At 56.7% G+C, this 57,671-nt stretch carries 53 protein-coding genes (2 of these 53 running past the window's edge); 13 read left to right on the forward strand and 40 right to left on the reverse strand.

What is annotated here, in order from left to right; genetic code table 11:
* From RMR16_RS11520 to RMR16_RS11585, 14 genes are all read right to left on the reverse strand, one after another.
* On the reverse strand, positions 1 to 229 hold the 5' end (the start) of the coding sequence (locus RMR16_RS11520) for an ABC transporter substrate-binding protein (protein ID WP_320198095.1). The gene continues 1,085 nt to the left of window position 1, outside the view; 229 of the gene's 1,314 nt are visible here — the first part of the coding sequence; its start codon is at positions 227 to 229; its stop codon lies off the left edge, out of view.
* Positions 230 to 372: 143 nt separating this feature from the next.
* Complete coding sequence (locus tag RMR16_RS11525; RefSeq protein ID WP_320198094.1) at positions 373 to 1,326, reverse strand: sugar-binding transcriptional regulator; 954 nt, start codon at positions 1,324 to 1,326, stop codon at positions 373 to 375.
* 66 nt (positions 1,327 to 1,392) lie between these two features.
* Entirely contained in the window at positions 1,393 to 2,070 is a 678-nt protein-coding gene (locus RMR16_RS11530; RefSeq protein WP_320198093.1) for an exopolysaccharide biosynthesis protein, read from the reverse strand.
* Between the two features lie 190 nt (positions 2,071 to 2,260).
* Positions 2,261 to 3,082, reverse strand: coding sequence for an ABC transporter permease (locus tag RMR16_RS11535; protein ID WP_320198092.1), 822 nt, complete (start codon positions 3,080 to 3,082; stop codon positions 2,261 to 2,263).
* Positions 3,079 to 4,029 (reverse strand): ABC transporter permease, encoded by a 951-nt coding sequence (locus RMR16_RS11540; protein ID WP_320198091.1) that lies wholly within the window; start codon positions 4,027 to 4,029, stop codon positions 3,079 to 3,081. Before RMR16_RS11540 ends, RMR16_RS11535 begins: the two co-directional genes overlap by 4 nt.
* A gap of 244 nt (positions 4,030 to 4,273) precedes the next feature.
* The gene (locus RMR16_RS11545; protein WP_320198090.1) at positions 4,274 to 5,806 is read right to left on the reverse strand and encodes an ABC transporter substrate-binding protein; all 1,533 of its coding nucleotides are present in this window, start codon (positions 5,804 to 5,806) and stop codon (positions 4,274 to 4,276) included.
* Between the two features lie 93 nt (positions 5,807 to 5,899).
* Positions 5,900 to 6,802 carry a LysR family transcriptional regulator gene (locus RMR16_RS11550; protein ID WP_320198089.1) on the reverse strand — a complete coding sequence of 301 codons (903 nt, stop codon included), beginning with the start codon at positions 6,800 to 6,802 and terminating at the stop codon, positions 5,900 to 5,902.
* A gap of 160 nt (positions 6,803 to 6,962) precedes the next feature.
* Positions 6,963 to 7,712, reverse strand: coding sequence for an ABC transporter ATP-binding protein (locus RMR16_RS11555; protein ID WP_320198088.1), 750 nt, complete (start codon positions 7,710 to 7,712; stop codon positions 6,963 to 6,965).
* Positions 7,709 to 8,542 carry an ABC transporter ATP-binding protein gene (locus tag RMR16_RS11560; RefSeq protein ID WP_320198087.1) on the reverse strand — a complete coding sequence of 278 codons (834 nt, stop codon included), beginning with the start codon at positions 8,540 to 8,542 and terminating at the stop codon, positions 7,709 to 7,711. Before RMR16_RS11560 ends, RMR16_RS11555 begins: the two co-directional genes overlap by 4 nt.
* Positions 8,539 to 9,471, reverse strand: a complete 933-nt coding sequence (locus tag RMR16_RS11565; RefSeq protein ID WP_320198086.1) for an ABC transporter permease — start codon at positions 9,469 to 9,471, stop codon at positions 8,539 to 8,541. Before RMR16_RS11565 ends, RMR16_RS11560 begins: the two co-directional genes overlap by 4 nt.
* Complete coding sequence (locus RMR16_RS11570; RefSeq protein ID WP_320198085.1) at positions 9,468 to 10,535, reverse strand: ABC transporter permease; 1,068 nt, start codon at positions 10,533 to 10,535, stop codon at positions 9,468 to 9,470. The genes RMR16_RS11565 and RMR16_RS11570 overlap by 4 nt, the downstream gene beginning before the upstream one ends.
* Positions 10,536 to 10,553: 18 nt before the next feature.
* Complete coding sequence (locus tag RMR16_RS11575) at positions 10,554 to 12,194, reverse strand: ABC transporter substrate-binding protein (protein ID WP_320198084.1); 1,641 nt, start codon at positions 12,192 to 12,194, stop codon at positions 10,554 to 10,556.
* Positions 12,195 to 12,335: 141 nt separating this feature from the next.
* Positions 12,336 to 13,391: a dipeptidase gene (locus RMR16_RS11580; RefSeq protein ID WP_320198083.1), complete on the reverse strand. Its 1,056-nt coding sequence runs from the start codon at positions 13,389 to 13,391 to the stop codon at positions 12,336 to 12,338.
* 205 nt (positions 13,392 to 13,596) lie between these two features.
* Positions 13,597 to 14,268, reverse strand: coding sequence for a phosphoribosyltransferase (locus tag RMR16_RS11585; protein ID WP_320198082.1), 672 nt, complete (start codon positions 14,266 to 14,268; stop codon positions 13,597 to 13,599).
* A 115-nt stretch (positions 14,269 to 14,383) separates the two neighbouring features.
* Here RMR16_RS11585 and RMR16_RS11590 point away from each other — a divergent pair, with 115 nt between their 5' ends.
* The gene (locus tag RMR16_RS11590) at positions 14,384 to 15,556 is read left to right on the forward strand and encodes a M20 aminoacylase family protein (protein ID WP_320198081.1); all 1,173 of its coding nucleotides are present in this window, start codon (positions 14,384 to 14,386) and stop codon (positions 15,554 to 15,556) included.
* A 13-nt stretch (positions 15,557 to 15,569) separates the two neighbouring features.
* Here RMR16_RS11590 and RMR16_RS11595 read toward each other — a convergent pair whose 3' ends face one another.
* The 8 genes from RMR16_RS11595 to RMR16_RS11630 all read right to left on the reverse strand — a co-directional run bounded on the left by RMR16_RS11595 (position 15,570) and on the right by RMR16_RS11630 (position 24,310).
* Positions 15,570 to 17,363 (reverse strand): adenine deaminase, encoded by a 1,794-nt coding sequence (locus tag RMR16_RS11595; protein ID WP_320198080.1) that lies wholly within the window; start codon positions 17,361 to 17,363, stop codon positions 15,570 to 15,572.
* Positions 17,360 to 18,286 (reverse strand): nucleoside hydrolase, encoded by a 927-nt coding sequence (locus RMR16_RS11600; protein ID WP_320198079.1) that lies wholly within the window; start codon positions 18,284 to 18,286, stop codon positions 17,360 to 17,362. Before RMR16_RS11600 ends, RMR16_RS11595 begins: the two co-directional genes overlap by 4 nt.
* Before the next feature lie 2 nt (positions 18,287 to 18,288).
* On the reverse strand, positions 18,289 to 19,314 hold the full coding sequence (locus RMR16_RS11605; RefSeq protein ID WP_320198078.1) for an ABC transporter ATP-binding protein: 1,026 nt from the start codon (positions 19,312 to 19,314) through the stop codon (positions 18,289 to 18,291).
* The gene (locus RMR16_RS11610) at positions 19,307 to 20,086 is read right to left on the reverse strand and encodes an ABC transporter permease (protein ID WP_320198077.1); all 780 of its coding nucleotides are present in this window, start codon (positions 20,084 to 20,086) and stop codon (positions 19,307 to 19,309) included. The genes RMR16_RS11605 and RMR16_RS11610 overlap by 8 nt, the downstream gene beginning before the upstream one ends.
* Complete coding sequence (locus RMR16_RS11615) at positions 20,083 to 20,910, reverse strand: ABC transporter permease (RefSeq protein ID WP_320198076.1); 828 nt, start codon at positions 20,908 to 20,910, stop codon at positions 20,083 to 20,085. Before RMR16_RS11615 ends, RMR16_RS11610 begins: the two co-directional genes overlap by 4 nt.
* A gap of 277 nt (positions 20,911 to 21,187) precedes the next feature.
* Positions 21,188 to 22,210, reverse strand: a complete 1,023-nt coding sequence (locus RMR16_RS11620) for an ABC transporter substrate-binding protein (RefSeq protein WP_320198075.1) — start codon at positions 22,208 to 22,210, stop codon at positions 21,188 to 21,190.
* Positions 22,207 to 23,274 carry a LacI family DNA-binding transcriptional regulator gene (locus RMR16_RS11625; RefSeq protein ID WP_320198074.1) on the reverse strand — a complete coding sequence of 356 codons (1,068 nt, stop codon included), beginning with the start codon at positions 23,272 to 23,274 and terminating at the stop codon, positions 22,207 to 22,209. Before RMR16_RS11625 ends, RMR16_RS11620 begins: the two co-directional genes overlap by 4 nt.
* 121 nt (positions 23,275 to 23,395) lie before the next feature.
* The gene (locus RMR16_RS11630; protein ID WP_320198073.1) at positions 23,396 to 24,310 is read right to left on the reverse strand and encodes a LysR family transcriptional regulator; all 915 of its coding nucleotides are present in this window, start codon (positions 24,308 to 24,310) and stop codon (positions 23,396 to 23,398) included.
* Between the two features lie 97 nt (positions 24,311 to 24,407).
* Here RMR16_RS11630 and RMR16_RS11635 point away from each other — a divergent pair, with 97 nt between their 5' ends.
* The 3 genes from RMR16_RS11635 (at position 24,408) to RMR16_RS11645 (ending at position 28,531) form a co-directional block, all read left to right on the forward strand.
* The gene (locus tag RMR16_RS11635) at positions 24,408 to 25,595 is read left to right on the forward strand and encodes an acyl-CoA dehydrogenase (protein ID WP_320198072.1); all 1,188 of its coding nucleotides are present in this window, start codon (positions 24,408 to 24,410) and stop codon (positions 25,593 to 25,595) included.
* A 286-nt stretch (positions 25,596 to 25,881) separates the two neighbouring features.
* A complete protein-coding gene (locus tag RMR16_RS11640) occupies positions 25,882 to 27,318 on the forward strand; it encodes an NAD-dependent succinate-semialdehyde dehydrogenase (RefSeq protein ID WP_320198071.1) in 1,437 nt (478 codons plus the stop codon).
* An 88-nt stretch (positions 27,319 to 27,406) separates the two neighbouring features.
* Positions 27,407 to 28,531: a DNA alkylation repair protein gene (locus RMR16_RS11645; protein WP_320198070.1), complete on the forward strand. Its 1,125-nt coding sequence runs from the start codon at positions 27,407 to 27,409 to the stop codon at positions 28,529 to 28,531.
* Here the strand turns inward: RMR16_RS11645 and RMR16_RS11650 are convergent.
* From RMR16_RS11650 to RMR16_RS11670, 5 genes are all read right to left on the reverse strand, one after another.
* Positions 28,528 to 29,559: a sulfate/molybdate ABC transporter ATP-binding protein gene (locus tag RMR16_RS11650; protein ID WP_320198069.1), complete on the reverse strand. Its 1,032-nt coding sequence runs from the start codon at positions 29,557 to 29,559 to the stop codon at positions 28,528 to 28,530. The genes RMR16_RS11645 and RMR16_RS11650 overlap by 4 nt on opposite strands.
* A complete protein-coding gene (cysW, locus tag RMR16_RS11655) occupies positions 29,556 to 30,440 on the reverse strand; it encodes a sulfate ABC transporter permease subunit CysW (RefSeq protein ID WP_320198068.1) in 885 nt (294 codons plus the stop codon). The genes RMR16_RS11650 and cysW overlap by 4 nt, the downstream gene beginning before the upstream one ends.
* A gap of 3 nt (positions 30,441 to 30,443) precedes the next feature.
* Entirely contained in the window at positions 30,444 to 31,265 is an 822-nt protein-coding gene (gene cysT, locus RMR16_RS11660) for a sulfate ABC transporter permease subunit CysT (RefSeq protein ID WP_320198067.1), read from the reverse strand.
* Between the two features lie 76 nt (positions 31,266 to 31,341).
* The gene (gene cysP / locus RMR16_RS11665; protein ID WP_320198066.1) at positions 31,342 to 32,328 is read right to left on the reverse strand and encodes a thiosulfate ABC transporter substrate-binding protein CysP; all 987 of its coding nucleotides are present in this window, start codon (positions 32,326 to 32,328) and stop codon (positions 31,342 to 31,344) included.
* A gap of 194 nt (positions 32,329 to 32,522) precedes the next feature.
* Positions 32,523 to 33,593, reverse strand: a complete 1,071-nt coding sequence (locus tag RMR16_RS11670; protein ID WP_320198065.1) for an enoyl-CoA hydratase/isomerase family protein — start codon at positions 33,591 to 33,593, stop codon at positions 32,523 to 32,525.
* 284 nt (positions 33,594 to 33,877) lie between these two features.
* Here RMR16_RS11670 and RMR16_RS11675 point away from each other — a divergent pair, with 284 nt between their 5' ends.
* On the forward strand, positions 33,878 to 34,096 hold the full coding sequence (locus RMR16_RS11675; RefSeq protein WP_320198064.1) for a DUF2934 domain-containing protein: 219 nt from the start codon (positions 33,878 to 33,880) through the stop codon (positions 34,094 to 34,096).
* A gap of 81 nt (positions 34,097 to 34,177) precedes the next feature.
* Here the strand turns inward: RMR16_RS11675 and RMR16_RS11680 are convergent, their stop codons facing one another.
* Positions 34,178 to 35,416 carry a saccharopine dehydrogenase family protein gene (locus tag RMR16_RS11680; RefSeq protein ID WP_320198063.1) on the reverse strand — a complete coding sequence of 413 codons (1,239 nt, stop codon included), beginning with the start codon at positions 35,414 to 35,416 and terminating at the stop codon, positions 34,178 to 34,180.
* A gap of 129 nt (positions 35,417 to 35,545) precedes the next feature.
* Entirely contained in the window at positions 35,546 to 36,643 is a 1,098-nt protein-coding gene (gene nspC / locus RMR16_RS11685; RefSeq protein WP_320198062.1) for a carboxynorspermidine decarboxylase, read from the reverse strand.
* Between the two features lie 256 nt (positions 36,644 to 36,899).
* On the opposite strand from nspC, the gene RMR16_RS11690 reads away from it, so the two are divergent.
* From RMR16_RS11690 to galE, 3 genes are all read left to right on the forward strand, one after another.
* Positions 36,900 to 37,241: a DUF883 family protein gene (locus tag RMR16_RS11690; RefSeq protein ID WP_320198061.1), complete on the forward strand. Its 342-nt coding sequence runs from the start codon at positions 36,900 to 36,902 to the stop codon at positions 37,239 to 37,241.
* 9 nt (positions 37,242 to 37,250) lie between these two features.
* Positions 37,251 to 37,670 carry a hypothetical protein gene (locus RMR16_RS11695; protein WP_320198060.1) on the forward strand — a complete coding sequence of 140 codons (420 nt, stop codon included), beginning with the start codon at positions 37,251 to 37,253 and terminating at the stop codon, positions 37,668 to 37,670.
* A 150-nt stretch (positions 37,671 to 37,820) separates the two neighbouring features.
* Entirely contained in the window at positions 37,821 to 38,804 is a 984-nt protein-coding gene (galE, locus tag RMR16_RS11700; protein WP_320198059.1) for a UDP-glucose 4-epimerase GalE, read from the forward strand.
* Positions 38,805 to 38,992: 188 nt separating this feature from the next.
* Here galE and RMR16_RS11705 read toward each other — a convergent pair whose 3' ends face one another.
* From RMR16_RS11705 to RMR16_RS11730, 6 genes are read right to left on the reverse strand one after another with little or no spacing between them, the layout of a single operon-like run.
* A complete protein-coding gene (locus RMR16_RS11705) occupies positions 38,993 to 40,102 on the reverse strand; it encodes a glycoside hydrolase family 88/105 protein (protein ID WP_320198058.1) in 1,110 nt (369 codons plus the stop codon).
* The gene (locus RMR16_RS11710; protein WP_320198057.1) at positions 40,083 to 41,627 is read right to left on the reverse strand and encodes a glycoside hydrolase family 28 protein; all 1,545 of its coding nucleotides are present in this window, start codon (positions 41,625 to 41,627) and stop codon (positions 40,083 to 40,085) included. Before RMR16_RS11710 ends, RMR16_RS11705 begins: the two co-directional genes overlap by 20 nt.
* An 11-nt stretch (positions 41,628 to 41,638) precedes the next feature.
* Positions 41,639 to 42,910 (reverse strand): ABC transporter substrate-binding protein, encoded by a 1,272-nt coding sequence (locus RMR16_RS11715; RefSeq protein ID WP_320198056.1) that lies wholly within the window; start codon positions 42,908 to 42,910, stop codon positions 41,639 to 41,641.
* Positions 42,911 to 42,949: 39 nt separating this feature from the next.
* The gene (locus RMR16_RS11720) at positions 42,950 to 44,059 is read right to left on the reverse strand and encodes an ABC transporter ATP-binding protein (protein WP_320198055.1); all 1,110 of its coding nucleotides are present in this window, start codon (positions 44,057 to 44,059) and stop codon (positions 42,950 to 42,952) included.
* A gap of 5 nt (positions 44,060 to 44,064) precedes the next feature.
* Complete coding sequence (locus RMR16_RS11725; RefSeq protein ID WP_320198054.1) at positions 44,065 to 44,973, reverse strand: carbohydrate ABC transporter permease; 909 nt, start codon at positions 44,971 to 44,973, stop codon at positions 44,065 to 44,067.
* Between the two features lie 2 nt (positions 44,974 to 44,975).
* Positions 44,976 to 45,860 carry a carbohydrate ABC transporter permease gene (locus RMR16_RS11730; protein ID WP_320198053.1) on the reverse strand — a complete coding sequence of 295 codons (885 nt, stop codon included), beginning with the start codon at positions 45,858 to 45,860 and terminating at the stop codon, positions 44,976 to 44,978.
* A 410-nt stretch (positions 45,861 to 46,270) separates the two neighbouring features.
* Here RMR16_RS11730 and RMR16_RS11735 point away from each other — a divergent pair, with 410 nt between their 5' ends.
* Complete coding sequence (locus RMR16_RS11735; RefSeq protein ID WP_320198052.1) at positions 46,271 to 47,212, forward strand: AraC family transcriptional regulator; 942 nt, start codon at positions 46,271 to 46,273, stop codon at positions 47,210 to 47,212.
* 114 nt (positions 47,213 to 47,326) lie between these two features.
* On the opposite strand, the gene RMR16_RS11740 is transcribed toward RMR16_RS11735, so the two are convergent.
* A complete protein-coding gene (locus RMR16_RS11740; RefSeq protein ID WP_320198051.1) occupies positions 47,327 to 47,866 on the reverse strand; it encodes a PRC-barrel domain-containing protein in 540 nt (179 codons plus the stop codon).
* A 251-nt stretch (positions 47,867 to 48,117) separates the two neighbouring features.
* Between RMR16_RS11740 and RMR16_RS11745 the strand changes: the two genes are divergently transcribed.
* Positions 48,118 to 49,821, forward strand: a complete 1,704-nt coding sequence (locus RMR16_RS11745) for a sensor histidine kinase (protein WP_320198050.1) — start codon at positions 48,118 to 48,120, stop codon at positions 49,819 to 49,821.
* Positions 49,822 to 50,016: 195 nt separating this feature from the next.
* Here RMR16_RS11745 and RMR16_RS11750 read toward each other — a convergent pair whose 3' ends face one another.
* Together RMR16_RS11750 and RMR16_RS11755 are read right to left on the reverse strand one after the other, a co-directional pair.
* Complete coding sequence (locus tag RMR16_RS11750; RefSeq protein WP_320198529.1) at positions 50,017 to 51,021, reverse strand: sensor histidine kinase; 1,005 nt, start codon at positions 51,019 to 51,021, stop codon at positions 50,017 to 50,019.
* Between the two features lie 107 nt (positions 51,022 to 51,128).
* On the reverse strand, positions 51,129 to 51,923 hold the full coding sequence (locus RMR16_RS11755) for a response regulator (protein ID WP_320198049.1): 795 nt from the start codon (positions 51,921 to 51,923) through the stop codon (positions 51,129 to 51,131).
* A 139-nt stretch (positions 51,924 to 52,062) separates the two neighbouring features.
* Between RMR16_RS11755 and RMR16_RS11760 the strand changes: the two genes are divergently transcribed.
* Positions 52,063 to 52,266, forward strand: a complete 204-nt coding sequence (locus RMR16_RS11760) for a NepR family anti-sigma factor (protein WP_320198048.1) — start codon at positions 52,063 to 52,065, stop codon at positions 52,264 to 52,266.
* Positions 52,266 to 52,832, forward strand: coding sequence for a sigma-70 family RNA polymerase sigma factor (locus RMR16_RS11765; RefSeq protein WP_320198047.1), 567 nt, complete (start codon positions 52,266 to 52,268; stop codon positions 52,830 to 52,832). Before RMR16_RS11760 ends, RMR16_RS11765 begins: the two co-directional genes overlap by 1 nt.
* A 45-nt stretch (positions 52,833 to 52,877) precedes the next feature.
* On the opposite strand, the gene RMR16_RS11770 is transcribed toward RMR16_RS11765, so the two are convergent.
* Positions 52,878 to 53,348, reverse strand: a complete 471-nt coding sequence (locus RMR16_RS11770) for an Lrp/AsnC family transcriptional regulator (protein ID WP_320198046.1) — start codon at positions 53,346 to 53,348, stop codon at positions 52,878 to 52,880.
* A gap of 209 nt (positions 53,349 to 53,557) precedes the next feature.
* Between RMR16_RS11770 and putA the strand changes: the two genes are divergently transcribed.
* Positions 53,558 to 57,196 (forward strand): trifunctional transcriptional regulator/proline dehydrogenase/L-glutamate gamma-semialdehyde dehydrogenase, encoded by a 3,639-nt coding sequence (gene putA / locus RMR16_RS11775; RefSeq protein WP_432353658.1) that lies wholly within the window; start codon positions 53,558 to 53,560, stop codon positions 57,194 to 57,196.
* Between the two features lie 51 nt (positions 57,197 to 57,247).
* Here the strand turns inward: putA and amaB are convergent, their stop codons facing one another.
* Positions 57,248 to 57,671: the 3' end of an L-piperidine-6-carboxylate dehydrogenase gene (gene amaB, locus RMR16_RS11780; RefSeq protein ID WP_320198044.1), read on the reverse strand. The gene runs 1,109 nt beyond the window's last position; the window shows 424 of its 1,533 coding nt (coding positions 1,110–1,533); the start codon falls outside the window, past its right edge; the stop codon is at positions 57,248 to 57,250.

The raw sequence follows: 57,671 nt of genomic DNA on the forward strand, positions 1-57,671 counted from the left end.
CGCCATTGGTGGCGATATCGGTGGTGACGCGCTCACGCAGCACGTTTTCTTCCAGTGTGACCCACTCGACTTTGATGTCCGGGTTTTTGGTGGTGAATTCGGATGTCAGTCCCTGCATACGGATCATATCGCCGTTGTTGACGGTGGCGATGGTCAGCGTTTCTGCAGAAGCGAGGCCCGAAAAGGCGAGAGCCGAGCACGCGCCCAGCAGAATTGTCTTCAATGTCATGATCTTCCTCCCAGAAGAATTCTATGAGCATTCGCTTTGCTCGAGGGCAATTACTCACTTACGGACGAAAAAAGTCAAGCACCATCGTGCATTGCACTGCACAAGCAAAAGCTAACATGATGATTTAATGGTGACATTTCTGCTCAACGAGAGAGCAAATACTCGGCTGATGCCTCATCCGTGATGATGCCATTGAGCAAACCACCGCGCAAAGCCGCCAGAATGGCGGGTGATTTGCGCTGGCCCTGCGCGATGCCGATGACTGTCGAGGTCTGTCGCGACGGCAGCGGCACGGAGGCAACACGGTCATTGATGGAGTTTTCCAGAATGCGGCCCTCCCCATCAAAGAACCAGCCGCAGATTTCGCCCGCTGCACCCTTGGCAATCAGGTCTTTCATTTCGCTGACAGCCAAAAAACCATCAAGGCAAAGCGGCGCGTTCTCGCCCAGCTCACCAACGCCCACGAAGGTGACATTGGCCGCAGCACCCAGCGCCAGGGTGGAGCGCACCATGGACTGGTCATGCAGCAATTCCCGCTCTTCCGCAGAGGAACACAGCACCGGCAGGGGCATGGGAAAATGCCGCGCCTTGATGGCATCGGCCATGCTGAAGATGACGTTATAATAGGCCGCAGAACCATCCGGCCCGATATTGCCGGTGAGCGACACGATGCGATGTTGCGGGCATTCCATCGGCGGCAATTGATCGACCGCCGCCTTCAAGGTGCGGCCCGTGCCGATGGCCAGCACGATGGGGTCTGTCCTGCGCAGCCAGCGTTCGATTTCCGCAGCGCCCGCTTCGGCAATGCCCACGGTGGACGATACGCCCGCCGGATCGCTCGGCACCACTTCCACATATTTCAGCGAAAACCGTTCGCGCAGCGCTTCGCTTTTTTCCAGACAGGCGGCAATGGGATGATCCAGCCGGACCTTGATCAGCCGTTCGGCCACCGCCAGCGAAACAAGCCGCTGCGCCGTCTGGCGGGAAATGCCCATGGCCGCGGCAATCTCGTCTTGTGTGCGGCCCGCAACATAATAAAGCCACCCGGCTCTCGCCGCGTCGTCTAACCGCCCACTCATCTCGGATCGTTTGGCCATACCCTGCCCTTACGTCATCTTTTCTCAGTGCTGACATCTTTTGTAGCCTCGTGTCAAACGAAGGCTTCAAATCCAGAATGGCGTTATGATGAAGTACAAAATGGCTTTCGCAATGGCGTAGATAACACCGCTGACGACCACCAGCGACACGACCGAAATGACAGCACCCAACGCCGCAAACAGACCATCGCGCTCCAGAAGCGCAAAGGAAAAACAGCAGATGGCTATGGCTGGCAATATGTTGCCAAGCGGGATTGGCAAGGCAAGAATGACCGCCAGAACCAGACAAATAAGGCCAATCAGCCGCTCGCAAGCCGGATTGAGAAACGCCTGATACCGTGGCCGCAACAGTTTTTGAACACGGGAAAGAATAGGAACGATCTTGCTCACGACTTTGGCAAAATCCGCCCTCGCAATCGAGCGTTCTGAAATAATGCGCGGTAGCCACGGGGCTTTGCCCAGAAAAAGCTGACAGGCGAGAAACACCAAAGGCGCGCCAGTGATGGCCGATGTGCCGGGGGGTGTTGGAACGACATTTGGCAGCGCGAAAATCAACAGCAACGCACCGAAGGCACGATCTCCCATGGCAAGCAGAAGATCGCCAACGGAGACACGCATACGCGTTTCATCGAACGCCAAGCCTTGCAGGATTTCGATAAGGCCAGTGGGACCGGCGACGTGTTCTGCCACAGCTCCAGCAACGGGGCCGGAAGCAGCGTTATCGTCGGATATGTCGCGCAGCATTGTTTTTTCCAACTCCTGAGTCGAGGCCGCTTTAGCAGCACAATGGCGGCAGCAATACGACGCGGGTTTCACATTCTCGTTGGTTTCCTAGAGCGTTTCCGACTTTCTTCGAAAGGCGAAAACGCTCTAGCTCTTTGTTTTAACGCACTATCCGGACACAAAACCACGTCGCACTTTTGCTGGAAATGCTCTAATGCCGCGCCTTTGGGTCCAGCATATCCCGAAGGCCATCTCCCAACAGGTTGAGACCGAGAACCGCACAGGCGATGGTCAGCCCTGGCAGGATGGCCAGCCACGGCGCCGTGGAAAGATAGGTTTGCGATTCCCACAACATTCGCCCCCACGTGGGTGCAGGTGGCGGCATCCCAAGCCCGAGAAAGCTGAGGCCCGCCTCCGTCAAAATCGCCAGGCCAAGCTGAATGCTGACCTGCACGATGATGAGGTTGGAGAGGTTGGGCAGAATGTGGGTGACAGTAATGCCGCACCTGCTTCTGCCAATGCTTTCCGCCGCCAGAACGAAATCCCGTGCCCATAATTGCAGTGCAGCGCCACAGGTCAGGCGGGCGAAAACCGGCACCATGAAGGTGGCGATGGCAATGATGGCCGTGAAGCGCCCGGAGCCGATAAAAGCGCCGAGCATCATCGCAGACAGGATGGGCGGCAAGGCAAAAATGATATCGCAGATACGCATCGCAATGGTTTCAAACAGGCCGCGTTGTGCCGCAACGACAACGCCCAGCAGCGTGCCTAACGTCGCGCCAATCGCCACCGCCATGATGGAGGTGGACAGCGAATTCCACGCGCCCGCCATCAGCATGGACAGAATATCGCGACCGAAATGATCCGTACCCAGCAGCCCTTGCGTCAAAGGCGGTTTCAGCTTGTTGAGGATTTGTATTTTCGTCGGGGCGTGCGGTGTCCAGACGAGCGACAAAAGGGCAATCGCAACCAGCAGGCCGGTGATGACGGCACCAGCGAAAAAGGTTGGGCGACGGCGAAGGAATGTCATCATCGTGCACGCCCCCGCAAACGGGGGTCGATGAAGAGATAGGCGATATCGACCAGAAAATTCATGATGATCACCAGCGCGCAGAAAAACAGCACGACTGACTGCATGACGACGATATCGCGCTGCATCAGCGCCTGATAGGCCAGCCGCCCAAGGCCCGGCAGGTTGAACACATTCTCCACCAGCACGGCACCGGCAATCAGAAAGGTGAATTGCAGGCCGATCATGGTCACGACCGGGATCAGTGCGTTGGGCAGAACATGTTTCCACAACGTCGCCATTTCGCTGATACCCTTGGCGCGCACGGTGCGAACGAAATCCTCGTTCATCACTTCCAGCATGGCGGAACGGCAAACCCGCGTCAGCACGCCGGCCTGCGAAAAGGCCAGCGCCAAAGCCGGAAGCACCAGCGCCTTCAACGCCGCACCAAAACCGGCAGCCCAGCCGGGAAACCCACCCGCAGGCATCCAGCCAAGCGTGGTGGAAAACAGCAGGATCAATAGCAAGCCGACCCAGAAACCGGGAACGGAAATGCCCGCATGGGAAAATAGCGAGGAGGCAAAATCCAACGGCCCATCCCGATATCGCGCCGCCATGACACCCAGCGGCAAAGCGATGAGAATGGAAAGGCTGACGGCCATGAAGGCAAGCGGCAGCGTGACCGCCAACCGCTCGAAAATCAGCCCCGCCACCGGCACGCCATAGGTATAGGACTGCCCCAGATCGCCACGCAACATCGCAGCCAGCCAATGCAGGTATCGCAACGCCAGCGGCTGATCGAGGCCCATCTGCTTTTGCAACGCCGCCAGCGTATCCGGGCTGGCGGATGTGCCAAGCATGATCGCTGCCGGATCTCCCGGCAGCAGGCCCATGACCATGTAGATCAGGAAGGAGACGGCAAGCAGGGTGATGAGGAGGCTGAGGATGCGTTTGAGAATGAGGGCGGTCATGTCAGTGATAGCCCATAGTGGAAGACAGTGGGTGTGGTTCACCCCCCTCTGTCCTGCCGGACATCTCCCCCTCAAGGGGGGAGATCAGATCGTGGCTCACGCTCGACCACGTCGAACGTTGCGAGTTTGGCGATGTGGGTGCGTCTTTCCGATCTCCCCCCTTGAGGGGGAGATGCCCGGCAGGGCAGAGGGGGGTAAGCCACACGCTCTGCCCCCTAATAAACCGCGATCCGACCACCTGAACCTACTCTTCCCAATGCACATCCGTCAGCACGTTGGACGGGATTGGTTCATTTTCCCATAAGCCATCCAGCTTTTTGTCCCAGACTCCAAGCTTTGGCATGACGAACAGGAACAGTGCTGGCACGTCTTGCGCCAGAATTTCCTGCGCATCCGCATAAAGCTTTTCCTGTTGGGAAGGATCGGCTGTCAGTTCGACATTCTTGATGATCTCGTTGAAGGTCGGGTTTTTATAGTTGAAGTAGTAGGGATCACGCGAAAAAATATCGATATCCATCGGCTCCGCATGAGCCACGATGGTCATTTCGTAGTTCGCACCCTTCAGCACATCCGACACCCATTTCGCCGGAAATTCGGTGGTTTCGATGGTCATCGTTACGCCGATCTCGGCAAACATCGCCTGAAGAATTTGCGATGTGCGTTGGGCATAGGCCATCTGCGGGGCTTTGATGGTGAAGCTGAGACCGTTCGGATATCCGGCCTCCGCCAGCAGAGCCTTGGCCTTTGCGGCATCGTAAGGATGGGTGCCTGTCGTATCCACATAACCACGGTCGTTGGGTGTATAATGGCTGCCGATGGCCGTGCCGAAGCCGGACCATGCGCCGTCGATGACCGTGGCGCGGTCCACCGCCATCATCAAAGCCTGGCGCACGCGCTTGTCGTTAAACGGTTTGGTGGCATTGTTCATGCCGGCGACCACCTTCAACTCGGTATTGCCGACAAAGGTGCCGAGGCGCTTGTCGCCGTCGAAGGAAGACATCAGCTCCGGCGCGCCAAATTCAGGGAACGCATCCACATCACCGGCCTTCAGGGCTGCGGCCTGCGCCTGCGCATCGGGAATGAAACGGAACGTGGCTTTCTCCAGCGCAACGTCTATGTCCTTGTTCCAGTAATCCGCATTCTTCGCCAGTTCGACCTTGTCGCCCTTGGCCCAATTGACGAACTTGAACGGGCCAGTGCCGACAGGCGCGGTCTTGTTGGTTTCGGCAGACTTTGTGCCGACAATCACCGATGCGGGCCAGCCAAGCCAATACAACAGACTGCCTGCGGGCTGTTTCAGCTTCAAAACAAGCGTGTTGGCATCCGGCGATTCAATCGAATCGATGGCGGCAAAGAAGCGTTTTTGCGGATTGACGGAGGCCTCGCCACGGGCGCGGTCCAGCGATGCTTTTGCGACCGAGGAATTGAAAGCCTCGCCATCGTGGAATTTTACGCCCTCATGCAGCGTGAACGTATAGGTCTTGCCGTCTTCGGAAATATCCCAGCTTTGCGCCAGTTGCGGCTGGATTTTGCCGTCCTTGTCGATGGTCACAAGACCTTCGAAAATATTCTGCCAGGTGACCTGCCCGATGGCGACGGGGGCGGCAATTGTGGGGTCGAGGCCAGCCGGTTCAATGCCCATGCCTATCGTAACAGTGTTTTTGGGCGCGGCCAGAAGCGGCGCCGGCATGAACGACAGCGCAAGCACGCTGCTGAAAACAAGCCCTAGTGCCACACGACGTGTCAGCTTTACCGGCTGTGAAACATAACTGCTCATTCTCTTCCCCTGTCGTATAGCTTACGGTGAAAACATTTTGTGTTCATCGCGTTGCCGAAATCGCTACACGATATCGGACGAGAAAATCAACTCCTATTCTGAAAAAGGCTGGCCCATAAATTTTTCGATGAAATTGGCAAGCGTGGCAGCGGCAAAGGACAATTCGCGATCAGGCGCCACACAAAGCTCCATGTTGGTCCGCACGCCCTTGGTGCCAGCCAGAGGGATTGCGACCATCTGCCCGGCCTTGATCTCGCGGCGGACGGCCATGGCCGGCAGAACGGTGACTGCGGCCCGATCCAGCACAAGCTCTTTCAAAAGCTCCAGCGAACTGGCCGTGAACACCGGGTCCAGCGCAACACCGGCCTTGGCAAAAACCTCGTCAAAAGCCTGCCGTGCCGCAAAGGTTTTTTCAGGGAGTGCCAAGGGAAGCGTGGCGAGTTCGGCCAGGGAAATCCCGCCCTTCTTCGCAAGGGCGTGATCTGCGGGAAGGATGACGTCATAGCCGATTTCGCTGCGCGAGCGGATTTTGACCTCCGATGTTTTCGGCGCAAACAGCGTAATGGCAATATCGGCCTGCGCCGCCAACAGCGCATCGATGGCCTGGCGCGCACTGGTAATATGCACCTCAAAACGCAGCTTGGGATAGGCTTGGCTGAACTGCGCAAGCGCTGGCGCAAGCAAGCTGGCGACGGTTGCGCCATTGGCGTAAATCGTAACCTGCCCGCGCTCCAGCCCCTTGAGATCATCGATAAGCTGGTGGACATGGCCCAGCTCGCGCAGGGTTTTGCCAGCCCGTTCCGCCAAAAGCTCTCCCGCCGCCGTCAAGGTCACGCCCCGGCTGGAGCGCTCCACCAGCGGCGTGCCGAAATACTCCTCCAGATTTTCGATCTGGCGGCTGACGGCTGTGGGCGCAACATTGAGATTTTCCGCCGCCGCACGCATGGAATTGGTGCGGACAAGCTCATCGAAATACATCAATGCGCGTAGATTCATGGTGAGTTTCCAGTTTTTAATGATCCGTCATGCCGGACTTGATCCGGCATCCAGTGCGATCAAATCCTTGATCGCAGAAGACTCTATTCGTCTTGCAGACGCAAGACGGCTGGACCCCGGATCTCGTCCGGGTGACGGAGAATGAGGGAACAGGCGCCCCTCAATCGCGCACGAAACCCTCACTGGCAACCAGCAATTGCCGCGTATAATCGGCTGCAAAATTCCGGCTGTCCAATGCTGCCACATCCATTGTTTCCACCACCTTGCCGCTCTTCATCACCGCGAGGCGGTCGCACATGTGGCTGATGACGCCGAGATCGTGGCTGACCATGAGGAAGGTGAGGCCACGGTTTTTGCGGGCCTGTTCCAGCAGGTTGAGGATTTCCGCCTGAATGGAAGCATCCAGCGCCGACGTCGGCTCATCCAGCAGCAGAATTTTCGGCTCCAGAATAAGCGCTCGCGCAATGGCGATCCGCTGGCGCTGGCCGCCCGAAAGCTGGTGTGAATACCGGAACCGAAAGCCGGTCCCGAGACCAACCTCATCCAAAGCACGGGCGATGCGCCCCTCCTTGTCATCCAGACCGTGGATGATCAAAGGCTCCAGCAAAAGGGCGTCCACCGTCTGGCGCGGGTGCAGCGAACCATAGGGGTCTTGGAACACCATCTGCACATCGCGATAAAAGCTCTTCTCGCGAAATTTGCGCTCATAGGTCCGGCCTTCCACCATGAGGCTACCCTCATCAAAATGGTTGAGACCGGCGATGGCGCGCAAAAGCGTGGATTTACCCGACCCGGATTCACCGACAAGGCCGAAGGATTCGCCCTGCGCCACATCGATGCTGACACCATCCAGCGCCAGATGTCCGTCGAAATCCACGACCATGTCGGTGACGGAAAGAACTGTGGTCATGCGCGCCACTCCGCTTTGCGATCCAGAATGGGCAGAGGATGGCGGTGTTCGCCAATCTTCGGCAGACAATTCAGCAGGCCTTGCGTGTAAGGGTGTTTCGCGTTTTCAAGATTTGCCGAGGGCAGCTCCTCCACCACCTTGCCCGCATACATGACGATGACGCGGTCGCAGAACGACGATACCAGCCGCAGATCATGCGAGACGAAAATCAGCCCCATGCCGCGGTCCCGCACCAGCTTGTCGAGAATGCCCAGAACCTCCAACTGCACGGTCACATCCAGCGCCGATGTCGGCTCATCGGCGATCAGCAGTTCCGGGCCGCAGACCAGCATCATGGCGATCATCACACGCTGGCCCATGCCGCCGGAAACCTCGTGCGGATAAAGCTCATAGACCCGTTCCGGATCACGAATCTGCACCGCCTCCAGCATATCGAGCGCCCGCTTTTTGGCCGCCGATGAGCCGATGCGCTCATGCGTCTGCAAGGTTTCAACGATCTGGCGACCAATGCTCATCACCGGATTGAGCGAATATTTCGGGTCTTGAAGGATCATGGCAATGCGTTTGCCACGAATGCTGCGGCGTTGTTTGGCAGAGGCTTTCAGCAAATCGATATCGCCAAACCGCAAAGCATCCGCTTCGATTTTCGCGTGGCCGGGTGTCAGGCCCATGATGGCGCGTCCCGTCTGGGACTTGCCGGAGCCGGATTCGCCGACGATGCCGAGGCGCTCCTTGCCCAGCGAGAAGGACACGCCACGCACCGCTTCCACCAGCCCGGTGCGGGTGGGGAAACTGACGCGCAGGTTTTCCACCGTCAAAAGAGGCGTCATTGGCCAGCCTCCTTCGGGTCCAGCGCATCACGAAGGCCATCACCCAACAGGTTGAAACCAAGGCTGACGATGAGGATCGCGATGCCCGGCATGGCGGCCACCCACCATTGGTCGAGAATGAAACGACGACCCGACGCAATCATCGCGCCCCATTCCGGCAAGGGCGGCTGGGCGCCAAGGCCGAGGAAGCCGAGACCGGCAGCGGTGAGAATAATGCCCGCCATATCGAGCGTCACACGCACGATGAGCGATGAGAGACACAGCGGCATGACGTGCTTCAGAACGATGCGCCACGGCGATGCACCCATCAGCTTGATCGCCGCAATGAAATCGGAATTGCGGAATGTCATGGTTTCGGCGCGTGCAATACGCGCGTAGGGCGGCCATGAGGTGATCGCGATGGCCAGCACCGCATTTTCAATGCCCGGCCCCAAAGCCGCGACCAGTGCCAGCGCCAGAACCAGTTTCGGAAAAGCGAGGAAAATGTCGGTGATACGCATCAACACCGCATCCACCCAGCCACCCGCATAACCGGACACCGTGCCGACGATAAGGCCGACAGGTGCGGCAATGACGGCAACCAGCACCACCACAAAAAGCGTCAGGCGTGAGCCGTGAATGAGCCGCGAAAGAATATCACGGCCTTGGTCATCCGTGCCCAGCCAGTAACCCGACGTGCCGGGTGGCAGCAGACGGGCATTGCGCAAATCTCCCTGCACGGCAGAGTGCGGAGCGAGCACATTGGCAAAAATCGCCACCAGTACGAGTGCCAGAATAATGCCGAGACCGGCCAGCGCCAGCCGGTTTTCCGAAAAGCGCCGCCAGATGACATAGGCGCGGCCAAGCCGTGCCTGTTTGCGCGATGTTGGCCGGTCGGACAGCAGCCAGTCACGGCTATAGGGTTTCAACGTGGTCAAATCTGTCGTCATCGGCTGCGCGTCCTTGGATCGAGCGTCCGGTAGAGCAGATCGGACAGGAGATTGATGCTGATGAACACAGCGCCAATCACGATGGTGCCGCCGAGAACGGCGTTCATGTCCGCATTCTGCAAGGAATTGGTGATGTAAAGGCCAAGACCCGGCCACGCGAAGATGGTTTCCGTCAACACCGATCCTTCCAGCAGACCGGCATAGGACAGCACGATCACCGTCAGCAATGGCACGGCCGCATTGCGCAGCGCGTGGAACCAGATGATGCGGGTTTCGGACAGACCTTTTGCCCGTGCTGCGACGATATATTCCTGGCTGAGTTCATTCAGCATGAAGGAGCGCGTCATGCGGCTGATGTAAGCAAGCGAGAAATAACCGAGCAGACCGGCGGGCAGAATGATGTGGCGGAACAGATCCCACAGAACGTCCCATTGCCCCTGCCAGAACGCATCGAACATGTAAAACCCGGTGACGGGCGTGAAGGTGAATTCAAAAACGAGATCCATGCGACCGGGATAGGCAACCCAGTTCAACTTGGCGTAAAACACCACAAGCGCCAGCAGGCCGAGCCAGAAGATCGGCACGGAATATCCCACTAGCCCGATGATACGCACGATCTGGTCGATGAGACTGCCGCGTTTGACAGCCGCCAGAACGCCGAGCGGAATGCCGAAAACAGCGCCGATCAACGTGCCAATCGTCGCAAGTTCCATGGTGGCGGGAAACACTCTGATAATATCGACCATAACAGGATTGGTGGTCAGAACCGATGTGCCGAAATCACCCGTCAGCGCCTGTTTTATATACAGAAAAAACTGCTGCCAGAGCGGCAGGTTGAGGCCGAGCTCTTCGCGCACACGCTCCACCACATGCGCAGGCGCACGGTCCCCCACGATAGCCAGCGCAGGATCGATCGGCACAACGCGCCCGATGAAAAATGTAACCGCCAGCAGACCCAAAAAGGTGGTGATGACGGTGATGAGGAAGCCGAGAGTGGCTGTCAGGCGCTTGTTGGCGCGGCTTTTGCCGCGCCTGCGCCTTGGCGATGTTTCAAGGATGCTCAATGGACCAATCCTGCCGGATCATTCCTTCGAGATCGTGTAAACATAGTTGGTGTCGAAGCTCGGTCCGAGCTTCAGGCCCTTGAGCTTGCTGGAATAACCCGCCACTTCGGTCTGCTGGAAGATGACCACGAAAGGTCCGGTTTCCAGAACCTTCTTTTGCAGGTCTTCATAAATCTTCGCACGCTTGGCGCTGTCCTTTTCCAGAAGCGCAGACTGCGTTTCCTTCGTCAGCTCTGGAACATCCCAGGCATTGCGCCATGCCAGCGTCTTGTTCTTGCCTTCATCGGAATTGTCGTAGTTGATGGTGAAGGTTTCAGCATTCGAATTCGGGTCGAAATAGTCCGAACCCCACTGACCGATGTAGATGTCATGGGTGCGGGCGCGGAATTTCGTCAACGTCTGCTTGCCATCACCGGGAATGATTTCCAGCTTGATGCCAGCCTGCGCCAATGTCTGCTGCACGCTTTCAGCAATGCCGGTGACCGGCTGCGTGTTGCGCACATCCATGGTGACGGTGAAGCCATCCTTGAGACCGGCCTTGGCCAGAAGTTCCTTGGCCTTGGCGACGTCAAGCTTGTAAGGATTGTCATTCAACGCACCAAGCTGGCCTTTTGGCAGGAATGTCTGGTGGATTTCGCCAATGCCCTTGATCAGCGTCGCGCCAATCGCATCGTAGTCAACCAGATATTTGAATGCCTCGACGACTTCAGGCTTCTTTAGGTTCTCGTTTTTCTGGTTAAGGCTGAAGTAATACACGGTGCCCTTGGGGGCAGAGGTGACGGCAAGACCCGTCTTTTTGGAAACGGCTTCCATATCGCCCGGCTCCAGGTTGCGGGCCACGTCGATATCGCCATTTTCCAGCGCCAAACGCTGGCCGGAGCTTTCCTTCATGTGGCGATAAACAACACGCTTCAACTTGGGTTTGTCGCCATAATAATTCGGGTTGGCTTCAAAGATGACCGCTTCGTTGGCCTTCCAGCCAAGGATTTTGTAAGGGCCGGAACCGGCATAACCGGTTTTCAAAAACTCGTTGCCGAAATCCGTCTCGAATTTGTAATCGGCGGTCGGCTTTACGGCCTTGGCCTTTTCCGTCACCAGCTTCTTGTCCACAACGGACGCCACGGTGGCTGTCAAAACGTTGAGAACGAAGCTTGGCGCATAGGCCTTATCGACCGTCAGAACGAATGTGTGTGCATCGGTGGCTTTCGCCTTTTCGGTGATGTTATCGCCCTTCAAACCGAACTGCGTCAGCAGGAATGCTGGCGACTTGTCCAGCTTCACGGCCCGCTCGAAAGAGAAGGCAACGTCGTCAGCGGTGATCGGATTGCCGGATGCGAATTTGAGGCCGGATTTCAGCTTGAATGTGTAGGTCAGGCCATCTTCAGACGTCGTCCAGCTTTCGGCCAGATCACCCTTCACTTTGGACGTGTCGTTCAGATCGATGGACACCAGCTTGCTATAGGTGTTGCCGGTCACTTCCGCAGCCGAAAGCTCGAAAGCTTCACCCGGATCCAGCGTGATGATGTCGTCGATGGCAAAACCTTCGACCAGCGTATCGGCAGGCGTTGCGGCAAAAGCCTGTGGTGCAGCGAGAGACAGCATCGAAAGTGCCACACTGGTGGCGAGGATGCGGGCGGCTTTGTTGAGCGACGTGTTCATTGTTATCCCCAGTTATTATAAGGTTGATATCACTCTAAAGCATCGGACCGAAAAGTGTAGCGCGGTTTTCGGAAATTCCGATGCTTAAACAAAAGATTAGAGGGGCGGGACCTATGCCGATTTATCTCCCGCCGCTCTATTTTAGGCTGGCTCATGCCATGCTTGAGCCAAAACGCGCAGCCAGTTTTCCCGGCAAATTTTAGCAACTTCTGTATCAGCGTATCCTGCCGATTTCAGCGCCGCAACAAGATTATGATTGCCGCTGGCATCCCGGATTTCGGCCGGAACGGTGGCGCCGTCAAAGTCGGAACCCAGCGCCACGCAGTCTATGCCCATGCGCTCGACCATATAGTCGATATGCTGAACCATGGTGGATAAAGGCGTGTTGGCATCGTCCCGCGCATCTGATCGCAGCATGGTCACGGCGTAGTTCAGGCCCACCAATCCCTTGCTTTCCTTGATGGCGTCCATCTGTTTATCGGTCAGATTGCGCGCAACAGGCGTCAGCGCGTGGACGTTTGAATGGCTGGCGATCAGAGGCTGGTCGGTGGTTTTGGCCACATCCCAGAAGCCTTTTTCGGTGATGTGCGCCAGATCGATGAGAATGCCGAGCGTGTTGCAGCGCTTCACCAGTTCAAAACCGGCATCGGTCAAACCGGGTGCGGTATCCGGCGACATGGGGTAAGCAAAAGGCACACCGTGGCCGAAAATATTGTGGCGGCTCCACACCGGGCCGAGCGAGCGCAGGCCGGCTGCATAAAACACCTCCAGCGCATCCAGATTTTCGTCGATCGCCTCACAGCCTTCCATATGAAGCACGGCAGCGAACACGCCATCGGCCATGGATTTGCGAATGTCGTCCGTAGACCGGCAAAGCTTCCAGCCACCTGCCTGCTCGAGCCGCAGCGCAATCGCCGCCTTTTCCAGTGCGATATCGAGGGATGGCTGGCGCTCCAGAGGCGCAGCAAGCGGCGTGACGTAGTGGCCGTTTTCATCCGGCGGCTGAAGCACCAGATCGCCAGAGGGAATGTAAATGGCGCAGATGCCACCGGCCAATCCGCCCGCCTTGGCGCGCGGCGCGTCTATATGGCCTTCCCATGTTCCCTGCATAAACTCTGCGACGGGATCACTGCCCGACTTGCTGTTGCGCCACAAGCGAAGAAGCACATCGTTATGACCGTCGAAAACAAGTTGCATGCGAGACATTCCAAAAGGCGAGGTGTGAGGTTTTTCGAATGAAAACCATAGGTTGGCAGAGGCGTGAAATAACGCCACGCGAGGGCGCAGCAGCGTTTGCCGCGCCCATTCTCTCTGTCGTGAATGATCCTAGGACGATCCCTCACGGCTCCGCAAGTCAGAAATTGTGCAGGATGAAAAATTAATCAGTTGAGTTTGATCGTTGTCAGGAAAGCCAGACGTCGCCAGCCTTTTTCAACAGCGGTGTCGCGAAAACGCCCTGCACCCTGCCCGGCCATTGCGCGCCGAAATTTTGCAGTTTTTCCCGCCATCTGTCCGATTGCAGCATGGCAGCACCAATGACCACCGGATCGATATGCGAAGCCGACAAAAGCGAAAGACCGGCGACGATAGAGGTGCCGCTGGAAATTACATCATCCACCAAGGCGACACGTTTGCCTTCCAGCAGCGGCAGCATACGCGGATCGATATAAAGACGTTTTTGCTGCTCGGTGGTGATCGACGACATCGGCACGGAAAGCTCCTCCAGATACCAAAACTTGCGTGAGGTGCCGAGCGGCACATATCGGCTATGTCCGAGACGACGCGCAACTTCAGCCGCCAATGTGAGGCCCAAAGTCGGCAGACCGACCACCACATCCACATCGAAAAATTTGAGCTTATCCGCCAAATCCTGTGCCAGCGCTTCCAGCACGGGAAACGCCGCCTGATTGACAATCAGCGAGGCAAGGGCGTGTTCTCCATCTGCCAATGGCCGGATCGGCAAGCAAATTTGCCGCCCATCATCCAACACCGCAGGGTAAAAACCGGCATGAGGACCAGCCACATCGAAGCTCTCAGGCGCGTGAATGTCCTGCCAGAATTCGTGCGGCTTCATGAGCATTCCTTTCGCAGCGATTATATTTCGGTTCAATGCGCAGGTTTCTATTAATTTTCAGGGATTTCTGCACTAGAAAAAGACGACCATTTTGACTTTGAAGGAAATGCCACCCATGCCCCCGCTCGACCGGACCGGAAACGACCTGCCATTTCTGACCGCTTTCCGTCAAGACTTGCACGCACACCCGGAACTTGGTTTCGAGGAAGAGCGCACCAGCGCGCTTGTGGCAAAACATCTGGAAGAAGCCGGGATTGCGGTTCATCGCGGATTGGGCAAAACCGGCATTGTCGGCACGCTTCAGGTTGGCAATGGCACCCGCCGCATTGGCCTGCGTGCAGATATGGACGCGCTTGCCATGCCGGAACTTGCCGACCGGCCTTATAAATCGACCATATCAGGCAAGATGCACGCCTGCGGCCATGATGGGCACACCACAATGCTGCTGGGTGCCGTCCGCCATCTTGCCGCGACACGCAATTTTTCCGGCACCGTTCACTTCATCTTTCAGCCTGCCGAAGAAGGGCGCGGCGGCGCAAGGACAATGGTGGAGGATGGGCTGTTTAAGCTTTTCCCCTGCGATGCGGTCTATGGGCTGCACAATATGCCGGGTCTGGATGTGGATGAAATGGCCGTGGTCGAAGGCCCGCAACTGGCCTCTTCCGATAGCTGGCGCGTGACGTTCAAAGGTGTGGGAACTCACGGTGCAAAACCGCATCTGGGCCGCGATCCGATAACGGCGATGGGGAGTTTTCTGGCAGCGCTGCAAAGCATCGTCGGGCGCGTGATCGACCCGCTGCAACCGGCTGTCGTTAGTGCCTGCTCCGTGCAGGCGGGCGATCCCAAGGCGCTGAATGTAATTCCAGATGTTGTCGACATCGGTGGCACGGCCCGCGCCTACTCCGCCCATGTTCGCGATCAGTTGGAAGAGGAAATCGGACGGCTGGCAAACGGCACCGCCGCCATGTTTGGCATCGAAGCGAAATATGAATTCATCCGCCGCATTCCACCGGTGCTCAATGATGCGGATGCCACGGCGCGGGCTTTAAAGGCAGCAAAAAGCGTTTTCGGCGAAAAGGTTCGCACCGTCTACCCGCCCTCGACTGCGGGCGATGATTTTTCGTTCTTCGCAGCTGAAGCTCCGGGCTGCTACGTCTGGCTCGGCAACGGCCCTGCCGTCGATGGTGCGCTACACCACAACACGTCCTATGATTTCAACGATGATGCGATTGCGTCCGGCGTTGCCTTCTGGACGACGCTGGTGGAGCAGGAACTGGCGGCGGATTAACCGCCGCCCATCCTCACGCCAAAATCTCGATCACCGGCGTTTCCATCACCCGGCCCGTCAGCACATCGGCAATGCCCATGTCCGTCTGATGCGGGCCGATGTTGCAGGCGAGTGTGGCGCCGAAGCATGCCTTGAACACCAGATAAGGCGGCTGCCATTCCACGATGCGGCCAACGGCTTCGCGCACCATCTCGAAATCGGAGGCAACCGCTGGCAATGGCGCATCCGACACGAGGCCGGACAGCGGCAGCGGCAACAATGCTGTCACGTTACCACCGGATGCCACCGCCATCCCGCCGCCCGCCTCGATGACGGCGTTTGCGGCAACGGACATATCTTCGGCATTGCCGCCGAAGACCGTCAGATTGTGGCTGTCATGCGAAACCGTGGTGGCGAATGCGCCCTCCCATTTGCCCCAGCCGGTGAGGAAACCGGTTCTGGTGACGGGGTCCGCCTTGCCGTGGCGGTGGGTGACGGAAATCATCGTCGCACCTTCGGGCGGCACGACGAAACCAGCTTCCACAGCAGCTTCGACCTCTCCCCACTGGGTAAAACGCGGCCTGTCGATGGTCGCAAGCCTTACACGTTTGCTCTCGCTCTTCACCCTGAAATCGTCGGCAGAGCGTTTCGTCAGCTTCATGGAATCCCGCAAGGGCGCGGCATCCATCTGCGGAAGATCGACGAGCAATGTGCCGTTTTCTGCAACGGGCGTTCCGCTGGCCAGCACGTGGCGGGCGGCAAATTGCGAAAGGTCTTCGAACACCACGATATCGGCCCTACGACCGGCGGCAATGAGGCCGAGATCAATGCGTTGCAAACGCATGGCGGCGTTCAGCGTGGCAGCGCGCAGCGCCCATTCGGGCTTCAGCCCGTAGCGCACCAGCCGCCGCACCACATCGTCCAGCCCGCCGTGTTTCACGAGATCATCCGGAAAAACATCATCGGTACACAGCGTCACCGTCTGTGGCAGATGGCCGAGCGCGTTCAACGCTTCCACGAACTCTGGCAGAAGATGGTCGTGCGAACCGCGCAACTCAATCGTCAACCCGGCCCGCAGTTTCGACATGAAATCGTCAGCGGAGGTCAGCTCGTGATCGGACGTAATGCCCGCCGCCATGAAGGCGTTGAGATCGGCACCGGCCAAACCACGCGCATGGCCGCAGATCAGCTTGTCGGAAAGCAGACCTTCCTGAAGAATGGCGCTCATGCGCGGATCACGCTCGATGACGCCGCGCATATTCATCACTTCTGCGACGCCGCCGACTTCCGGCCAAAACAGCATTTCGGCCATGGCCGTCGCGTCGAAATCCCCGCCCGCCAGTTCCAGCCCCGGCGCGGATGGCACGCTGGATGGCGCGAGCAATATGGCGCGCAACGGCAAATCCCGGCTGGCCTGCGCGGCCCAGCACATGCCATCAATGCCATGAACATTGCCGAATTCGTGCGGATCCCAGACGATGGTGGTCACACCCCGTGCGACCACGGCCTGCGCATAGGCAGCCGGCGTAATCATCGAGCTTTCGACATGCATATGCGTGTCGATCAGCCCCGGCGAAACATAGGCACCTGTGGCATCGATGGTGCGGGCCGCATCTGTGCGCCCCCCAGTCTCGTGAACACTGGCAATCAGGGGGCCGACGATGCCGATATCGGCAGGGCGACGTTCGCCGGTCACCATATCCACAAGCGTGCCGCCAGAAATCAGAATATCGAAAGGCTGGTCGCCCCGCGCCGCAGCCACGGCACGGGCGCGGAGAGCATCGTCATTCATTGCATCGCGGTCGACGATGATGCCTGCTTCCCTCATCGGCTGGCCTCCAGACGCAGGGTGGCGAGAATGATGGCTTTCGCCCGTGGCGTATCCACTGTTTCGGCAAATTCAGCGTTGAATCGCGCGGCATGGGCGGCACGTGCCTCGACCACGGTTCGGCCACGCGTCAATCCACCATGAAGCTCGACATCGATGCGGGCCTTTTTCCAGCCGATACAATCCGGTGCAACCAGCGCAACGGCAGCGCATGGATCATAAAGCGCCATCGCGTTCCGACCACGGCTGGTGGCGATGGTGATAAAGCCCTCCAGCATATCGGCAAGCAACCCGGCGTTTTTTCCACCGGCTGCACGAACGGGCGTGACATCCGACATGCACGCCGTGACGTTGCGGCACAGATCAAGATCGACCATGCGCAGCGGCAGATCATGCGCAATGACAATCGCCAATGCGTCCGGATCGGCAAAGGCGTTGAACTCGGCAGACGCCGTGTGGTTGCCAGCCGTCACCCCACCGCCCATCCAGGTCAATTCCGTGATGCGGGCAGCAAGATCGGGCCTTGCAAGGCAAAGAGCGGCAATGTTGGTGAGCGGGCCGAGCGCAAGAATGCGCTTCTCACCCTTGCCATCTTCAAGCCAGCGACAGAGCGCTGCAAAAGCATCGCTATGCGGCAGTTCCGCAGCATCCGGCAACCCCACGCCGACCGTTGGAATGCCGGTTTCTCCGAGAATGATTTGTGCGGTTTCGATCTTTCCCAGAACCGGGCGTTGACGGCCTGCGTGGATGGGAAAGTCCCACGCAAAAGCAGAGGCCGCACCGGCAGCATTGCGCTGAACCTGCTCAAGCGGTGCATTGCCGAACACCAGCGAGATGCCATCGATTTGAAGCCCATGCGACTTCACCACCAGAATGGCGGCGATATCGTCAAACCCCATGTCGGTATCGATCCAGATGCCCATGATCAGCTGAACACCTTGAGGCTGGCGGCTTTTTCGACCGGAAGATCGAACGTCAGGCGCGTACCGAGATCATGCACCGGCAAAGCCGCATCCGTTTCAGCTTTGATGGCTCCAAGCGGGGTATCCAGCAGATATTCGCGGGTGTTGCCCGCAAAAGACGTGCCGCGCACGGTTCCCTCGAAAGGTCCTGAACCGAGGGTTACCATGCGCGGCCTCCAGGCCAGTCCCGCCGTACTCGGAACCTGGCCAGAAAGTGCTATGCGTCCATTGTCTGTTTTTAACTCAGCACCTTCTAGGCGGAAGATGTTTTCAAAGCCGACGAAATCGGCAACGAAGGATGAGACAGGCGCGTTATAAATCTCTTCCGGTGTGCCGATCTGCTCGATCGCACCGCTCTTCATCACAACGATACGGTCTGCCAGCGCCAGCGCTTCGACTTGGTCATGCGTCACGAAAATCATGGTGACACCGGTGGCCTTTTGTACGCGCTGAAGCTCGGTGCGCATTTCCAGCCGCAGCCGCGCATCGAGGTTCGACAAAGGTTCATCCAGAAGCAGAACCTTGGGGTCCATGACCATGGAACGGGCAAGTGCGACGCGCTGCTGTTGCCCGCCGGACAATTCGGCTGGCTTGCGGGATGCGAAGGTCGAAAGGCCGACAGATTTCAGGCCGGACGCAACCTTTTCATCCAGAGCCGTGCCCTTCATTCCCTTCAGCTTCAAACCGAAGGCGACGTTTTCGTAGACCGTCAGATGCGGGAACAGCGCGTAGGACTGAAACACCAGCCCCACTGCCCGTTTGTTGGCGGATACGCGGGTAATATCGACGCCATCCAGATCGATCCGACCACCAGCCACCGGCATCAGCCCGGCAATGGCACGCATGGTCGTGGTTTTGCCGCAGCCAGACGGGCCGAGCAGAGCGAGCAGCTCGCCCTTGCGGATGTCGAGGTTCAGATCCTTCACGGCAACGGAATTGCCATAGGCCAGCGACAGGTTCTGGAGCGAGAGGTATTTTGCATCAGACATAACGGGAGAACCCCAGAAAACGTTCGGCCATGAAAACAATGCCGATGGACAGGAAGGCGAGCAGCGAAGACAGCGCTGCAACGGATGGGTCGAAGACGATTTCCATATAACCCAGCATATCGATGGGCAGGGTGCGCACGCCGGGACCGGACAGGAACAGCGACACCGGCACCTGATTGAAGCTGGTGACGAAACCCAGAATGAACGCCGACAGAATGCCGCCGCGAATATTCGGCAGCACGACGCGGAAGAAAGCGCCCAATCGCGACGACCCGAGCAGGACTGCGGCTTCTTCGATATCCGAGCGCAGATTGGTGAGGCTGGCCGACACGACACGCACGGCATAGGGCAGGATCAGCGCCGTGTGGGCCAGAAACAGTGCCAATGTGATGCCGATGCCAAACGGCACGACGAAGTAACGCAGCAGCGCCAAGCCAACGATGATGCCCGGAACGATGATGGGGGCTGAGACGATGGTGCGGATGGTTTCCGAAAACGGCAGCTTGTAACGCGACATCGCATAGGATGCGGGAACGCCGAGGATGAGCGCGACGAATGTGCCGCCGATGGCGAGGAACATCGACATGGCAAAGCTATCGCGAAAGCTTTCAACCGTGAAAACCTTGGCGATCCATTTCAGCGAAAAACCCTGTGGCGGAAAGGCCAGCGTATCGCCTGCCGAAAACGAGGCTGCAACGATGATTAGAAACGGGCCGATCAGAAAACCGATGACCAAAGCGAGCGTGATGGGAATGAAGAGTTGCCTGGTCATTTTTTGTTCCTTGCCGTTGCAATGCGCTTGAGCAGGATGTTGGCCGCAAAGCTCATGACAATCAGAATGAAGGCGATGACGCTTGCCGCGACGAAATTATTGGACACCGTGACCTGCTGATACAGCAGCGTTTCCAGCATCAGAACCTTGGAACCGCCTAGGATGGCGGGGGTGATGTAGGCCGTGAGCGAGCCGGTGAAGACCAGCGTTCCGCCCACCACCAGACCTTCCTTGGTCAACGGCAGAATGACCTTCCAGAACACCTGCAACCAGTTGGCACCCAGAACCCGCGAGGCGGCGACAACATCTTTCGGCATGTTCTCCAGCGCACTGATCAACGAGATAATCATCAACGGCAGGAACAGCTGGAGAAGGCCGATGAAAACTGCCGTTTCGGAAAACAGAATGCGGATCGGCGCATCGGTCAGGCCCACCGCTTTCAGCGCTTCATTGACGATGCCGGTGCGGCCTAAAATGACGATCCACGCATAGGTGCGCGCCACCGGCGAAATCATCAACGGCAGAATAACGAGGTTGATCATGTGGCCTTTGGAGCCGGGCGGCAGGCTGACAATAGCAAAGGCCGCCACATAACCGATGACCGCAGCAACGGCGGTGACGATGGCACCCAGTTTCAGCGTGCGCAAAAACACCGCCCGGTTCAGCGGATCGGCGAAGAAATTCGTATAGGCGGCAAGCGTCCAGTGATCGCCGGTGCGAAACCCTTCCGACAACAACATCAACACCGGCACCATAAAAACCGCCGCCGCAAATATTGCGGCAGGCAAGGCAAGCGCCAGCGCCTCGGTACGGTTTTGAAACATGCAGTGTTCTCCGATGTTTAACTTTTCACCGCCTGTGTTTGGCGGAGGACTTTTGTTATTAAGCGTTGGTGGTTGCCAGCCCCCCTCTGCCCTGCCGGGCATCTCCCCCTCAGGTGGGGAGATCGGCAAGGTTTAAGCTCATCACCCCATTCGCAAACGTGCAGGAGTGAGGAGAGATAGCGTCATATCGATCTCCCCCTTGAGGGGGAGATGCACGGCAGGGCAGAGGGGGGGGGTGACGTGCGCCAGCACGTAGGCCCTACGCCCGGTGCCATCCTTACTGACCAACCTTCGCATTCCACTCAGACAGCCACTTGTCGCGGTTATCCAGCGTTACGTCGGACGGAATGAGTTGCAGGCTTTTCGCCGTTTCCTCGCCGTAGGTGATGTTGTTCGCCACGGCGTCGGACACTTTCACGTCCTTGTTGGTCGGGCTGTCCACCAGCTTTTCGGCAAGCGCCTTCTGCACATCGGTCGAGAGCCAGAAATCCATGAACTGAAGTGCCAGATCTTCGTTCTTGCCGCCCTTCGGCACGACGAGAACATTCATGCCGCCCGTCTGGCCTTCCTTTGGCGTTGCCCATGCCAGCGGCAGGTCAAGCTTGGTGAAAGGAGCCCAGGAGAAACGGCCGATCGGCGCTGCCCAGATTTCTTCCTGCTGCATCAACTGCACCAGCTGCGAGGATTTGACGTAGAATGTGACGATCTCGTCCTTCTTCTCCCCAACCGCCTCGATGGCACCAGACAGGTCCGGCGTATCCTTGCCGATGGCCTTGCCGAGCATGTAAAGCGCTGGTGGGCCTTGGTTGGTGGTGACATTCGGGAACGCGACATGGTCAACAACGCCGTCCTTCAAAAGATCAGCCCAGCTATCGACCTTCATCTTGTCGGTGCGGTAAACGATGGAGGTGGCGTAGAAGTTGACGCCAACGCTCATGCCATCGCCGTTCGGGTCCTTGGCGACATCGTAAAGCTTGGCAATATTCGGCACCTTGGAGGCATCGATCTTCTGGATCAAATCCTTGCGGGTGGCGGATAGGGCGTCAGCCATGGACACGATGGCCAGATCGATCACCGGATTGGCCTTGTTGGCTTCCATCTTGGCCAGACGCTCAACGCTGTTGCCGGTTTCGACAACCAGCTTGCAGCCGCATTTTTCTTCAAACGGCGTGTAAACGAGCTGCTTGAACTCGTCCTGCGCAAAGGCATAGACGGAAATCGTCAGCGTCTTGTCCTGCGCCTGGGCTGCGCCCATGGACAGCATCAGGGCGGTGCCGGATGCCAGAATGATCTTTTTCATGATGTTCGTTCTCCTGCTGTCGAGGTTTTGTTGTTTGCCTGCTTCTTATTGTTTGGCCCGGAAGAATGACGAACGATCAGTTCCATCACCACTTTCGAGATATCGGCCACCACTCCGCCTGAAACGGGGCTGTTGTCTGGGCTTTCCATATCGATGCTGCGCACCAGCGCCGTGATTGCCACGTCTGCAATGCGCGCCATATCCATGCGGATGGTCGTCAGAGCGGGGGTGACGACCGGAGCCCAGATGAGATCGTCAAAGCCGGTTACAGTAGCCTGCTCCGGCACATTGATGCCATCGCGCTGCAATTCTGTCAGAACCCTAAGCGCATGAAGATCGGACACCGCCGCAAAAGCCGTAAACCCTTGCGCAACCTTGTCCGCAACACCCAGCGGACAGCCTGCCCCGTTCTGTTTTTCCAGCGCGGAAATCCAGACGATCTCGGTGTGGGCTGCATTGGTGAGGCCAGAGCGAATGCCGCCGATGCGGTCATTCTGCACGTTGGAATCCGGGTTGTTGCCAATGATGACAACCCTGTCGTGACCAAGCTCTGCCAGATGGCGGCCAACCTGATGGCCCCCTTCCCAATGGTCGGCAGACACGGTGTTGCCGGGGGTCGAGGGGGAATCGATGACGGCAACGGGGCAATCGACAGTGCCGATGCGCGTGCCACGGCGCGGCACCACCACCATGCCTTCAACGCCGCGCTCGATCAGCCGGTTGATCGCCTGGGTCTGCATCGCCACGTCACCGTGCGAATCCGCGATAAGCACGCCGTAACCGGCAGCGGCAGCGGCTTTTTCGATAGCCTGCGCAATTTGTGGGAAAAGAGGATTGGCAATATCTGGCAGCACCAAACCCAACACGCCGCTTTTGCCGGTGCGCAAGGCACGACCGGCAACACTGGGCACATACCCAAGTTCGGCCGCCTTCTGGCGAACTTTTTCCGTCAATTCAGCCGATACGCGGCCCTTGCCGGAGAGCGCATTGGACACCGTCGCCGTCGACACATTGAGTGCCGAAGCGATAGCCGTCAGATTTGCACCTGTGCGACCGGAATTCATCCGTTCCCAATCTACTGATTAAACGTTTAATCAGAATAATTTGGATAGGGATTTTTGTCGAGTCGCAAACAGGTGGAATTTTGTGCGTTAAGTTTAAGTGGTTACAATCAGGGCAGAATTTCTACAGCGCGGCCTCTGGGCGAAATGCCTCGACTTCCGCCAGAAGCCATTGTTTGAACAGCACGACAGGCGCGTGGTTGATGCGCGATAGCGGCGCGACCGCATAATAGGAGCTGGGGCTTTTGACCTGATGATCGAATGCCGGAACGAGTTGTCCGGCCTTGAGTTCGATATCGATGAGGAAAAGCGGCATCAAGGCAACGCCCAGCCCGGCAATACAGCCCTGCGCGACACTGGAAAACTGTTCAAACCGCATGGCAGGCGCGTGGTGCGCGGCAATGCCTAAGCTTTGGAACCATTGATCCCAGGCACCGGGCCGCGATGCCATGTGCAGCAGCGGAAGCGATGAAATATCCTCCGGCTTGACGATGGGATGCTGCGCCAGAAAAGACGGGCTGCACACAGGTGCCACCATCTCATGCATCAGAAACGTGCTTTCCGCCGCAGGCCAATCCGGCAGGCCGATATGGATCGCCATATCGAGGCTTTCCTTCTCGAAATCGAACTGGCCGATGCGGGTTGCGAAATTGAGGGTAATTTCGGGATGCATCGCCACGAATCTGGGAATGCGCGGCACCAGCCAGCGGGTGCCGAAGGTGGGCAGCATGGCAAGGTTCAGCGTGTTGCCATGCGTTTTGGTCATAATCCGCAAGGATGCGGAGCGAATATCGCCGAGCGCCGTGCCGATGGCCTTGGCATAGGTTTGCCCCTCTGCCGTCAGCGTAACGCCACGCGCGCCACGCTCGAAAAGACGCACGCCAATCTGCTCCTCCAGCGACATAACCTGCCTGCTGATCGCCCCTTGCGTCAGGGAAAGCTCATCTGCCGCAAGCGAAAAACTACCCAGCCGCGCAACGGAATCAAATGCGGCAAGAGCGCTGGTGGAGGGCAGGAGTTTGCGGCTGAGCGAGGTCATGGCGCATTCCTATCTGTAATAACGGGATGAGTAAACATAGCTTGCCCCCATCCCTTCAAAGGCCAATAATCCACGCAAACATACTGGAGATTTTATTGTGAGCGAACGTGCATCATTCAATTGGCAGGACCCCTTCTTTCTGGAGGATCAGCTGACCGACGACGAGCGGATGATCCGTGATACGGCAGCCGCTTTTGCCAAATCCGAGCTTATGCCGCGCATCAACGAAGCCTATCTTTCCGAAACCTCCGAGCCGGAACTCTTTCGCCTGATGGGCCAGACCGGCCTGCTGGGTGTGACCCTGCCGGAAAAATACGGTGCAGCCGAAGCAAGCTATGTCGCTTACGGCCTCGTGGCCCGCGAAGTCGAGCGCATCGATAGCGGCTACCGCTCGATGATGAGCGTGCAGTCTTCTCTCGTGATCTACCCGATCTTTGCCTATGGATCGGAAGAGCAGAAAGACAAATATCTGCCTGGCCTCGTTTCCGGCGAACTGATCGGCTGCTTTGGCCTGACCGAGCCGGATGCCGGTTCTGACCCCAACGGCATGAAGACACGCGCCGAAAAGATCGCCGGTGGATATCGTCTGCGCGGCTCCAAGATGTGGATTTCCAATTCGCCGATTGCCGACGTGTTCGTCGTTTGGGCCAAGTCCGAAGCGCATGACAACCAGATCCGCGGTTTCGTGCTGGAAAAAGGCATGAAGGGCCTTTCCGCGCCGAAGATCGGCGGCAAGCTTTCGCTGCGCGCTTCCATCACCGGCGAAATCGTCATGGATGGGGTGGAAGTTGGCGAAGACGCACTTCTGCCCAATGTTTCGGGCCTGAAGGGTCCGTTCGGCTGCCTCAACCGCGCCCGCTACGGCATTTCATGGGGTGTGCTGGGTGCGGCGGAAGATTGCTGGTTCCGCGCCCATCAATATGGCATGGACCGCAAGCAGTTTGGCAAGCCGCTGGCTGGTATGCAGCTTTATCAAAAGAAACTGGCCGATATGCAGACGGAAATTACCCTTGGTCTTCAGGCGTCCCTGCGCGTCGGTCGTCTGTTCGACGAGCATCGCATGGCTCCGGAAATGATTTCCATCGTCAAGCGTAACAATTGCGGCAAAGCGCTGGATATCGCCCGTCAGGCCCGTGACATGCATGGCGGCAACGGCATTCAGATCGAATATCACGTCATGCGCCACGCGCAGAACCTTGAGACGGTCAACACCTATGAAGGCACGCATGATGTGCACGCGCTGATCCTGGGCCGCGCCCAGACCGGCATCCAGGCATTTTACTGAGAGCGATACTCCATCAGAACCGGCGGCGTCATGCCGCCGGTTTTTTGTTGCATTGCGAAATAAATAATACTTTTTCACGCTGTGGCCGGTTGAAACCTGCGCCACGCGAATTAATATAGAGATGTCATCACCGTCTCTGGCACGGCTCAAGTGCCATTCCGGAATTCGTTGCCGTCGATTGTCCTGCCACAAACGACACATCATGCAACGCCGGTAACATCCGAGACCGCCAGTAAACGCAAGCATCGGCACCATGCCGGTCGGTCAAGTCACGAAAGTATTCCAAATGCCAAGCTATCCCGATATCAAACTTCTCATCAATGGCGAATGGCGCGATGCGCTGTCCGGCAAGACCATTGCCGTGTCCGATCCTGCAACGGACGAAATCCTCGGCGCGATTGCCCATGCGGAAAAGGCAGATCTCGATCTCGCGCTTGAAGCGGCTGACAAGGGCTTCAAGGTTTGGCGCGATACATCGCCTTACGACCGCTCCAAGATCATGCGCAAGGCCGCTGACCTTCTGCGCGAGCGCAAGGACACGATTGCCTGGCTGATGACCCGCGAACAGGGCAAGCCACTTGCTCAGTCCGGCATGGAAGTGATGGGCGCCGCAGACACCATCGACTGGTTTGCCGAAGAAGCCCGCCGCACCTACGGTCAGGTCATTCCTGCTCGCGCAACCGGCGTTTCGCAGCTGGCGATCAAGGTGCCGGTCGGCCCTGTCGCCGCGTTTACGCCATGGAACTTCCCGATCAACCAGATCGTGCGCAAGCTTTCCGCGGCGCTGGCGGCTGGCTGCTCCATCATCGTCAAGGCACCGGAAGAAACACCTGCTTCGCCCGCAGAACTCATCCGCGCCTTCGTGGATGCCGGCGTTCCTGCTGGTGTTATCAATCTGGTGTACGGCGTGCCTGCGGAGATTTCCGAATATCTCATCCCGCATCCAATCATCCGTAAAATTTCCTTCACCGGTTCCACGCCTATCGGCAAGCATCTTGCAGCACTGGCTGGCAAGCACATGAAGCGCGCCACGATGGAACTCGGCGGCCACGCTCCTGTGCTGATTTTCGATGATGCCAACATCGACAAGGCCATCGAAATCATGGCGCTTTCGAAATTCCGCAATGCCGGTCAGGTCTGCGTCGCCCCAACGCGTTTCCTCGTTCAAGAGGGTGTCGCAAGCCGCTTCCTGGATGGTTTTGTCGAAGCTGCCAAGGCCGTCAAAGTCGGCAATGGCTTGGAAGACGGCGTGACCATGGGCCCGCTGGCCAATGAGCGCCGTATCCCCGCTATGGAAGCACTCATTCAGGATGCCGTCACTCATGGTGCGGAACTGAAGACCGGCGGCAAGCGCATCGGCAACAAGGGCAACTTCTTCGAGCCGACCGTGCTGGCCAACGTTCCGACATCTGCCAAGATCATGAACGACGAGCCGTTCGGTCCTGTTGCCATCGTCAACACGTTCAAGTCCTTCGACGATGCGATCTCGGAAGCAAACCGCCTGCCCTTCGGCCTGGCGTCGTTTGCCTTCACCGGCTCGGTCAAGACAGCGCATGAGCTTGGCCGACAGGTCGAGGCTGGCATGTTGACCATCAACCACAACGGCCTTGCGCTGCCCGAAGTCCCCTTCGGCGGCATCAAGGACAGCGGTTATGGCACCGAAGGTGGTTCGGAGGCCGTTGGCGCCTATCTGGAAACACGCTTCGTCAGCCAGATGAGCTGATCTTGAAATTGAAACCCGGCGCCCTAAAGCGCCGGGTTTTTCTTTTACGCCCTTGAACATCGCTGAATTTCCCGACAAAGAACAAAAAGTGAACAATGAGGATGTGGTGTTGGACGCAAACGAAACCTCAGCTCCGGCTTTGAAAGAGATTTTCAACCGCGAGCGGCTTCAGCACATTGCCGACCAGACCAAGGCCGTTCATCCGCCGCTCGACACTGCCGCCTTCATGACGCTTGCAACGGCCGATCTCGAAAGTCTCGGCATCATGCAACGCATGCGCCAGGTCGCGACCAGTCTTCACGCCACGCTGCCGGGGGATTATCCGGCCAATATCGCAATACTCAAAGCGCTGGCGCCACGCATCAATCACGGTTTCGCATCCATTTCGCTAGCCGAATATGTCGCGCTTTATGGCCTGGATCACTTCGATCTTTCGATGGATGCGTTGAAATATGTCACCCGTTTCGGCTCCGCCGAATTTGCCATTCGCCCGTTCATTTTGGCCAACATGCCGCGTGCACTGGCGCTGATGGAGGAATGGTCGCGGGATGAGAACGAACATGTCCGGCGGCTTGCCTGTGAAGGTTCCCGCCCGCGCTTGCCATGGTCTTTTCAGCTGAAAGCATTGATCGATGATCCAGAACCCGTCAGGACCATATTGGACAACCTCAAGACGGATGAGGCGCTGTATGTGCGCAAATCCGTGGCCAACCATCTGAACGATATCACAAAAAGCAATCCGGACTGGGTGCTGCGGCTGATCGAGACGTGGCCGAAGGACAATAAACACACGGTCTGGATCGTCAGGCAGGCACTCCGAACGCTCATCAAGAAAGGCCACGCGGACGCACTTGCGCATTTGGGCGCGCATGAAAAGGCAGATATTCGGCTAGATGAGTTTCGCGTATCACCGGAAAGCGTTGCCTTGGGAAATCCCGTGCGTATTTCTGCGGCCTTCACCTCCACCGCAGCGAAACCGCAAAAGCTGGTGGTCGATTATACCGTTCACTATGTGAAGAAAAGCGGTGGCGCATCGCCCAAGGTCTTCAAGTGGAAAGAAATCGATCTGCAACCGGGAGAAAGGGTTGCGCTATCGATTAGCCGCGCCATTCGTGATTTCACCACGCGCAAACACTATGCCGGAAAGCACGGCATAGTGCTTGTCATCAATGGCGAGACGGTTGCGGAAACCGCTTTCGAGCTTTTGACTTAGGATTTTTCACTCGGGAAAATCTTGGCGCGACGGATGACGACGTGGCCGCGATCGCCTGCCTCGACCTCCGTTTCCGGCGGCACATCGAATTCCAGAAGATCACCTTCGTTGGTCGCGGCAATCACACGGCGCTCGCCCGCACGGTCCAGCACGCGTGTGACCTGCGCGGGAATACCATCATGCAGGTCTTCCCATTCCAGATCACCGGGGCGGGCATAGATATCGACGGGACCATCTGCCTGACGATAGGCAAACGGCACCTCTGCCGCGCCGACAAAAACCTTGCCCGCACGCGCCACGCCGGAAATACGGTTCGCATCTCCCAGAAAACGCAAAACGAAGGATGAATTGGGCTGGCGGCAAACCTCGGTGGGCGTGCCTTGCTGCACGATCTCGCCCTGATTGAGAATGACAACACGGTCTGCAAGATCAAGCGCCTCTTCCTGATCATGCGTCACGAAAATCGTCGTGATGCCGAGTTCTTCGTGAATTTCGCGCAGCCAGCGGCGCAGATCGCGGCGCACATTGGCGTCCAGCGCACCGAATGGTTCATCCAGCAGCAGCACTTTCGGATCGACAGACAAAGCACGGGCCAGCGCCACACGCTGCCGCTGACCACCGGAAATCTGTGCCGGAAACCGCTCGCCCAGTCCATCCAGTTTCACCAGCCGCAAAAGCTCCGCCACGCGCGCTTCGATGGCCGATTTGTCGCGTTTGATCTTGGAAACCTTCAAGCCGAACGCGATGTTTTCGTTCAGGGTCATATGCGGGAAAAGCGCGTAATGCTGAAATACGAAACCGACGCCGCGATCCCGAACCGGAATGTTGGTCGCATCCTCATCCCCGAAATAGATGTGCCCGCCATCGGCATATTCCAGCCCGGCGACCATACGGAGAATAGTGGTTTTGCCAGAGCCGGACGGGCCGAGCAGCGCCAGCAATTCACCACTTTCGATGTCCAGAGAAACATCGCGCACCGCCCGAAAATTATCGAAGGTCTTCACCACATTTTCGAGGCGGATTTTCATGCGGTGGTCTCCGTGGCGACAGCATTGGTTTTTTGAAGGACACGCCCTGCCCCGCGCCGTTCCAGCGCGACCTTGGCAATGATGGTCACGACAGCGAGAGCAGCCAGAATGGACGCAGAGGCGAAGGCTCCTGCTGCCTGATAATCGTGATAAAGCAATTCGATATGCAGCGGCAGCGTATTGGTCTGGCCGCGAATATTGCCGGATACGACAGACACCGCGCCGAATTCGCCCATCACGCGAGCGTTGCACAGCACGACACCATACAGCAGCGCCCATTTGATATTTGGCAGGGTGACGAACAGGAATGTGCGCCAGCCGGATGCGCCAAGCGAGGTGGCCGCCTCTTCCAGATCACGCCCCTGCGCCTGCATCAGCGGTATCAACTCGCGCGCAACGAAGGGTGCCGTGACGAACATCGAGGCGATGACGATGCCCGGCAGGGCAAACAGCACCTTGATGTCGTAGCTCTCAAAGAACGGACCGAGCAGCCCTTGCAGGCCATACACAAAAAGATAGGCGACACCGGCGACGATGGGCGAGATGGAGAAGGGAATTTCGATGACCACCAGCAGAAAGCGCCGGCCCCAGAAATCGAACTTGGTGATGGCCCATGCCGCAGCAACACCAAACGCCGTATTGACAGGTACGGCAATCAGCGCCGTGATGACGGTGAGCATGATGGCGTGGCGGGTATCGGGGTGATTGATGGTGCCGATATAGACCTGCCACCCCTTCGAAAAGGCCTCGACCCCGATAATGGCAAGCGGCGCGACAACAAGAAGCGCGCCGATGATGAGCACGAAAGCAATCAGCGAACGGCGCACCCAAGGGGTATCACCCACACGCGGCGGCTTGCGACGGGACGAAACAGCGCTCATGAACTAGCTCCTCACCGTGTAACGCAAGGCGCGGGTCTGAAGATAATTGGTGACGGCCAGCATGACGAAAGCGGTGATCAGCAACACCGAGGCAATGGCGGCGGCGGCCTGATAATCATATTCTTCCAGCCGGATAAAAACGAGAAGCGAGGTGATTTCCGTTGAAAACGGCTGGTTGCCCGCGATGAAGATGATCGCCCCAAACTCGCCAAGGCTGCGCGCAAAGGACAGTGACAGGCCCGCCAGAATAGCGGGTGTCAGCAGCGGCAGGATAACCTTGCGGAAAATCGCGAAATCCGACCCCCCCAACGATTGCGCCGCCTCTTCCAAGGCCGGGTCCAGATCCTCCAGCACCGGCTGCACCGTACGGACAATGAAGGGCAGGCTGGTGAAGGCCATGGCAATGATGATGCCTAAAGGCGTATAGGCAACCTTGATCCCCGCAAGGGCGAGGACCGAGCCGAACCAGCCATTGCCAGCGAAAAGTGCCGTTAACGCGATGCCCGCAACAGCGGTGGGCAGCGCAAAAGGCAGGTCCACGATGGCATCAACGATACGGTAGCCGGGAAAACGGTAACGGGTCAGCACCCATGCCAGTGCCAGGCCGAAAATCATGTTGAACAGCGTGGCCGCAAGTGCACACAGCACCGTCACGCGGTAGCTGGCAACGGCACGCGGCGAGGAGATGATGGCCCAATATTCGGTGGGGCCGAGGCTTGCCGCCTTAAACACAAGGGCCGCAAGCGGAAGAACGATCATGATGCCGACATAAAGCAGGGTCACGCCGAGCGATAGCCGCAGTCCCGGCAAAACATTCCGTCTCAAACCCGTCCCCTATCATGAAAGAACGACCCGGCGGGAAGCCCCCACCGGGTCGATACAAAACTCAACGCATCAGCGATTAACGGTTGCCGTAAAGCGTATCAAGCACGGCACCCGATGCGAAGTGCTCTTTCTGGATTTTATCCCAGCCACCAAAGGCATCGTTGACGTTGACGAGGCGAATTGCCGGGAACTGATCCTTGAATTCACCAACAACCTTTTCGTTGTGGACGCGATGACCGAATTCCGCAGCAATGCGCTGGCCCTGTTCGGTGTAGAGGAAATCGAGATAGGTCTTTGCCAGTTCACGCGAACCGCGCTTGTCGACAACCTTGTCCACGACGGCAACCGGGAACTCCGACAGCAGGCTGACCGAAGGAACGACGCTTTCGACTTTTTCCTTGCCATATTGCTTGGCAATGCCGCGTGTTTCGGATTCGAACGTGATCAGCACGTCACCCACTTCACGCTCAACGAATGTCGTGGTCGCGGCGCGGCCTCCGGTGTCGAAGACGGGTGTGTTGTCGAAGATTTTCTTGACGAAACCTTTGATCTTGGCGTCATCACCCTTGAACTTTTCCGCAGCAAACGCGGTCGCGGCCAGATAGGTGTAGCGAGCGTTGCCCGACGTCTTCGGATTCGGGAAAACGATCTTCACATCGTCACGGACGAGATCATCCCAATCCTTGATGTTCTTGGGGTTTCCTGCCCGCACGAGGAAGGATGGGAACGAATAGAAGGGCGATGCATCATTGGCAAAATCCTTCTGCCAGTCGGCAGACACAAAGCCCCGCTTCACTAGGAAGTCGATGTCCGTCACCTGATTAAAGGTCACGACGTCAGCCGCAAGACCTTCCACGATGGCCCGTGCCTGCTTGGACGTGCCCGCATGAGACTGGTCGATGGTAACGCCCGGATGCGCCTTGATGAAAGCTTCATTTTCAGCCGCAAAAACCTCACGCGCAACGTCATAGGACGCATTCAGAAGTGTCTTCGGTTCCTGCGCATAGGCAGATGTAGACAGAAGCGTCGCGACAGCAGCGCCAATAAGCATAATCCGTTTCATAGTACCCCCAACAGCATCGATTGGCGGTCAAGATAAAGAAACGATCGAAGCTTCGCGAGGAATCACGCTCCTCATCGTTAGATAACATTAGAAATTTCAACTCTATCAGAGCTTGTATCTGAACGTATATTGTTCGGAGCGGAGCTCGATGCGTCGTTTCAGACCGTTAGAGCGTCGAAGAGACACGCGGCGGCCTAAAGACGATGATCCGGAAAAAGCGGCGGATTTCCTGATACGAAATATCGATCGAGATGCTGTTGCTGCACCTGCGAAAGCGCGTCGGGTTGCCACTTGGGATTGCGGTCCTTATCGATCAGCGCTGCCCGCACACCCTCGTAAAAATCATGGCCGCGCAATATTTCGCACCCCGCACCAAACTCGCGCTCAAGGCATTCTACCAGCCCGGAACTGTCTCGCCCCAACCGCAAAAGTCGCAATGTCAGTTTGAGGCTGGTGGGGGAGCGCGACTGTAATGTCGCCAATGTTTCCAGGGCAAAATCATCGTTCATCGCCGCAAGGACTGCGATTACGTCTTCGACCCTATCGAAACCAAAAGCAGCATTGATGGTGTCAATATTGGTCGCTAGGTGTCCAGCCGTTTCGGGCACGCTCGCAAAGCCCTCGATGATACGACCGATATCTGCGTCCGGCGATGTGTGCGCCAAGGCCTGAACCAGCTCCGGCAATGTTTCGGAGGCGACGTGATAATCCGCAAGCCCCGCATACATCGCGTCGGCTGCACCGATGTCGCGGCCCGTCAACCCGAGCCATGTTCCCACCTCTCCCGGCGCTTTTGGCAGCAGCCATGTGGCCCCCACATCCGGGAAGTAACCGATGGCCGTCTCCGGCATGGCAAGGCGCGTGCGCTCTGTGACGATGCGGTATCGACCATGCGCAGCAAGCCCAACCCCACCGCCCATCACGATGCCGTCCATCAGGGCGACATAAGGCTTCTGATAACGCGAAATGGTATAGTTCAGCGGAAACTCCTCCCGCCAGAAGCGGGTGCGATCCGCCTCGCTGGCTGTCCGCGCTTCGTAGATTTGCCGCACATCACCACCCGCGCAAAGGCCGCGCTCACCTTCCCCTGACAGGATGACACAGGCAATGTCTGGATCGCGGGAAAACACGTCCAGCCCGCTTCGCACGTCGGACACCATCGCTTCGTTGAGACTGTTGATGGCCTTGGGTCTGTTGAGGCGGATCAGGCCCGCGCTGCCGTTTTTTTCAACGATCACCTCATCTGTGGCTGTACCCTGCCGCATCATGCCTCCTCCACATCACCGCGCTTCTTCGCAGTGTGAAGCCCATGGCACCATCACGCAACTTTTATCGAACCATATTGATACAGATCAGTTAGACGCATGTTGAAATCGCTTAACAAACAACAACCATAGCGTTCTTGCAGTGCAGCAAATTCACTTGACCGATGAACGAATCATGGCATGTAATAAGGCCGTAAAATACCGGCACCGATTCCTGTGCAGCGTTCCAGCCGGACCATGCAGACGGCCCTTTTTGGGCGATGACATCGTAACAGGAGATTATTATGCAGGTTTCACAAGAGGATTGGATCAGCAAACGCGCCTACACATTGTGGGAAAGCGAAGGACATCCACATGGTCGCGATGCATATCATTGGGATCAGGCAAAACACGAATACAAGCTTCTGGAAAACTCGAAGGCGACCAAACCGGCAGTGCGGAAAAAAGCAGAGGTCAAAGACGCAGAACCGGCTAAACCCAAGAGCCGCACCGCCAAAAAATAAGCTCGTCTCGGCAGGCACTATTCAGGCAACAAAAAGCCCCGGGCAAGCGGGGCTTTTCGTGATGCATCCAGAAAATCCGGATCAGAACGTCAGGGCGCGGTCGCCGTTTTCGTCCTTGATGCGGCTTGGCAGGCCGATTTTGTTGAGGATGTTGAGGAATGGCTGCGGCGGCAGTTCTTCGACGTTCGCCATCTGCTTCACGTCCCACTCACCTGTTGCAATCAGCATGGCTGCGGCGACTGGCGGAACGCCTGCGGTGTAGGAAATGCCCTGTGAGCCAACCTCTTCGTAAGCTTCCTTGTGGTCAGCCACGTTGTAGATGAAGACTTCGCGTTCCTTGCCATCCTTGGTGCCTTTGACGACATCGCCAATGCAGGTCTTGCCGACATAATCGGGCGCCAGCGACGATGGATCGGGCAGCACGGCCTTGACCAGCTTCAGCGGCACGACTTCCAGACCTTCGGCGGTCTTCACCGGCTTTTCAGACAGCAGGCCGAGGTTTTTCAGAACGGTGAAGACGTTGATGTAGTGATCACCAAAGCCCATCCAGAAGCGCACATCTGCACCGCCCATGTTTCTGGACAGTGAATGCACTTCATCATGGCCGGTCAGATAGGCCTTCTGTTTGCCGACGACCGGCAGATCGAATTCCTGACCGACTTCAAACATCTGGTTCGTTTGCCACTGGTTTTTCTGCCAGGAGTAGACGACGCCGGTAAATTCGCGGAAATTGATTTCCGGATCGAAATTGGTCGAGAACCAGCGACCGTGGCTGCCCGCATTGATATCGACAATATCAACCGAGGATATGGTGTCGAAATACTCATCCTTGGCCAGACGCGCATAGGCGTTCACCACGCCCGGATCAAAGCCGATGCCGAGAATGGCGGTGACGCCTTTTTCCTTGCATTCAGCGGCACGCTGCCACTCGTAGTTTCCATACCACGGCGGCGCTTCGCAAATCTTGGTGGGATCCTCATGGATCGCCGTGTCCATATAGGCCACACCTGTATCGATACACGCACGAAGAACGGACATGTTGACGAACGAAGAACCGACATTGATGACGATCTGTACGCCGGTTTTCACGATCAAGGCTTTCGTCGCCTCGATATCCATCGCGTCAAGCGCATGGGCTTCAAGCTTTACATCAGTCTTGAGGCTCTTCTTTTCGCGTACGGACTCGACAATCTTGCGGCACTTACCAAGGGTACGTGACGCAATATGAATGTCTCCCAATACATCGCTGTTCTGGGCGCACTTATGCGCCACGACCTGTGCTACGCCACCGGCGCCGATGATGAGAACGTTCTTCTTCATTTCAGGTGATACCCCCTTTATCCCCGCAGGGATGAGTTTGTTGCAACGTGGAGCAGACTAGCTGCTCTTTAGTCTTCCTTTCGGCATCGGATTATCCGAAAACCGCTTCACACTTTTCGGTCCGATGCCCTAAGACAGGCTCTGCTCGAAATCGGCAAAGTCGAATTCACGGACGGCGCGAATGGAACCGTCCAGTTCCTTGATGGCAATGGTCGGCATTTTGACGCCATTGAACCAGTTTTTCTTGACCATGGTGTAACCGGCAGCATCCTGAAACGAGATCCGGTCGCCCACCTTCAGTTCGTTTTCGTAACGAAACTCTCCGAACACGTCGCCAGCAAGGCAAGACTTGCCACACACCATATAGGAATGGTCGCCTTCGTTCGGCAAAACCTTGGCGTTTTCGCGGTAGATCAGCAAATCCAGCATATGCGCTTCAATCGAGCTGTCGACGATGGCGAGGTTCTTGCCGTTGAACAGCGTGTCGAGAACCGTCACCTCAAGCGTCGTGCTTTTGGTGATCGAGGCTTCGCCGGGTTCCAGATAAACCTGAACACCGTAGGTTTCCGAGAATGCCTTAAGGCGATCGCAGAACTGGTCAACCGGGTAGTTGTCGCCGGTGAAGTGAATGCCGCCGCCAAGGCTAACCCATTCTGCCCGGTGAAGCAGCGAACCGAATTTCTCTTCGATCTGCGTCAACATGCGGTCGAACAGTTCGAAATCGCTGTTTTCGCAATTGTTATGGATCATGAAGCCGGAAATGCGGTCCATGACCTTTTCGACCTTGGCCACATCCCATTCACCCAGACGGCTGAAAGGCCGTGCCGGATCGGCAAGATCGAAGGTGGAGGAGCTGACCTGCGGGTTCAGGCGAAGGCCGCGCGTGATGCCGGCGGCCTTGTCGGCAAAACGCTCGAGCTGACCAATCGAATTGAAGATGATCTTGTCCGCATTGGAGATGACATCATCGATCTCATAGTCGGCATAGGCCACACTATAGGCATGCGTCTCGCCACCGAATTTTTCACGACCCAGACGCACTTCGTAAAGCGACGACGACGTTGTGCCATCCATATATTGCGACATGAAATCGAACACCGACCATGTGGCAAAACACTTAAGCGCCAACAAAGCCTTTGCGCCGGATTTTTCGCGCACATAGGCAATCTTCTCCATGTTGCGAAGAAGCTTTGTTTTGTCGATCAGGTAATAAGGTGTTTGCAGCATCGCCAGTCACGTCTTTAAATGGGTGAAGATCAGGGTGTCGTTTGACCGGCCTTATATGATGCTTGTGACAGGAAAACAAACCCGCAGCACAGATTCTGCATTCCATAGCGTTTTCCATGCCCGCCGATGGCTTTCTCGGAACCAAATGCCGTTCAGTACGTTTTGAAAACCAGACGCGGGCTATAAACTGGCTCACTGCCGCAAGGTTTATCTCTAAACGCAGCATTTTTGACATCAGCGACGAAAAGGAAACATCATGGCGACGGTTCGCAACGTGGAAGACAAGGTACGTGAAGCTCTCGAAGGCGGTGATGCAGCAGACGTATCTGCTCAGTTGACCCAGTTGCGGGAAGATCTGGCGAATTTGGCCAAGAGCGTGAAGGCGCTGGGCGTGGGTGTTTCCTCGGAAGTCAAAGCACAGGCAAGCCGCGTTGCCGACGACGCATTTGCAGCAGGTGAAGAAACCGTTGAAAATGTACGTCATGAAATTCAGACCTTGAATGACAATCTGGTTTATCAGGTTCAGAAAAATCCGCTTCAGTCCCTTGGCATTGCGGTGGCAGCAGGTTTCCTTATCGCCCTCGTCACCCGTCGCTAAGGCAGAACCATGCTTCAAACGCTGCTGCTTTATTTTGGCGACACCCAGCGCGAAGGTCGGCTTGTCACGCGCCGCATAAGGTCCACATTCATCTTGTGGGCCTTGGCGGGCGTGTTTTTTGTCATCGCCTTTATCGCTGCATTGATTGCCGGATCAATCTATATTGCAAAAGAACTCGGTGCCGGGCCTGCGGCACTGGTGATTGCTGGCGCGGCGTTTCTGCTCGGCGTCATCATGCTGATCATTCTTGCGATTATGCGCAGGCCGAGAGCCTATGTGGCAAACCCGATCGCACCCTTGGCAGCGGCGCCTTTGGCTGTTCAGGCACTGGCCGCAAGTGCGCTTCAGGCAAGACCGTTTACCACGCTGCTCACCGCTCTCGCGCTTGGCTTCATCGCCACCCGCACGACGGTGAAAAAGAAAAAGTAAACCGCCACTGAAAAAGCCGCCTCATCCCAAGGCGGCTTTTTTGTTGTGCGCGCTGCAATAATTTCATCCGCGATAAATTCCCGCTGCCCTCCTGCCGACAAAATGATAGGCAGTTTGCCAACACGTCTGTTGAAACGGAGAAGATGTTGGATGCGGAAAAAAGTCCTTGTTGTCGGCGGCGCCGGATATATTGGTTCCCACACCTGCCTGCTGCTTGCCGAACGCGGATATGAGCCGGTTGTTTTTGACAATCTCTCCAATGGCCACGAAGAATTCGTGCGCTGGGGGCCTTTCGAACAGGGCGATATTCGTGACCGTGCAAGGCTGGACGAGGTGTTTGCAAAACACAAGCCGGAAGCCGTATTGCACTTCGCCGCGCTGATCGAAGTTGGCGAATCCGTCAAAAACCCGGTGGCCTTCTACGACAACAACGTTATCGGCGCGCTGACCCTTCTCTCCGCCACGATGGATGCGGGTGTCAAAGCCTTCGTTTTCTCCTCCACCTGCGCGACTTATGGCCTGCCCGAACGTGTGCCGCTGGATGAAACCCACCGCCAAGCCCCGATCAACCCCTATGGCCGCACCAAATGGGTGGTCGAGCAGGCGTTGAAGGATTACAGCATCTACAAGGATTTGAAGTCCGTGATGCTGCGCTATTTCAATGCGGCGGGAGCAGATTTCGAAGGGCGCATTGGCGAATGGCACAAGCCTGAAACACACGCCATCCCGCTCGCCATTGAAGCCGCCTTGGGACGCCGTGAAGGTTTCAAGGTGTTCGGCACGGATTACGATACCCGCGACGGCACCTGCGTGCGCGACTATATCCATATTCTCGATCTGGCCGACGCCCATGTTCGGGCGGTGGATTATCTGCTGGCGGGCGGTGAAACCGTCGAACTCAACCTCGGCACCGGCACAGGAACAACGGTCAAGGAATTGCTCGACACGATTTCCGAAGTGTCAGGCCGCCCGTTCCCGGTGGAATATACCGACCGCCGCGAAGGCGATTCCACCACGCTGGTTGCCAACAACGACAAGGCCCGCGAAGTGCTGGGCTGGGAGCCGCAATATACACTCACGGATATCATCCGCTCCGCATGGCGCTGGCACTCATCACGAAATGCCAGCATTTAGGTAAAGATGGATAAGAGTATTTAGGAGGGTCCTCTGTGGCACTCACCTCGCCTAACACTCCGTCACCCCGGACCTGATCCGGGGTCCAGTCAACCCAAGTCCTTGGGTTGAAATACTCTTTTTTACCGCAGACGCGGCACCGCTGGATGCCGGATCAAGTCCGGCATGACGGAAAACTGAACAGCAGATCATCCTGCCGCCGCCAAAACCGGCTGTTCTGCACCGGCCCTGCGCGTTTCCGCATAGGCCATCATCAACGGCGATACACCTTTGATATCGTCGGCGCGTAGGACTTCGGACAGGTAATATTCAACGGTGCCGTCGCGATAAACGCCTTGGAAGCCACCAAGGCCTGCCACACAGCAAATATTCTGCAATTTTAACCGACCGTCCGCATCGGGTTTTAGTTCCTGCTCCACCAAGGCATCCAATGCGCGCTGACCAACATCAGCCGAAATTTCGGCAACGCCGAGGCGGGCGCCCTTCAGATAGAAGTAGGCGAACATGGCCGTGGCAGAGCTTTCCGCATAATTGCCTTCTACTTCAGGGCGGTCGATGACCTGTAACCAACGCCCGTCATCCGTCTGCAAGGCAGCGACCTTCTGCGCCAATGCCCCTGCGCGCCGTTCGATGTCGCCGCGCTGTTCGCCCTGCGGCAAGTGTTCGATAATGTCCACGAAGGCCATGGCAAGCCAACCGATGGCGCGTGCCCAATGGGCTGGCGAGTGGCCGGTGTCCTTATCCGCCCAGTCTTGTAGACGAGACTCGTCATAACCGTGACGATAAAGCGAGGATGCCTCGTCATAGGTCAGGTCGAGAGCAGTCAGAAACTGCTGTGCGGCTTCTTCCACCAATTCTGGCAGACCCGCAGCATTGGCATATTCCAGCTTGAACGGCAGCGCCATATACAGCCCATCAAGCCAGACCTGATGGGGATAACGCAGCTTGTGCCAGTAAGGACCGGCCTGTATGCGCGGGTGAAAATGCAACTGCTCGGCAAGCGGCTTTGCGGCATCCAGCCATTTGCGCTCACCCGTCAGACCGTAAAGATAGGTCAGAGCACGCCCGGCAAGCACATTGTCGATGTTGAATTCATCGATACGATATCCCGCCAACGTGTTTTTCGCATCAATCTGCCCACCTACCAATCGCAGCAGATGATCCAGCCAGCGCTGCTCACCGGTGGCTTCGTACAGCGTGATGAGGCCGCGATAGAGACATCCATCCTCGTAGCACCACGGTCCGCCTTTGTAATAATCATAATCGCGGGCGTAATTGTCAAAGTAGCTGTTCAGCATTGGCTCTGTCATTCTTGGTTGGATCGATGGACGCGGGAAAAAGCCCTGAAAGTGTCTTGAAATGCGTATTTTCGGCAACGATGCCCGCATGTCTGAGTGCTGGTAGATCGCTTGCCATTTCAGCGATTTCGGGTTCCGCATCCGGATTGAACGTGACGTGATAATTTTCGATCACCACATCGCGGATCGGCGCTTCCGGCAGGCCGTAAAATACCGCAGCAGCGGTTCCGGCACCGACCACTTCGACGTTGCGCAGAGTGAAGCCAGAAAGGCTTGGCGTTTCCGCCGTCACCGGCAGAGGTGTGCGCGATTGCACATAATCCGACCTGCCATCGGCATCACAGAAATAGAAGGCGTTGACCGCAATCGGCGTTGCGACATTGTCCATCCGGCACTCCACGACATGGATATTGGCAACCTCACCGCCACGTCCGCGCCTTGTCTTGATGCGCAGGCCGCGATCCGTCCCGACGAAATGGCAATGGCTGATGTTGATGTCGTACACGCCAGCGCTCATTTCACTGCCCATGACGACAGCGCCATGACCGCGCTCCATCAGGCAGTTGACGATATCGATGCGTTCCGTCGGGCGGTTCGGTCCGCCGAGTGAATGCCTCTTGCCCGCCTTGATGGCGATGCAATCATCACCCACCGAAATAAACAGCCCAATCAGGCGTACATCCTGACAGCATTCCGGGTTGAAACCATCCGTGTTGGGAGAGTTCGGTTCATTTTCAATGCGAAGATCCACAGCCAGAACGTGGTCACAGAGAACGGGATGCACCGTCCATGACGGCGAATTGCGGACGGTAAATCCGCTCAACGTCAGATCACGGCAACCGGAAAGGAACAGCGTGCGAGGACGGCGAGCGCCACGGCGGCTTTCCTTCGGCCACGTCCACCAGTCACCGCGATCACCACCACCGTCGATAATCCCAGCACCGGTAATGGTCAGCCCTTCACAATCGATGGCGTTGATAATGCTGGCGAACGTTGGCTCGGCCACACCTTCCCATGTTCCCAGCACACGTCCGTCTTCATGCCATGCCGGAAAGATGTGAAGGCCAGTCCAATCGGACTGAGATGACAGTTCCGCCCCCTGCTCTACCAGAAGCGTCATGTGGCTTTTCAGATAAAGTGGCCCTGTGTTCCAAAGCCCGGCGGGAATTCTAAGCGTGCCACCAACGGGAACGGCGGCAATGGCTTGGGCGATGGCTTGGGCGTTGTCTTCGAGAACAGGTGAGGCACCGAAATCGCGGATATCGATCAAGGCGCTTTCCACCTTGGTGGAAAAGGTGAAAACGGTATCGCCAATCGACACATCATAGATCTGGTCGGGCTCCAGGCCCGACACAGTGAAGGCCACGGATGAGGCATGGCCGCGCACCACGACAGCACCGCCGTCCGGCTTTGTCACGCTCCAGCTCAACCGCTGGTCCAGCGCGTAAAAATGCTTGTGGGCATCCACGCTGAATGTTGCGGTTCGAGATGATGCGGTGACGAGTTGAACGGCGGTGTTGGTCATGGGAGTTCCTGTCAAATACCTGTCAGCGCTTCATCGACGCCCGCGATGATTTCCGCTGCGGTATCCTCCGCAGATTGCTGGCCGTACGCGAAAGCTTCGAGGTTGCTATCGAAGGCTTCGGTGATGCGGGGGTGCTCGATGAGCGGCGACACGGTTGGACCCTCCGATTCGACCACAACCTTGTAGGCATCTGCCTGCACAGGCTTGATCTTGCCCGCATCCGTCAGCGTCTTGATGGCGATCTTGCTGGAGGGAATGCCGCGTGTCGCACCCAGAATGGTTACGGCCTCAGGATCGTTGAGCAGGCAATTGATGACCTGCGCAGCCGCTTTCGGATCCTTGCTGTTCTTCGAGATAGAAAACAGCATGGACGGCTTGCGATAAATACCCTCGGACTTGCCGCCTTCAGAGGTTGGCGAACGCGCGGAAACCAGTTCCAGCCCCTTTTCCAGAGGAGCAGCGATTTTGCCGTAGGTCGTGTCCCACTGGTAGGAGCTGGCGTAACGGCCATTGGCCCATTTTGGATTTTCAAACAGCGGGCGGTTGCCACCGGCAGACGAGTTTTTCCAGGATTCGATGACGCCCTTGTCCACCAGCGACTGATAGAAATTCAGCGCTTCGACCAGATCGGCCTCAGACCATGCCACTTTGTTGGTTTCCGGGTCGATGAAGGTTTTGCCGGTCATCTGCGTGGCGCGCAAAACCACGACGATACGGGCATTCAGGCCATTGCCTTCAGAGGGAGCAGCTTCAAACGGGTAATAATCATTGCCCAGCTTGGCTTTCAGAACTGGAGCTGCCGCAAACACGTCGTTCCATGTCTTCGGGATCGCAATGCCAGCCTTCTCATAGACGGTCTTGTTGTAGATGAAGATGCGGCCTGTCGTGGAGACAGGAACACCGTTCAATTTGCCCTTGACTGTCGCGCTTTTCAGATCGGCATCGGACCATTGGCTGAGGTCGATAATGTCCTTGTACTGGTTGAGATCGGCAAAACCGTCGCCGTTCTTGGAAAAGAGCGGCAGCCACGGCCAGTTGACCTGCATGATATCAGGGTCCGTGCGACCGGCCAGCTGCGTGGCGATTTTTTCCTGATGGCCTTGCCAGCCGGTGAATTCCGGCGAAATGGTGTGACCAAGCTTTGCGCCGCAAACCTTCAATGCTTCCTGCGTGGCCAGATGGCGGTCGTCGCTACCCCACCACGACATCCGCAGATTGGATGCATGTGCGTTCCCAAGGCTCGTTGCAGCCAACAAGGCTGCCATAATCAGTGCACGTTTCATTATATTTCCTCCCAATAAATCAACGTCGAAGATTGATGGTCATGCCAGGCTGATGTTTTCACCAGACTGGCGGCTGAAGACATGTGCGGATTTCGCGTCGGCCGTCAGCCAGACCTTGTCATCCTGCAATGCCTTGCGGTCGTATGCCTGTGCCGGAACCACGGCGATGACGCGGTTAGCGCCTGCCTGAATGTGCAGATAGACTTCGTGACCCATGAATTCGACATGGCTGATCCTGCCGGTCAGCGCATTGGCGGTTTCAGGCGCTGCGAGGCTGAAGTGCTGTGGACGCACACCCAGAATAATCTCCTTCGGTGCATTGGCATCCAGACGACCCGTGAGCTCAGGTCCAAGCTGGACCTTTTGCCCTGCGATGTTGATTGCGCCGTCGCTTTCCAGTGTCGCATTGATGAGGTTCATTTCCGGGCTGCCGATAAACCCGGCCACGAAGGAATTGGCAGGCTGGTTATAAAGCGTCACCGGATCGGCCACCTGCATGATGCGGCCTTCCTTCATCACGCAGATGCGGTCGCCCATGGTCATGGCTTCCGTCTGGTCGTGCGTTACATAAACGACGGTTGCCTGCTGGCCATCGGCCTTCAGACGCTTGTGCAGATCGGTAATGCGAACGCGCATCGATGCACGCAGCTTGGCGTCGAGGTTTGACAAGGGCTCATCGAACAGAAACACCTGCGGCTTCTTGATCAGCGCACGGCCAACGGCAACGCGCTGCGCCTGTCCACCGGACAGCTGCTTTGGCAGACGGTCCAGCAGGGCTTGAATCTCGAGCGTTTCGGAGACGTCCTGTGTCGCCTCTTCGATATCCTGCTTCGAGCGGCGTTTGAGGCGCATACTGAAGGACAGGTTCTTGCGCACCTTCATATGCGGATAAAGCGCATAGTTCTGGAACACCATGGAGATGCCGCGTTCACCGGGTGGCTTGTCGTTGACCAATTCGCCACCAATGCGGATTTCACCGCCGGTGATCCGCTCCAGACCGGCGATCATGCGCAGGGTCGTGGATTTGGCGCAGCCGGAAGGGCCCACCAGCACCATGAACTCACCATCTTCAATATCGAGATTGATGCCGTGCACAGCCCGGAAGGAAGAGTAGTCTTTTTCGAGATTCCTGAGTTGAAGACGTGCCATTTCGATTATCCTTTGATGCCGCCAGCAGAGATGCCGTCGATGAAGTATTTCTGCGCCACGAAAAACACGACGAGTGCAGGCGTGATGGCGAGGACAGACATGGACAGAATACGGTTCCAGTCGAATGCTTCGGTGGTGTCGATGGAGAGTTTCAGCGCCAGAGAGACCGGGTATTTCTCAATCGATGACAGATAGATCAGCGGTCCGAGGAAGTCGTTCATCGTCCACATGAACTGGAACAGGCAGACCGAAATCAGCGCCGGTGTCAGCAGGGGAACCACGATGAACAACAGGGTCTGCATGGTGGACGCGCCATCCACGCGGGCTGCCTCCTCCATGTCGCGCGGAATGGCGCGCAGGAACTGCACCAGCATGAAAACGAAGAAGGCATCACCCGCAAACGCCGAGGGAACCCAGAGCGGCAGGTAGGTGTCGAGCCAGCCCAGATCACGGAACAACAGATATTGCGGAATGCGCGTGACGACATTCGGCAGCAGCAGTGTTGCAATCAAAGACGCGAACAGGATTTTCTTGCCCGGAAATTCAAAACGGGCAAACCCATAGGCCACTGCCGTGCAGGAAATCGCCGTGCCGATCATTTTCGGCAGAACGATCCAGAGCGTGTTCAGGAAGAAGGTCGTGAAGGTGTAAGGCGTCGAGGTCTTCCAACCGTTGATATAACCGTCCAGCGTCGGGTTTTCTGGCCAGAAGCCCGGATTGTTGAAGATTTCCGCATTGGTCTTGAAGGATGCGCCAATCAACCAGATCAGCGGATAGAGCATCAACAAACCGACCCCAGCCAGCAGGACATACCGGAATGCGGCACTGATACGGGCGCGGAAACGTTCCTTGTCACGTGCCTTTTCGGCGTCGAGTGCGGCAGCGTCGATGTTGGAAATTGCGTGATCGACCATGATCAGCTCCTTTTATCGCCAGCGTAGTAAACCCAGTGGCGCGAGGACCAGAAGGCAACGACGGTAAGAACCATGATGATGACGAACAGAACCCATGCGATGGCCGAGGCATATCCCATGTCGAACCGCTTGAACGCTTCGTCATAAATATAGAGCGGCAGCAGATAGGTGGACTTCAGCGGACCGCCCTGCGTGATGATGTAGGGGCCGTTGAATTCCTGAAACGCCTGAACCATCTGCATGATCAGATTGAAGAAAATGACCGGTGTAATCAGCGGCAGTGTGATGTGTACGAAGGTCTTCCACTTGCCCGCACCGTCAATGGACGCGGCCTCATAAAGAGAGTTATCGACGCTCTGCAAGGCGGCGAGGAAGATGACCATGGCCGAACCAAACTGCCAGATGCGCAGCAGCGTAATGGTGAACAGGGCATTGGTCGGATCACCAAACCAGTTGACCGCTTCAAAACCAAGCAGCGCAAGGCCCATGTTGACGAGGCCGGTATCGGCAAAAATATAACGCCATAGAACCGCAACGGCGATGGAGCCGCCGAGGATGGACGGCACGTAATAGGCTGTGCGGAAAAAACTGATGAACTTCAGCTTGTAGTTCAGGATGACCGCAATGAAGAGCGCGAAGGCCAGCTTCAACGGCACCGTGGTGAACACGTAAATCAGCGTGACCCACAGGGATTTGCGGAACGTGCGGTCGTTGGTGAACAGCTTGATGTAGTTCGCCAATCCGGTGAAAACCGGTTGATCCAACAGGTTATAATTCGTGAAGCTGAGATAGAGCGATGCGAGGAAGGGAAGCGTGGTGAACACCAGCAGCCCGAGAATATAGGGTGAAAGATAAAACAGGCCGAGAAAACGGTTGTCTCCACTCATGCGGCAACTCCGGCAATCAAATTCGTCGGCCACCGCAGGGTTTTGGAACCACCAGCACGCCGGAACATCGTGTTGGCTCTGCTGCCTTCGGGAAGGCCAGCACAACCGTCGAGCGGTGAGTTGGAAACAGGGGAACGAACGCCCCGAACACCCTTGCCAGTGCATGCACGCCCCATGAGGAGGCCGCACGAAACCGCCGCGATGAATGATCCATCGCGTGACTTTACATGTTCTTGATTATGCATCGCTGTTAGTTGAGGAAAATCGCAATGCACCCGCACTCCCGCGAAAAGCATTCCAAAAAACCTCAAATCCTCCCGGTTTCCTCACCAGCCTGTTTCTTTTTTAGGCTCAAGAGATAATATGACTCTGGAACTGGCACGATGAAATTGACGTTTTCGGAAAAAGAGATGGACAAAATTGAAGGTAATTTTTTTGCCGAAATTCCGGTCAATGCGCTTGCGTTGACGCTGACGCGCTCGACCATCAAGATGTTGCATTCGCCCACATGGAGCATCGACAAAACCAACAGCGTGCATGATTTTCTGGTCTGCCTGACTGGAAAAGCCATCTACGAAATCGATGGCGAGACCATTATCATGGAGCCGGGAATGGCGATGCTGATCCCCGCCAATACGCGATTTGTTGGCCGTTGCTTGTCCAAAACGCTTTACACCGGCATCGCGCAACACTTCACGCTCGATCTCTTCGGACGCCTTGATCTGATTGCACAAATGGCATTGAGAAAAAGTGCGCCACTACCGCATTGGGATATCTTCGAGCCGATGGTGCGCCGGTATCACAACATTGCCCCACCCTCCTCCACATCGCTGATGCAACATCATCTTTTCATGGTACTTTTGATGGAGTTCACCAATGAAGCCTTCATAGAATGGCGCGAACAATCCGTTGGCAATGTGAACAACCCGGACGCCCTTTCGCTGGCGATCATGGTTGCGGCAAACCAGATTTCCATGGACCCCGTCAACCCGACCATCGGGGACCACGTTGTTCAATCCGCTCCCTATAATCCCGATTATTTCAAACGGGAATTCAAACGCCAGATTGGCTGGACACCGGCGAAGTTTCAGGAATTCAAGACAATGGAACGCGCCATGGGACTGCTGGCAAGCGGATGCAACGTCAAACAAGCCTCCGAGCAATCCGGATATACCGATGCCTATTATTTCTCACGCATGTTCAAACGTTACATCGGCATAAGCCCGGCAGGCTACAAGGAGGCCGAACGCCGCCATCGGGAAGGCGCTTACCCTCGCGGCGAAGAGGATGGAAAAGTGGCCTATCCTCTGGTGCGACCGCAAAGTATGCCGCGTCTGGCAGATGAGCGATAAAACCCTGAACAAATTAATTGCTGGGACATAAAGCTCACAAAAAAACACCGGCCAGATGGCCGGTGTTTTCGCTACGATACAGGCGTTCGTAGCTCCTCTCTCCCAGGAAAGAGATTATGGCTTTGGTGCCGTCGTTGTTGCACCATCGGTCGCCGCAGGCGCTGCGGCCTTTTTTTCCTTCGTCGTCACGAACTCAGGAGCGGCCTTCAACGATTCGGATGTTTCGCTCGTGGTGAGGCGAACAGCGCCGTTCTGCGTGTCGCGGGTTACGGTCAGCTTGTCCAAGGGAACGGCCACGTCCTTTGCGCCGATTCCGAGGAAGCCACCGACACCGACCACGGCAGCGACAATGCCGCCATTTTCTTCCAGAATGAGGTTCGTTACGCTGCCGATGCTTTCATCGGTCGATGTGTAAACCGCATTGCCGATATAATCATTCGCGCTGATTTGCGTTGCGCCCTGCTCGGTCAGATAGGTTCCGCTAGACGCGCTTGGCGTTGCTGGAGCCATTGTCGTTGCGCCCGGTGTTGCAGGGGCAGCAGCACCCGGAGCGGCTGGTGCGGGTTGAGTTGTGCCCTGAGCGATGGCGATTGGCGCGAATGCTGTTGAACCCAAGAGGGCTACTGTCGCGATTGTTGCAAGAGTCTTTTTCATGATCGTACCTTCCTTCATCGTCATTCGAAACTGGTTCAAGGCAGGAAAAATTCGTTTCCGTCTGAACCTGTCGAATTGCAAACGGCGGAGGGCTGCAATTGGTTCCGCCTTTTTCTTAGGCATATTGAACAGATTACAGTCAAAAAATGACAGGAAAAGGGGCATATACTAAGCATTGCGAAGGCGAGCGGCTTCAGCCATTCTGTGCCTTATACATCATCATCAAGCACCCAGCCGAAATCGGCGAGACAATGCGGAACACTATCATTTTCAGGCTGAGACAACGCTTCGCGAATTTCTTCCCAACGGCGCCCATTGGCGTCTATCTCGTTATTATGACAACGGTTATTACGCTGCCGCTGATCATATTCGTTGGTTATCTCATGCTGAAACTGGAGGCGGATGAGCGGGAAGATTTGCAACGCGAAGCCGTGGAAGATGCCCGCACCATCAGCCGCAACGTCGATCGCCGCTTGCAGGAGATGTCGACCTCCCTCAATCTTCTTTCACAGTTTCCCGAACTGGAAAGCGGCGACCTCTCGGCATTTCACAAACGGGTGAGCGAGAGCCTCGAAAGTGAGGGGCTTTATGTGATCATCGCCACGGCAGACGGAAAACAGCGGCTGAACAGCCGCGTTCCTTATGACCGTCCGTTGGGCATCGTACCCCCGGACGTCAAACTATCGGCCGTCTTAGAGGGTAAACGTCTGGCGGTTTCGAATATTTTCTACGGCAACACCAGCAAGGAATGGGTCTTCAACGTCACCCTGCCGCTCACCCCCGCACTTTCCGCATCTGGCGATGCGCTGATCATGACGCAGAATGCCAGCGATTTAATAGGGCTGATTTCCACAGACGGCTTGCCAGCCGACTGGACGATTGCCGTGTTGGACGGCGACAATCGTGTCGTGGTCTCCAGCGAACCGGAAACAATTGCAGCCGGAAGCACATTCGATCAACCCCTGGCGACGGGCCAGATCCGCGGCTTTAGCGGCAGTTTCGAGGATGACAACAATAATATCTATGCCTATTCACAACTGCCGGGCTGGCAGTGGAAGGCTGTTGTTTGGGGATCATCCGCCAGCAGCCAATCGGCACTGGTTGGCACCTGGCGCAAAATGATGATCGGCAGTTTTGTGCTGGTGATGATTGCCATCACCGGAGCTTATCTGGTGGGTCGCCAGCTTCGTGGCTCGATCCGCGAGCTGGTGAATATGGCGCACCGCATCGGTCAGGGCGAAATCGTTTCTCCCATCGACACCAAGATAAAAGAAGCAAACCACGTTGCTGTCGCGCTCTCCAATGCGTCTTTCGATCGAAGTCAGGCGGAAGACCGCACCCATCTCATTCTGCATGAGCTTGTCCATCGCTCCAAAAACATGTTGACACTTGTGCAGGCGATGATGCGCCAGCTGGCGCGAGAAAACACGACGGTCGCGGAGTTTCAAAAAGAGGTCGATCACCGCCTGCGCGGGCTGGGAATGTCGATCAGCGCTTTGTCAGAGGTACAATGGCAAGGCCTTCCGATGCGCAAGCTGATTGAAACGCACTTGAACGTCTTCGGCAGCGTCGATCAACAGGTGAGGCTTGAGGGCGATGACTTTATGCTGTCGCCGGAAGCCGTGCAGAATTTCGGCCTTATCCTGCACGAGCTGACCACCAACTCCATCAAATATGGTGCCCTATCGAACCCGAATGGCATGATCGATATCGCGTGGCGCAGAGACACCCAAGAAGATCACGATCTGTTGAATGTCACCTGGGTGGAGAGTGGCGGCCCGGCAGCGGTTGCGCCAGAGCGTGAAGGCTTTGGCACGACCATCATAAAGCGGCACGCCGAAAGCGCATTTTCCGCTAATATTTCAATGGATTACAATGAACATGGGTTCCGCTGGACCATGGACGCACCCATGCGTCATTTTCTGAAACGAAAAAACCCGATCAGCGAGGATTGAAAAACCTATTCGAACGCGGGAACCAACTCGTAGTCGGTGCGTTTTTTCAGCAAGCCAAGCCGATCCCCGTCCCCCGCCTTGAGGCTTGGCGAAGCAGGTTTTGCCCCTGAAAACCTGCCATGAATAGCACGGCTCTGCGGAGCCGTGCTTTTTTGTGCACTCGATATCGCGTTTCGCAACACCTCAGATCAGAGATCAGGTGGAAAGGGGTGCGGGAAAGCGCAGGAAATATTCGATATCCTTAGCTGAAACCTTGTAGGCGGCCTCACCGCCCAAAGCCGCCGGAACGACCTTTTCCAACACAACACTGCCGAAATGGCTGCGTTTGCCGCCCTCAGTGGACGGCATCGCTGTTCCAGTTCCGTTGCCAATCGGCTCGTTCCAGCGCACCTCAAAAAAGTCTCCGTCCTTGCGACAATCAAGGGTGATGGACAGGTGCTGAGAGAGATTGCCGCCATGGCTGACAGTGTTCACGACCAGTTCGTGAAACGCCAGTCCGACATAAAGCGCGCCATTGGGATTGAGCAGAAGGTTTTCGCCTTTGACCTGAATAAGATGCGGATATTCAGGAAGATAGAGGTCCGATTGCTGTTTCAGCAGATCGAATATTTCGGCGCCACGCCAATCGGAATCGGTGATCAGGTCTTGCGATTGGGCCAGCGCATGAAGCCTGCCCCTGAACTTGCGCAGAAAGTCTTCCTTGGTGAAGCTGAAACGCGCCGTTTGCGAGGACAAGCTTTGTATGATGGCAAGAAGGTTTTTCGAGCGATGGCTCACCTCTCGTAACAGCGAGCGAAGCAATTGCTCACGCCGCCGTTCGGCGGTGATCTCCCTGATCGTCGTTTTCAACACCCGTTGCCCGGACATGTTGACGGTGGAATAGACGTGGAACTGAAAAACCCGGTCTTTACCGGCGCTGACTTCCAGCATCCCACGACTGCCCGCCGATGTGAGATCTTTTTTCAGATCGAACAATCGCGCAGCAAGATCTATTCCGAACAATGTTTCATCGTTCGGTTCATCACCAGGGTTCGGGGGTAGGTTCCAGACATCCGGGAGGTTCGCGATAAAGATATATTCCTTATCGCGGTCTTGCAGCATCACGGTCTCATCTGAATCCAGCAGGGCGAGCACGAGCGAATCGTGCAAGTCACCTTCATCTCGCCCCGCATTATGCCACGCCAGCCGATGCAATATGATCTCCTAACGGGGAAACGGCAGTAAAAGCCGGCATGCTTGAACCAAACATACCGGAATAACGCCGGGTCAGAACCCGAGTTCCAAAATATTCCTACGATCAGCGTTACTTATGCGGCGACTCGTGAAGTTTCATTAAAGAAAAGAGCCTGACTAATGAGAGCCTTCACCATATCTGGATTAAATGGCTTGGTGACGAGGAAGGTTGGCTCAGGGCGTTCGCCGGTCAAAAGACGCTCTGGGAAGGCCGTGATGAAGATCACGGGAAGGGTTGTCATCTGAAGGATTTCCTTCATGGCTTCCAGACCGGAGCTACCATCCGCAAGCTGAATGTCCGCAAGGATCATCTTCGGCTGGGTGCGGTGGAACAGCTCAAGGGCTTCCTTGTGCGTGCGTGCAATGCCGGTAACGTTGTGGCCAAGGTCGGTGACCATCTGTTCGATGTCCATCGCGATCAACGGCTCATCTTCGATAATCATAATGTCGGTTGCGACCTGACGGGCGATCTCGGACGCAGCTTCGTCAATCAGTTTTCCGACCTGAACTTCCGTAACGCGCAACACTTCGGCGACTTCTGAAATCGAAAACTCTTCCACCGTCGTCAAAAGGAACGCCTGACGTGGTACAGCGGGAACCGCAGACAGGTTGGCGGACGCGCGCTTTTCCCAGCCAGTCAGGTTTTCATCAGCCTGAATGTTGATGGTGACGGAACTAAAAATCGAGACAAACAATTGATAAAGCGACACACGATCGCTGCTCGTCTGCGGAAAAATGCTGATATCAGCAATCAATGCCTCCAGGCTGGCCGCAACATAAGCATCACCAGTGGACTGTGAACCGCAAACGGCACGGGCAAACCTGCGAAGATATGGCAAGTGCGGTGCGATGCGTGTAGAAACTGACATGGAATTCTCCCCTGAATATGCGGCTTGAAACACAAACCTGAACGCAAAAACGCGACACCTCAAAAAAAGTTCCGCAAGGCGGGAACTATTTTTTTAGCTACGCATTATTAGCGAGGTCACCAAAGGAATACCGGAAATCATGAGCATGTTTCAATCCGATCAGGATCCATCTGACAAAGGAGCGTCGTCACCGAGCGTTCCAGACTCGGGTCGCGCCGTTATCTCGCGCAAGTTACGAGAACTTTATGACGCCGTTCAGGATGAGGGAATTCCAGACAAATTTCTCGATCTCTTGGAAAAACTCGATGAGGCTGAAGCCAACGCGAAAGCTTCGAGGGGATGATGGAAACAGAACCGGTCAAGAACGAATATAATTTCAAGCGCGAAATGCTGGCAGCCCTGCCGAACCTGCGCGCGTTTGCCATCTCTCTTATCAGATCGCGTGACCGTGCGGACGACCTCGTCCAAGACACCATCATGAAGGCTTGGGCAAAACAGGACAGCTACCAACCCGGCACCAACATGCGGGCTTGGCTGGTAACGATCCTGCGCAACGAGTTTTACAGCCAGATCAGAAAATCAGGCCGTGAAGTGCAGGATACGGACGGCATCTACACATCGCGCCTTTCCGTGCCACCGGAACAGCATGGCTCTGTGGACCTTCAGGATTTCAAGACGGCGCTTGCAAAACTGCCAGAAGATCAACGTGAAGCCATTCTTCTGATCGGCGCATCAGGCTTTGCTTACGAAGAAGCTGCGGAAATTTGCGGTTGCCCTGTCGGCACCATCAAAAGCCGCGTCAGCCGCGCACGTCTTCGCCTTCAGGAATTGCTTGGCATCACGGACGAAAACGAGTTTGGACAGGATGCCCAGATTGCTGCCGTTACGGCTGCCGTCGCGGTTCGCTGAACTCAAACAAACAATGAAACGGCGTAGCACATGGCTGCGCCGTTTTTATATGCCCACATCTTTGACTGACTGCATGACCACGAAGGTCGATGTGTTGGCAACCGATGGCAGGCTGGATATTTTCTCACCCAGCACAAGCCGGTATTTGCGTATGTCCGTGGTGCGGACCTTCAGCAAATAATCGAATGCGCCCGCAATCATGTGGCACTCTTCGACCTCCTTGATTTTGCGCACCGCCGCATTGAAATCCTCCAGCGCTTTTTCCCGCGTGTCGGAAAGCTTCACTTCGGTGAATGCGATATGTTCGAGCCCCAGCTTGGCCGGATTGAGCGCGGCGCGGAAGCCCAGGATGAACCCCTCATCCACCAAACGTTTCAGCCGCGTCTGGCACGGCGTCTTCGACAGGCCGACATGCTTGGACAGTTGCAGCACGGACATACGCCCGTCCTCGCTTAAAGCCTCCAGTATCTTCATATCGAAGTGATCCAGATCGCCTGATTCTGACGGTTTTGCCATCCAAAATTCCTATCATGATCGACAATATAAGTCTATTTTCCCTTATTTACCCTCAAAATAAGACCATAGCAATTTTCTGCGAAGTGATATTCTCAAGTCAGGAGAAAAGCGCGGTTCGCCCACCTTTTCGATTTTCATTTAAGAGGCACGAGAGGACCAGACCGATGGCGGATCATGCAGCCGGCCTTGCAACACATGAGACAACCCAAATGGCCGAAATTTTCGCCAATTTCGCACCTCCGGTCCGTGCACAAAGTGCGTTGCGCAAAGCCATCACGGCAGCCTATCGCCGGTCTGAACCGGAGTGCCTTGCGCCTTTGCTCGAAGCGGCAGCGGTTACACCTGAGCAGGCAACAACAATCCGCAACACGACCCGCAAGCTGATCGAAGCACTGCGCGCCAAAGCCAAAGGCACCGGCGTTGAAGGGCTTGTGCAGGAATATTCTCTGTCCAGCCAGGAAGGTGTGGCACTGATGTGCCTTGCCGAAGCGCTGCTCCGCATTCCCGATGCCGCCACCCGTGATGCGCTGATCCGCGACAAGATCGCGACGGGCGACTGGAAATCGCATCTCGGCGGCGGTCGTTCGCTGTTCGTCAACGCTGCGACATGGGGCCTTGTTATAACAGGCAAGCTGACCTCCACCGTCAACGACAAGGGCCTCTCTGCTGCCCTCACCAAACTCATTTCGCGTGCCGGAGAGCCGGTCATTCGTCGCGGCGTCGATATGGCCATGCGGATGATGGGTGAGCAATTCGTCACCGGCCAAACCATTTCGGAAGCCATCAGCCGTTCGAAATCGCTCGAAGCACAAGGCTTTCAATATTCCTACGACATGCTGGGTGAAGCTGCGACCACGGCCAAGGACGCCGAGCGTTATTACCGCGATTACGAGCAGGCAATTCACGCCATCGGCAAGGCGTCTGCCGGTCGCGGTGTTTATGGCGGCCCCGGCATTTCCATCAAGCTTTCCGCGCTGCACCCGCGTTACGCCCGTGCGCAGGCGCAGCGCGTGATGGAAGAGCTTCTACCCCGCGTGAAAGCGCTGATGCTGCTGGCAAAAGGCTACAACATTGGTCTCAACATCGATGCCGAAGAAGCCGACCGGCTGGAACTATCGCTCGACCTGCTCGAAACTCTGGCGCTGGACCCGGAACTGGGCAGTTGGCAGGGACTTGGCTTCGTGGTGCAGGCCTATGGCCGCCGTTGCCCCTTCGTGCTGGATTACATCATCGATCTCGCCCGCCGCTCCAACCGCCGCATCATGGTGCGTCTGGTGAAGGGCGCCTATTGGGATGCCGAAATCAAACGTGCGCAACTGGACGGGTTGGACGATTTTCCGGTGTTTACGCGCAAGGTCCACACCGATGTGTCCTACATCGCCTGCGCCCGGCAGCTTTTGGCCGCGCGCGATGTGATTTTCCCGCAATTTGCGACGCACAACGCGCAGTCTCTCGGCACGATCTACCATCTGGCCGGACCGGACTTCAAAATTGGCGATTATGAATTCCAGTGCCTGCATGGCATGGGCGAACCGCTTTACTCGGAAGTCGTCGGCAAAAAGAACCTGGACCGTCCTTGCCGTTTTTATGCGCCGGTTGGCACGCATGAAACGCTGCTGGCCTATCTGGTGCGTCGCCTGTTGGAAAACGGTGCGAACTCCTCCTTCGTCAACCGCATTGCCGATCCCAACGTGCCGGTGGATGCGCTTCTGGAAGACCCGGTTGCCGTGGTCAAAGCCATGGCAACTCCCGGTGCACAACACGACAAGATTTTGAAACCCATTGATCTTTTCGGCGCACGCCGCAACTCGGCAGGGCTGGACCTTGCCAATGAAGACGCGCTTGCATCACTCAGCAAGGCATTGTCCGCCAGTGCACAAATGGAATGGAAGGCCGCAGGACCACATGCCTCCGGCTCCACGCGACCTGTCACCAACCCTGCCGATAGCAATGATGTCGTCGGTTTCGTCACTGAACCAACCGAGCAGGACGTAAAGCAGGCGCTGGAAACAGCCGCCGTTTCAACATGGCCAAAAATCAGCATAGATGCCCGCGCCGCCTGCCTCGAAAAAGCAGCCGATCTGATGCAAGAAAAGCTGCCGACCCTCCTGGGCCTCATCATGCGCGAAGCGGGAAAATCCGCAACGAACGCCATTGCCGAAGTGCGCGAAGCCATCGACTTCCTGCGTTATTATGCAGCGGAAGCCCGAAACACATTTGGTCCGAAGCAACAGGCGCTTGGCCCTGTCGTCTGCATCAGCCCGTGGAATTTCCCGCTGGCGATCTTCATCGGCCAGGTGGCGGCTGCACTGGTTGCGGGCAACCCGGTTTTGGCAAAACCAGCCGAAGAAACACCACTGATCGCTGCCGAGGGTGTGCGTTTGCTGCATGAAGCGGGCGTTCCCACAGATGCCGTGCAGCTTTTGCCCGGTGATGGCAGAACCGGCGCGCAACTGGTTGCCGCCCCGCAAACATCCGGTGTGATGTTCACCGGCTCCACCGAGGTCGCGCGCCTGATCCAGAAACAACTGGCTGGCCGCGTATCGAATGACGGTCGCCCCATTCCGCTGATTGCCGAAACCGGCGGCCAGAACGCCATGATCGTGGACTCCTCAGCATTGGCCGAACAGGTGGTTGCGGACGTGATTGCCTCGGCTTTCGATAGCGCCGGACAACGCTGCTCGGCCCTGCGTGTCCTTTGCCTTCAGGATGATGTGGCCGACAGAACGTTGGCGATGCTGAAAGGCGCGTTGCACGAACTGCGTATCGGCAGAACAGATCAATTGTCGGTGGATGTCGGGCCGGTGATTACCCTTGAAGCCAAGGAAAACATCGAAAAACATATCGAGGCCATGCGCAGCCTGGGCAACAGCATCGAGCAGATTGCGCCAGCAGGCGACACGAGCAACGGCACCTTCGTGCCACCAACCATAATCGAGTTGAAGTCGCTTGCCGATCTCAAACGCGAAGTGTTTGGCCCCGTTCTGCACGTTATCCGCTTCAAGCGCGAGAAACTCGACAGGCTGATAGACGACATCAACGCGACCGGTTACGGCCTCACATTCGGTCTTCACACACGGCTTGATACGACCATTGCGCATGTGCTTTCCCGCGTGAAGGCCGGCAATCTTTACGTCAACCGCAACATCATCGGGGCCGTTGTCGGCGTGCAGCCCTTCGGCGGCCGTGGCCTTTCCGGCACGGGTCCGAAAGCAGGTGGCCCGCTTTATCTCGGTCGTCTGACACAGGACGCGCCTGATGTAGAGCGCAAGGGCAGCCAGCACGATACCGCCGTGAGTGATTTCGCACACTGGCTGGACGGCAAAGGTGAAAATAACGCTGCCGAGGCAGCCCGTATATCCGCCAAGCTCTCAAGCCTTGGCTTCGAGACCGAGCTGGCCGGTCCTGTCGGTGAGCGCAATCTTTATGCCTTGCATCCTCGCGGTCAGGTTCTTCTCGCACCACAGACCGCACAGGGCCTTTACCGTCAGCTGGCGGCAGCGCTCTCGACCGGAAACACCGTGGTCATCGATAGGGAAACAGGCCTCGAAACGAAGTTGAGCGGACTGCCATCTTCAGTTGCCAGCCACATCACGTGGTCGAGCGATTGGGAGAAATCCGGGCCGTTCTCTGGCGCTCTGGTAGAAGGCAATGCGGAGCGTATCCGCCAAGTGAACAGCCGTATCACAGAGCTTTCCGGCCCGCTTGTTCTGGTGCAGGCCGCATCCAGCGACGCCTTGCAGGGAACAGACCAGCCCTACAATCTGAACTGGTTGCTGGAAGAAGTGTCCGTCAGCGTCAACACCACGGCAGCGGGTGGCAATGCCAGCCTGATGTCGATAGGCTAATAAAAAATCGGCTGGCGACGTGAACCCATCGCCAGCCGATCATTCAAAACATTATTCGATGTCGAAAGACACGCCCTGCGCCAGCGGCAACGCCTTCGAATAATTCACGGTGTTGGTGGCGCGGCGCATATAGGCCTTCCACGAATCCGACCCGGATTCACGACCGCCACCCGTTTCTTTTTCACCACCAAACGCGCCGCCAATTTCCGCACCTGACGTGCCGATATTGACGTTGGCAATGCCGCAATCCGAACCGTCAGCGGCAAGGAAACGCTCTGCCTCTTGAAGATCACGGGTAAAGATCGACGAGGACAGACCTGCGGCAACCGCGTTGTGATCAGCAATTGCCTGATCGAGATCGCTGTATTTGATGACATAGAGGATCGGCGCGAAGGTTTCATCCAGAACCGGGCCGACCTGCTTTGGCATCTCGACCAGCGCTGGCTTCACGTAGTAGCCGTTTGCCGCACCCGTA

The organism is Agrobacterium sp. rho-13.3, assembly GCF_033957765.2.
Classification (GTDB): domain Bacteria; phylum Pseudomonadota; class Alphaproteobacteria; order Rhizobiales; family Rhizobiaceae; genus Agrobacterium.

Coding starts and splice junctions, on each gene's coding strand:
- RMR16_RS11605 (WP_320198078.1), bottom strand. CDS start 19,314: ATGTCTGATGCAAAATACCTCTCGCTCCAGAACCTGTCGCTGGCCTAT.
- RMR16_RS11680 (WP_320198063.1), bottom strand. CDS start 35,416: ATGAAGAAGAACGTTCTCATCATCGGCGCCGGTGGCGTAGCACAGGTC.
- RMR16_RS11770 (WP_320198046.1), bottom strand. CDS start 53,348: ATGGCAAAACCGTCAGAATCAGGCGATCTGGATCACTTCGATATGAAG.
- RMR16_RS11760 (WP_320198048.1), top strand. CDS start 52,063: ATGAGCATGTTTCAATCCGATCAGGATCCATCTGACAAAGGAGCGTCG.
- RMR16_RS11745 (WP_320198050.1), top strand. CDS start 48,118: ATGCGGAACACTATCATTTTCAGGCTGAGACAACGCTTCGCGAATTTC.
- RMR16_RS11715 (WP_320198056.1), bottom strand. CDS start 42,910: ATGAAACGTGCACTGATTATGGCAGCCTTGTTGGCTGCAACGAGCCTT.
- RMR16_RS11650 (WP_320198069.1), bottom strand. CDS start 29,559: ATGAAAATCCGCCTCGAAAATGTGGTGAAGACCTTCGATAATTTTCGG.
- RMR16_RS11595 (WP_320198080.1), bottom strand. CDS start 17,363: ATGAGGGAAGCAGGCATCATCGTCGACCGCGATGCAATGAATGACGAT.
- cysP (WP_320198066.1), bottom strand. CDS start 32,328: ATGAAACGGATTATGCTTATTGGCGCTGCTGTCGCGACGCTTCTGTCT.
- RMR16_RS11525 (WP_320198094.1), bottom strand. CDS start 1,326: ATGGCCAAACGATCCGAGATGAGTGGGCGGTTAGACGACGCGGCGAGA.
- nspC (WP_320198062.1), bottom strand. CDS start 36,643: ATGCTGCAAACACCTTATTACCTGATCGACAAAACAAAGCTTCTTCGC.
- RMR16_RS11615 (WP_320198076.1), bottom strand. CDS start 20,910: ATGTTTCAAAACCGTACCGAGGCGCTGGCGCTTGCCTTGCCTGCCGCA.
- RMR16_RS11730 (WP_320198053.1), bottom strand. CDS start 45,860: ATGAGTGGAGACAACCGTTTTCTCGGCCTGTTTTATCTTTCACCCTAT.
- RMR16_RS11620 (WP_320198075.1), bottom strand. CDS start 22,210: ATGAAAAAGATCATTCTGGCATCCGGCACCGCCCTGATGCTGTCCATG.
- putA (WP_432353658.1), top strand. CDS start 53,558: ATGGCCGAAATTTTCGCCAATTTCGCACCTCCGGTCCGTGCACAAAGT.
- RMR16_RS11580 (WP_320198083.1), bottom strand. CDS start 13,391: ATGCAACTTGTTTTCGACGGTCATAACGATGTGCTTCTTCGCTTGTGG.
- RMR16_RS11585 (WP_320198082.1), bottom strand. CDS start 14,268: ATGAAGCCGCACGAATTCTGGCAGGACATTCACGCGCCTGAGAGCTTC.
- RMR16_RS11630 (WP_320198073.1), bottom strand. CDS start 24,310: ATGACCTCGCTCAGCCGCAAACTCCTGCCCTCCACCAGCGCTCTTGCC.
- galE (WP_320198059.1), top strand. CDS start 37,821: ATGCGGAAAAAAGTCCTTGTTGTCGGCGGCGCCGGATATATTGGTTCC.
- RMR16_RS11670 (WP_320198065.1), bottom strand. CDS start 33,593: ATGCGGCAGGGTACAGCCACAGATGAGGTGATCGTTGAAAAAAACGGC.
- RMR16_RS11725 (WP_320198054.1), bottom strand. CDS start 44,973: ATGGTCGATCACGCAATTTCCAACATCGACGCTGCCGCACTCGACGCC.
- RMR16_RS11735 (WP_320198052.1), top strand. CDS start 46,271: ATGGACAAAATTGAAGGTAATTTTTTTGCCGAAATTCCGGTCAATGCG.
- RMR16_RS11765 (WP_320198047.1), top strand. CDS start 52,266: ATGGAAACAGAACCGGTCAAGAACGAATATAATTTCAAGCGCGAAATG.
- RMR16_RS11695 (WP_320198060.1), top strand. CDS start 37,251: ATGCTTCAAACGCTGCTGCTTTATTTTGGCGACACCCAGCGCGAAGGT.
- RMR16_RS11640 (WP_320198071.1), top strand. CDS start 25,882: ATGCCAAGCTATCCCGATATCAAACTTCTCATCAATGGCGAATGGCGC.
- RMR16_RS11565 (WP_320198086.1), bottom strand. CDS start 9,471: ATGACGACAGATTTGACCACGTTGAAACCCTATAGCCGTGACTGGCTG.
- RMR16_RS11600 (WP_320198079.1), bottom strand. CDS start 18,286: ATGGGCATCTGGATCGATACCGACATGGGGTTTGACGATATCGCCGCC.
- RMR16_RS11740 (WP_320198051.1), bottom strand. CDS start 47,866: ATGAAAAAGACTCTTGCAACAATCGCGACAGTAGCCCTCTTGGGTTCA.
- RMR16_RS11530 (WP_320198093.1), bottom strand. CDS start 2,070: ATGCTGCGCGACATATCCGACGATAACGCTGCTTCCGGCCCCGTTGCT.
- RMR16_RS11675 (WP_320198064.1), top strand. CDS start 33,878: ATGCAGGTTTCACAAGAGGATTGGATCAGCAAACGCGCCTACACATTG.
- cysW (WP_320198068.1), bottom strand. CDS start 30,440: ATGAGCGCTGTTTCGTCCCGTCGCAAGCCGCCGCGTGTGGGTGATACC.
- RMR16_RS11545 (WP_320198090.1), bottom strand. CDS start 5,806: ATGAGCAGTTATGTTTCACAGCCGGTAAAGCTGACACGTCGTGTGGCA.
- RMR16_RS11575 (WP_320198084.1), bottom strand. CDS start 12,194: ATGAACACGTCGCTCAACAAAGCCGCCCGCATCCTCGCCACCAGTGTG.
- RMR16_RS11705 (WP_320198058.1), bottom strand. CDS start 40,102: ATGCTGAACAGCTACTTTGACAATTACGCCCGCGATTATGATTATTAC.
- RMR16_RS11540 (WP_320198091.1), bottom strand. CDS start 4,029: ATGACCGCCCTCATTCTCAAACGCATCCTCAGCCTCCTCATCACCCTG.
- RMR16_RS11550 (WP_320198089.1), bottom strand. CDS start 6,802: ATGAATCTACGCGCATTGATGTATTTCGATGAGCTTGTCCGCACCAAT.
- RMR16_RS11690 (WP_320198061.1), top strand. CDS start 36,900: ATGGCGACGGTTCGCAACGTGGAAGACAAGGTACGTGAAGCTCTCGAA.
- RMR16_RS11710 (WP_320198057.1), bottom strand. CDS start 41,627: ATGACCAACACCGCCGTTCAACTCGTCACCGCATCATCTCGAACCGCA.
- RMR16_RS11625 (WP_320198074.1), bottom strand. CDS start 23,274: ATGAATTCCGGTCGCACAGGTGCAAATCTGACGGCTATCGCTTCGGCA.
- RMR16_RS11555 (WP_320198088.1), bottom strand. CDS start 7,712: ATGACCACAGTTCTTTCCGTCACCGACATGGTCGTGGATTTCGACGGA.
- RMR16_RS11720 (WP_320198055.1), bottom strand. CDS start 44,059: ATGGCACGTCTTCAACTCAGGAATCTCGAAAAAGACTACTCTTCCTTC.
- RMR16_RS11610 (WP_320198077.1), bottom strand. CDS start 20,086: ATGACCAGGCAACTCTTCATTCCCATCACGCTCGCTTTGGTCATCGGT.
- RMR16_RS11535 (WP_320198092.1), bottom strand. CDS start 3,082: ATGATGACATTCCTTCGCCGTCGCCCAACCTTTTTCGCTGGTGCCGTC.
- RMR16_RS11755 (WP_320198049.1), bottom strand. CDS start 51,923: ATGTCAGTTTCTACACGCATCGCACCGCACTTGCCATATCTTCGCAGG.
- RMR16_RS11560 (WP_320198087.1), bottom strand. CDS start 8,542: ATGACGCCTCTTTTGACGGTGGAAAACCTGCGCGTCAGTTTCCCCACC.
- RMR16_RS11590 (WP_320198081.1), top strand. CDS start 14,384: ATGCCCCCGCTCGACCGGACCGGAAACGACCTGCCATTTCTGACCGCT.